We start from the raw sequence: 57,671 nt of genomic DNA, 5'->3' as shown, positions 1-57,671 counted from the left end.
AGACATAAGGGTCGTTGAGCGCCGAGATCAGCGACGGCACCAGGCCGAAGCCTTTCAGCATGGTGATCTGGCCCTCATTCGTCGCAAGCGTGTATTTCAGATAGGCGTAGGCGGCTTCCTTGTTCTTCGACACCGAGGTGATGGCGAGCGAGGAGCCGCCGAGATTGGCGGCGCGCGGACCGTCGGCGGTCAGGCTCGGCATCAGATAGACGCCCCATTTGCCTGCCCCATCGGGCGATTCGGTGCGCACGGTGCCTTCATACCAGCCGCCATACATCTGCGTGGCGACCTTGCCGGCGGTGTTGTTGGTGATCTTGGTGCTCCAGTCGGCAGAGGAAATGATGCCGGCGTCCTTCATCTCCTTGATCTTGGTCATGGCATCGACGCATTTGGGCTGGTTGACCGTGATCGATTGCCCGTCGGCGGAGAAGTAGGCGCAACCCTGCTCGTTGGAGATCATGCGGAAGAATTCGGAATCGCCGTTGAAATCGGCGTTGGTCATCGTGACGCCGGGATTGGCGGCCTGGATTTTCTTGGCGGCGGCGATGAAGTCGTCCCAGGTCTTGATCGAGGACGGATCGACGCCAGCCTTCTCGTAGAAGTCGCGGCGGTAGAACATCGCCACTGGACCGGAATCCCAGGGCATCGCATAGGCCTTGTCGTCAACCTCGAGCTCGGTACGCTTGAAGTCGGGGAATTTTGCCTGGTCTTCCGCGGTGTAGCCGAGCGTATGCAGGTCGACGAAGCAATCCGGGAACTGGCTCCAGTAGTTTTCGGCTTCGCCGTTCTCGATCGTAACGATGTCAGGCAGCCCCTCGCCGCCGGCGGCACAGCCGGCGATTGATTTGTCGTAGGTCGGCTGGTTGCCAAGGTCCTCGACCGTCACCTTGATGTCGGGATACTGCTTGTTGAAGCCCGCTATGGTGGCCTTCAGCGACGAAGCGGCGATATTCCAGCTCCAGATCGTGATTTCACCGGACTGCGCAAAGGCCGGGCTGGAGCCCAAGGCAAGCGCGAGCGCGGCGCAGGTCAATTTTATGCGCATTGAAATCCTCCCATTTCAGTTGCTCTCTGTTTGCGAGCGTGGCTAGACTAGGCCTCGGGAAAGCCTTGTCCGCGACAAAGGGAATAAGAAATGAGCGGAAAGTAAGATGCCGGAAAGGCCGTTTTACCAGCCTGGCGCCAGCAGCGTGGAGGGCCTGCCGCTGCTGCTGCAGATGTTCCACACCCAGCCCCTGGTGATGCTAAAGCCGCATTGGCACGCCCAGGTCGAGGTGAATTTCATCGTGCGCGGCGCCGTGCATTACCGCATGGACGGGCACGGGCTTTCGCTTTCTGCGGGTGACATGTGCCTGTTCTGGGGCGGCCTGCCGCACCAGATGGACGAAGCGTCCGACGATGCCATCTATGCCGGCGCGCATTTGCCGCTGGTGCATTTCTTCCGGCTGCATTTGCCCGTCGATGTCCGCAACAGGCTGATGACCGGCGCGACGCTGGTGACCGACGCCACCGACCGGTCGGACGACCACAATTTCGAGCGCTGGAATCGCTATGCCCGCTCCGGCGACCCGGTCAAGGCCGAGCATGCCGTCAACGAGCTTTTGCTGCGGCTGGAGCGGGTGCGCTTCGAGCCTTACCGGCTGGTGCCCGAAACCCCGGTCGAACAGGAGATAGGCAGTCCCTTCGATCAGCAATCGCTGCGCAATGTCGGGCGCATGTGCGACTTCATCGCCGAGAATTTCCTCTACGAGATCGATTGCGTCGACATCGCCGCGGCGGCCGATATCCATCCCAAATACGCCATGAGCATATTCAAGAAATCGACCGGCATGACGCTCAATGAATATGTGAACTTGCTGCGCCTCAGCTACGCGCAGGCGCTGCTGATGCATCAGGATGCCAATGTGCTGCGCGTCGCCATGGAATCGGGCTTTGGCTCGCTCAGTGCCTTCAACAAGTCGTTCCGCAAGCTTTCCGGCATGTCGCCGTCGGATTTCCGCAGGGGCGTGGCCAGCGCCAGATAACGGCTGGATTCAAGCGATAATATCCAGGCGCCTCGGCAGGCGGTTCATCGGCGACGGCCCGTTGGCGGTGATCAGGAACTGGTCCTCGAGATTGAAGCTGGCGAGACCGTCGATGTAGAGCGGGATTTCGAATGCCAGCACCATGCCGGCCTCGATCACGACATTGCTGTCGGCCGAGATGAACGGCCATTGCTCGGAAAACACGGAATTGCCGACGCCGTGGCCGAAATGGCCGCGGCGATAGGAACGCAGGCCCTGGCGCGCCAGGCTTTCGCTGGCGGCGCGATGCACGGCGGCTAACGGCTTTCCGGGCATAAGCGCGGCAAGCCCGTCGGCGAAGGCGCGTTCGGCTATCGCATGCAATTCGGCCTGTTCGGGCGACGGCGGCCCGAAGGTGAAATTCCGCGACATATCCGAGGCATAGCCGTTCACGCTGCACACCATGTCGGCCTTCAGCGGATCGCCGGCGGCGGCGACGACGTCGGCGCCTTTTGGGCGAGCGCCCAGCGTGACGTATTCCGCCGTCGAGATTTGCTGCGACGACCCGGCGGCTGCATCCGCGACGCCTTGCCGGTAAAGCGCGACCAGCTCAGACTGACGCATGCCGGTCGTCGCATGCTGCTGCAGCCGCGACAGGCCGGCTTCCGACAGGGCGATGCCCTGCTGCAGAAGGTCGATCTCGCTCTGCGATTTGATTGCCCGCAGCCTGTCGAGAACCGGCGAGCCGTTGACCAGGGCAGTGCCCGGCAACATTGCCTGCATCGCGGAAAAATCGCTGGCCGAGACGAAATCCAGCTCGATGCCGAGCGTCGCACGCTCCAGCCCGAATTCTGCGAGGATCGTTTTCAGCTCGCGGACGGAGCGGGCAAGCTCGAAGGTCGCCGGACGTGAAAAACCGGGGGCGCGGCCAACCAGGCCGGCCTCGATGCGCTGCGCAACAGGCCGGTCGGCCGTCGCCGGCTCGAGCGACGCCGATTCGATCCAGATCGCATGCGTGCGCAGCACGGCGCCGGCCATCGCCGCCCGGAGCCGGGCAGCCTGGAAATCCGCCACCACGACGCCGAGCGGCAGGTCGCCTCGCTTGGAAATAACGACGAAACCGGCACCGGCCCGCCGGAACAGGCCGGCCGGGCCGATCCAGGCACCGGTGGCATATTGGAACGCCTCGGGCTCGCAAAGCACCAGCGCCTCGATGCCGGCGCGCTGCATCAGGTCAGTTGCGCGCTCGCGGTCGACAAAGCCGGCCATGGGATCTCCTCGAATGCACTCGAATCCGACGCCGATGCGGCGTCGTTTGGCCTTAGCGTAGCTTCAGTGCCGCCGTGGAGCAGCTTTTTTCTGGAAGCGCTGTTCACCTTGAGAGTTCGTCGTCGGGAAACGAAAAAGCCGCGGCGAACCACGGCTTTCAACGCGACAAGTGGTCTGTTTGGAATGCTTACTCGGTTTCGTCAGAGGTGTCGTCGGCAGTGTCTGCCGCGTCTTTCGCGGCCTTCCTGTCCAGCGCTGCCTGCAAGGCCAGCGTAGCCTGCGGTGAGGCCGGTGTCGTGGCAACGACCGCCATTGCATGAGCAACGCCGGTCGTCGACTTGTCCTTGGCCGCGGCGGAAGTGGCGGCTCCGTGTCCCTGCGAGCCGGCCCCGGCCGAGTTTCCGCCGTTACCGTTGCTGCCGCCATTGCCGTTGCCATTGCCATTGCCCCCGGGAGCAGCGAGTACCGGAGATGCGACAAGGGTGAGAGCGGCTACAGTCGCGAATAGACAGGTGCGCGTTTTCATAGTTCCTCCTTCGAGTCGCCCTCCCGCCAGGATGGGTTTCAGATGAAAAACGTCAGGACTTTCGAATCCGAAAGTCGGCTGTTACCTAGCTTTGTTCAAATACAGTATTCTACAAGACGGACCTTGGTCCGAAATCGATACGCAAAAGTCCTGGATTTTATCGACAGCGTACTTCGGACGACCGCAGCGGCGGGATTTTTGCTGCCGGCAGATCCGGCGCCGCTACAGCGCAGTGTGCGTCGGCTGACATCAGGCTAGGGTCGAGGAAACCTAGTTGCTCGACCATCGGTGAGATCATTCAAGGCGATTGAGAAACATTCCACATCTCCTGAAGTTGGGAGCGCAGGTGCGCTTTTGAGGTGCCAAAATGTTTGATGCCGGCGGGCTTTTGGGAGGAAGCCATGATCCGCGTCACGCCTGCATTTCGTGTTTCGCGCCGCCGCGCGTTGCAGTTTGGCCTGGGAGCAACGCTCGCTTCGGCCACCGGCCTTGCCCCGGTTTCCCGGGCCTATGCACAGGATGAGGTCAAAGGCGAAGACATTTTTTTCCGGTTCGCCCTCAATCTCGAATATATATGGAAGCCGAATATTACCTGCGCGGTACAACCGGAAAAGGGATCGAAGACTCGGATGCTGGCCCGAAGGCCGGCGCTGTCGTTGGCGGCAAACAGGTCAGCTTTGACACGCCTGCAATCGGCGAGTTCATGCGCCCATGGCGTCCAAAAAGCTAGTGAGTTCAATTGGCTCGCCCGGAAAGAGTCGAACTCCTGACCCCTAGATTCTGGTCTGAGAAGTCAAGATCTAGGCGGTTCGAACGCGTCCCCTACTCCGTCAACGCTCCGGCTTCCCACCGCCAAGGCACATCATGGTTTAGGAGCTTGGCTTAGACGCTCGAAGTGAAGTACCCAGCCCATATCTTATTCCATTCTGGAGTTTCCACGTTTTTCGCAGCGGTCAAGGCCGCCGAGAATCCGAGATGGTCAATACCAGTGAAATGATGCAGGTTCTTCTGGACCACGTGGCAAGCAGGCCGCTGAGCAGACGTAGCTTCCTGGTTTCAGCATATGGACCCTCTTTGTAATACGAATTGAAAATTGCGCCCTCATGTTTCAGAACAGGTCGGTAGACCCGCGAGGATGATTTCGAATCCTGCGGGTCGCTCACGGTCCTCAAGGCGAGAATTCTAAGAGACGTTCAACAATGACCCAGCACGCAGAAAACGCTCGAATTCTCATGTACAGCCACGACACGTTCGGGCTCGGCCATTTGCAGCGCTGCCGGACTATCGCGCATTCACTGGTCGAGGATTTCCGCGGACTTCAGGTGCTCATCATTTCGGGTGCGACTATAGCTGGCGCCTTCGATTACCGCGCCCGTGTCGACTTCGTGAAGATCCCCAGCGTCATCAAGCTGCGCAACGGCGAATACACCTCGCTGGAAAAGGACATCGATCTGCATGAGACGCTAAGGATGCGCCAGTCGATCATCCGCCATACAGCTGAGACCTTCCGGCCCGATATCTTCATCGTCGACAAGGAACCGCTCGGCCTGCGCGGTGAGATTGAGGACACGCTGTCCTACCTCAAGACGCGGGGCACCACGCTGGTGCTTGGCCTGCGCGAGGTGATGGATGCGCCGCATCTGCTCGAAGCAGAGTGGGCACGCAGAGACGTGATGCGCAAGATAGGCGTCTTCTATGACAAGGTCTGGGCCTATGGTCCGCCGGATTTCTACGATCCGTTGACGGGCTTGGATGTGCCCCCGGCTGTCAGGGCAAAGATGAGGTTCGTCGGGTTCCTGCAACGGAGCCTGCAGCGGAACGAGTTGCCCGGCCACCGGCCCGAGGGCGACTATATCCTCGTTACTACCGGTGGCGGCGGTGACGGCGCCGATCTGATCCACGACGTCATCGATGCCTATCAGCAGGATCCGCAATTGCAGCATAGAGCCCTGATCGTGCTTGGGCCTTACATGCCGGCGCGCAAGCGCAACAAGCTGCTCAAGAAGGGGTCCAAGATCCCTTACATCAAGATCATCGAGTTCGACAACCGCATGGAAGACCTGATTGCCGGCGCCAAGGCGGTAGTGGCGATGGGCGGCTACAACACCTATTGCGAGATACTGTCTTTCGACAAGCCGGCGCTGATCGTGCCGCGCGTCGAGCCCCGCCGGGAACAACTGATCCGCGCACGGCGCGCAGCCGAACTCGGCCTCATCGAGATGCTTTTGCCGGAAGAAGCCGAGGATTCCCGGCGGTTTGCTGATGCACTGAAGGTGCTGCCGGACCGGCCCCGCCCATCGCAGAGCAATCCGCATCTGACGCTGGAAGGGCTGCCTCATATTTCCGAAATCGTTGCGGAACTGCTCGACCGGCGGGCCGGCCATCACCTTTCGGTCATTGAAGGAATGACCTGAGTTGCAACATCGCAAGATCGTCGTGGTTCTGAAGGGTTATCCGCGGCTGTCCGAAACCTTCATCGCGCAGGAACTGCTCGGTCTTGAGCGTGCGGGGTTCGACCTGATACTCGTCGCGCTCAGGCGGCCGACCGACGAAAAACGCCACCCCGTGCATGACGAGATCAAAGCGCCCGTCCATTATCTGCCGGAATATCTGCATGAAGAGCCGCTGCGCGTGCTTCGCTCGCTGTTTGCCTATGTGCTGCGTCCGGGCTTCTGGCGCGCGCTCGGATCGCTGGCTGCCGATATGCCCCGCGACTTTACGCGCAATCGCGCGCGCCGCTTCGGGCAAGCGCTCGTGCTGGCGGCCGAATGGCCGGAAAACGCGGGCTGGCTGCATGCACATTTCGCGCACACGCCTGCATCGGTGACGCGCTATGCCAGCCAGCTTCGTGGCCAGCCCTGGACCTGCTCTGCCCATGCCAAGGACATCTGGACTTCGGCGGACTGGGATCTGGCCGGCAAGCTTTCCTCGGCGCGCTGGACGGTCACCTGCACGAAAACCGGCTTCGATCGTCTGAAAAAACTCGCTAACGGCAACTCGTCTGTGCATCTGAGCTATCATGGGCTCGACCTTGATCGCTTCGGCAGTTTCGGCGAGGCGCGAAAGCAGCATGACGGCTCGGCTCCGGACGAACCGGTTGTCGTTCTGAGTGTCGGGCGCGCCGTTGAAAAGAAAGGTTACGATACGTTGCTGGAGGCCCTTGCCCTGTTGCCCGGCGATTTGGCGTGGCGTTTCGAGCATATCGGCGGCGGCGAAGAACTGGAACGGTGCAAGGCGCTGGCGCAAAAGCTCGGCCTGGATGGTCGCGTCTCTTGGAAAGGCGCGCTTGCGCAGGAGGAGGTGCTTGAGCACTACCGCCGTGCCGACATCTTCGCCCTGGCCTGCAGGATCACCGCAACTGGCGACCGCGACGGTCTGCCGAACGTTCTGGTGGAGGCGGCTAGCCAGCGGCTTGCCTGCGTGTCGACCGATATTTCCGGCGTGCCGGAGCTTTTATCGCCGGATGAAACGGGGTTGCTGGTTCCGACGGAAGACCCGATTGCCCTGGCACAGGCGCTGGAGCGCCTGATCCGTGATCCCGTGCTCCGCGACCGCCTCGGCGACGCCGCAGAGCGGCGCGTGCGCGGCAATTTCGATCATATGGCAAGCATTGGACAGCTCAAGGAACTGTTCGAGCGGGAGTGGCGGGCCGCCGAATGAAGCGGCTGCGCGCTTTCTTCTATGTCCAGCACCTGCTCGGCATCGGCCATCTCGCGCGCGCCAGCCGCATTGCGGCGGCTCTGGTCGATGACGGGTTTGACGTTACCGTCGTGACCGGCGGAGCGCCGATCGCCGGGTTTCCGGGACTGGGTGTACAATCTGTAACTCTGCCACCTGTCACCTCCGGTGATGAAGGATTTTCGGGACTTGTCGACCTGCAAGGCAACCCGATCGACGATGATTTCAAGAAATGGCGTTCAGAGATGCTGCTGCAGGCATTCCGGGATTGCAGGCCTGATATCGTCATTGTCGAGGCGTTTCCATTTGGACGCCGGCAGATGCGTTTCGAACTCTTGCCGCTGATCGAGGCCATCGACGCGACGTCGCCCAGACCGCTGCTGGCGACGTCCGTCCGTGATATCCTCCAGGAGCGCGTCAAGCTGGGCCGAAACGAGGAAACGGTCGATCTCATCAACGGGCATTTCGATCTTGTTATGGTCCACGGCGATCCGGCTTTCGCAACCATCGACAAGACATTTCCACTGGCTGGGGCGATCAGGGCCGAGGTCACCTACACGGGGCTCGTTGCCGCGCCGCCGTCGCCCGCGGCCTCCGAGCGCTTCGACGTTCTGGTGTCAGTTGGCGGCGGGGCTGCCGGAAAGAGCCTTGTCAGATCCACCATCGCAGCGGCGCGGAATGCCAACAACGCTTGGAAATGGTGTTTGATCACCGGCCCAAACCTGCCGAAAGACGAGTTTGACGCGATCGCACGCGATGCCACGCCGGGCCTGTCCATCTTCCGGTTCCGCGAGGATTTCGCCAGCCTGCTGACCGGCGCCCGCCTGTCAGTCTCGCAGGCGGGTTACAACACGGTCTGCGATGTCCTGCGCGCGGGCTGTCGCTCCCTGCTCGTCCCATTTGCAGCCGGCGGGGAAACCGAACAGACGGTTCGCGCCCTGATGCTCGAAGAACTCGGTCTTGCAACGGTGCTGATGGAAAAGGACCTGACGCCTGAAGGTTTGGCGCAAGCGGTCGAACAAGCGCTTGTGGAACCGACGCCATCTGCGCATCGTCTCGATCTGGAAGGCGCGCGTCGCTCCGCGCAAATCCTGCGCGAGCGGCATCGAACATGGTCCCTAAACGTGGGGCCCGGTTTCGGAAAAGTTCATGATTAAACAGACGATAGATCCTAGAGCGGTTCATCGTTTCACGCAGAACCGCTCTGTCTCTTTGTTTTGACGCAATTCCGGACGGAAAGCCGTTTCCACACTTTCCTGCAAATGCCCTAACGCGCGTCGCGTCTGGTGAGATTCGTGCGACGCGCTTCAAGTCCTGTTTTTATGCGTGTCGTTGGCCCAAACCGCTACGCGCTTTTGGGCGAAATGCATTAAACAGTTCCAATCAGCATGAAGCGCGTATAATTTTTTGTCGGCAGTTCGCCGGAGAACCGCACCTCCCGTAGCGCCGCCATTTCCTCGAAGGCTGCAAGCGAAGCCACGCAGTTGATGTGCGTCGGCTCGCTGAAATAATCGTTCGATTGCAGCAGTACATTCGTGCCCGGCGGAAGCAGAGCAAGCCAGGCGCGCAGATCGGCTATGTGTTCGCAGCTCGTATTGATCATCAGATCGGGCCGCCCGGCCGCATAGTCGAGTGCGTACATATCTGCCGTCAGCGCCCGGAACCGGTCGCCGGCTTCCCGGTTGAGGGTCCGGGCGACCGGCGCGACTTCGGGATCGATGTCGATACTATCGACCGCCGCGATGTCGAAGCGGGCGTCGTTGAAAAGCATTGCCGGCAATACGCCGTACCATCCACCCAGAACCCATATGCGTCCGAAGCGGCCGCCGCCGCTTTCGAACAGCCTGTCGAGCGCCCACATCTTGCAGGCGACCTGCTTGTGGTTGAAGGCGTTGGCGATATCGGCCTTCGGATGCTTGGCGACGACCCGCGCCAGCCCTGCCACGAGAGGGCAGTTGACATAAGCAGCAATTCCCCGCGTGAGGTCTAAGGCTTGCTCGTGCCAGTCCATGGCATTGCGTGGTTGCGTGACATCCATCATAATTCGTCTTGTATGTTGGGATTTTGGGCGACACAACGCAATCTTGCCTCCCGCAAGACTGTTTGATTCCGCGGACGTGATCATGCTGCAAGCCGCTTGGCTATTGCCCGGTGCCGGAGAGAGCCTGTTGCATCTGTCCGGATCATCGGCGTCCATCCGCCAGCACCAGCCGCGCAGCTGCGGCCTCGTGCCGCTCGGCTGTTCGCCAAAGCCCTACGAAAGCCGCGGACCGTTTGGCCAGCCGCTGTCTTCGCCGATCAACAATGCCCATGTCGATGCCATCGACCATGCGTCGGAACTGGATCGCGCCGCCTCGCAGGTTTCTTGCATCGTTGAGCGCAGGACAATGTCCGTGCACAGCAGCTTCGAGCTTGTCGTTGGCGATGAAGAAATTGCCGATACGCCATTCGCCAGCAGGTGCTTTTACATCCTGCATCCTTCCAACTGAAGGGTCCACAGTCGCATATGGAAGCCAGCCTAGCCCGCTATATCTGGACGCACACCAAGAAGCAGCAACTCTGGATATTGATGATCGTCGTGCTTTCGATGATCCCGTATTTCATGTCCTTCGACCTGCCGAAGCTGATCGTCAACGGACCGATCCAAGGTCGCGGCTTCGAGCAACCGGGCGCGACCCAGCCATTCATGAGGCTACACTATAACCTGCCGTTCGTTGGAGAGGTCCAGTTCTTCTCCGGTTTTCAGCTCGACCGCAAGGAGACCCTGTTTGCCCTGAGCCTTGTGTTCCTCTTGCTAGTCGTCATCAACGGCCTGTTCAAATTCTACATCAACACCTACAAGGGCCGCCTCGGCGAACGCATGCTGCGGCGTATCCGCTTCGATCTGGTCGACCGTGTGCTGCGTTTTCCGCCGGTTTATTTCAAGCGGGTGAAATCCGCCGAAGTGGCGACCATGGTGAAGGACGAGGTGGAGCCGCTGGGCGGCTTCATCGGCGACGCCTTCCTGCAGCCGGTACTGCTCGGCGGCCAAGCGCTGACGGCCATGCTGTTCATCATGATCCAGAACGTCTGGCTCGGAATGATAGCGGTCGTGATCGTGGCGATCCAGATCGTGCTCATCCCGCGAATGCGGCGGCGGCTGATCGTGCTCGGGCGCCAACGGCAGTTGACGGCGCGCGCGCTTTCGGGCCGGGTTGGCGAAATCGTCGACGGCATCGGCGCGGTTCACGTCCACGATACATCAAACTACGAGCGCGCCGACATAGCTGCCCGGCTCGGGCTCATCTTCAAGATCCGCTTCGATCTTTACCAATGGAAATTCATGGTGAAGTTCCTCAACAATTTTCTCGCGCAGCTCACGCCCTTTCTGTTCTACATGATCGGCGGGTATCTGGTCCTTGAGGGGCGGCTGGACGTCGGCCAGCTCGTGGCCGTGATCGGCGCCTACAAGGACCTGCCCGGACCGATGAAGGAACTGATCGACTGGGATCAGGATCGGCAGGATGTCCAGGTCAAATATCAACAGGTCGTTGAACAGTTCACCGTCGAAGGTCTCATCGCGCCGAAAATCGGGGCATTGACGATCGACGATCCCGATCCGATGACCAAGCCGCTGTCGGCGATCAATCTGTCCGTAGCAGACGATGGTGGTGCAATGCTCCTCAACCGTATCTCCCTCCAGGTCAAGCCGGGTGAGACGGTGGCACTGGTCAGTACCGCAACAGGTGGAGCGGAGGCGCTTGCAGAAGCCTTCGCGCGGCTGACCTGGCCGGACAGCGGAAGGGTCGCTTCGGGCACCGACGACCTGCTTGAACTCCCCGAAGCAGTAACCGGCCGGCGCATGTCGTATGCCTCGTCGGATGTTTTCCTGTTCCAGGCAAGCCTCCGCGACAACCTGCTCTACGGGTTGAAGCATGCGCCGCTGACATCGGTGCCTTATGACGGTGCTGCGGCAGATCAGCAACGCTGGAACATTCACGAGGCGCGCCGGTCGGGCAATCCGGATCTTGATATCCACAGCGACTGGATCAACTATGCTTCCGCTGGCGCTACCGGCCCGCACGACCTCTTTGAAGCCGTGCGCCGGGTGCTCGACGCGGTTGTTCTGTCGCGTGACATTCTGGATCTCGGCTTGCGCTCTTCGGCCGACCTCACGCGTCACACGGAGCTTGCCAGGCGGATCGTCGAACTGCGTGCGGCGCTGCGGACCCGGCTGGAACAAGAGGGGCTGAGCGGACTGGTGGTTCCTTTCGAACCGGGCGCCTACAACAAGGAAGCAACGATCGGCCAAAACCTGCTCTTCGGCGCTGCCGCCGGCCCTGAACTGGCCGACAGGGCCCTGGCGGCCAATCCCTATTTTGCTTCCGTGCTGAGGCAAGCCGGCCTCGACCGAACGCTCTACGAAATGGGCTTGGAGATCGCCAAACAGGCGATCGAGCTGTTTGCCGACCTGCCGCCCGATCACCAGTTCTTCCAGCAGCTCGCCTTCATGAGCGCGGAGGAGATACCCGCCTACGAAACCTTGCTGCAACGGCTCAAGAACCGTCCCTACGAGGCGGTTTCGGAGAACGATCGCGCCATGATCGTTACCTTGAGCTTTGCCTACATCGAGCCCCGGCACCGCTTCGGCCTGCTGAGCGACGAGCTGATGAGCAAGATCGTCGCTGCACGCAACCGGTTCTATGAAGACCTGCCGCCCGAGCTGCACAATGCGGTCGAACGGTATGATCCTGCCAAATACATTGCCGCGGCCACCGTCATGGATAATGTCCTGTTCGGGCGTGTGGGCAACAATCATCCCGACGCGCCCGACCGCATACGCTCCATCGTCTATGACATTCTTGACGAACTTGGGCTTTATGGCGAACTTCTGGATGTCGGCCTGGACTTCAACGTCGGCTCCGGCGGCAGGCGGCTGACCGGTGGACAGCGACAGAAGCTCGATGTTGCCCGGGCCTTGCTCAAGCGTCCCGATTTTCTCATTCTCAACCGGCCGCTGTCGGCGCTCGACCAGCGCATGCAGGATAAGGTGCTGCGAAATGTGCTCGAGGAAGCCAGGCGCGACGGCCATTCGCCGGCAATTGTGTGGGTCGTGACGAATCCGGCAATGGCGATGATGTTCGATCGCGTTATCGTCTTCGACTCGGGTCAATTGGCGGAAGACGGAACACACGAGACACTTTTGGCAGGGAACGGTATCTTCAAGGAACTGTTGTCATAGAGCAACGGACATTCAGATGGGATCATTCTGCCGGTGCACGACATCGGGCTCGCCACCTTTCGCGTGGTTTGTCTCGCCATCCCGGAAAGAGAATTGATTCCATCTGGGCGTCCGTTGCTCTAGTCTGGCAAACGCGAATTTTGGAAGGTTTGCGACAATGCTGCTCAAGGATGAAGTTGGAATGCTGCAACGCGTTCCCTTGTTCTCTGCCATCGAGCCGACAAAGCTCAAGCTGCTTGCGTTCACATCCGATCGTGTGAGCTACAGCGCCGGCCAGATCCTTTTCCGGCAGGGCGACGAGGGAGACGCCGCCTATGTCATCCTTTCAGGCAGGGCGGATATTCTTGTCGATTCCGACAGCGGACCGATAAAAGTTGCCGAACTGGAGCCAAATTCGATCGTTGGCGAGATCGCCATATTGTGCAACAGCTCCCGCACTGCCACCGTCAGAGCGGCAAGTCCGCTGGAAGCCCTGAGAATCCGCAAGGATCATTTCCTGAGGCTTATGAGGGAGTTCCCGGAAATGACCATCGAGATATTGCGGGTTCTTGCCGATCGCCTAAGCCATACGACCGCGGATCTCATCGACGCACGAAGCGCCAAATAACGAAGGACGTGCGCTCGATCCTCGCCGTCGTGACGGCACTGTCCTCTCGCTGAGAAGATCACCCGGAGAAAGCCTGTCTCGCCTAGCAGCAGTTGTTTGGATATGATGGGCGAAGGGGTAGCATGGACGACAACGTTTTCCAGGTCAGGTTTTGGGGTGTCCGCGGCAGCATTTCGGTATCAGGGCCAGAATTCTCTCGCTATGGCGGCAACTCAATCTGCGTCGAGATGCGATGCGGCAAGCATACGCTTCTGTTCGACGCAGGCTCTGGCCTACGGCCTGCCGGCGCGGCGCTTCAGGCGTTGGGCGTGACCGATTTCGACCTGCTTTTCACCCATTGCCATTACGATCACATCATCGGGCTGCCGTCTTTTGCGCCGATCTATGACCGGGGCGCCAAGGTTACGCTTTGGTCCGGGCATCTTGCAGGACACATGACGACCCGGCAGATGGTCGATGAGTTCATGCGGCCGCCGTGGTTTCCGGTGAAATTGGAGGCCTGCAAGGCAAGCCTCGACTATCGCGATTTCGTATCCGGAGACGTGCTTCGCCCGCGCGAAGGGGTGGTGGTCCGAACCGGCAGTCTTATGCATCCGGGCGGCTGCATAGGCTACCGGGTCGAATGGGGTGGCGGCGTCGTGGCGGTGATCACAGACACTGAGCACGACCCGGACAAACTCGATCAGACGGTGCTCGGCCTGATCGAAGATGCCGACCTCGTCATCTACGATTGCACCTACACCGAGGAGGAAATGGAACGCCGCCGCGGTTACGGGCACTCGACGTGGCAACAGGGCGTCAAACTCTGTGAGGCGGCAGGTGCGCGGAGGCTTGCGCTGTTTCACCACGATCCGACACGCACCGACAAGGAACTGGACAAGATCCAGAAACTGGCCAAGGACAGGTTTACCGGCGCTTTTGCCGCGCGGGATGGCCAGACGCTCAACATTCCAGTCTCATTGCGCAAAAAGCGCTGAGCTATTTTCCTCTATCTCTTTGTCTTGACGCAATTCCGGACGGAAACCGTTCACACTTTCCTGGAATTGTTCCACCGGCGCTGCGCCCGATCAATGTCCTGATCGGAAGCCATGCGCAGGCTTCAGTCTGTGCGGTGACTGTGAACAGCCGTTCGAGGAAGAGCCAGGCCGATTCATCATGTACGAGATGGTGGGTGAGCAGGCCCACCGGTTCGCCCCTATCGAATGCATGCTGCAAGTGCGCGATGATAGCCTGAACCAACAGGCCATGATCGCGGCACCCGCGCGTGCCATGCCAATCCATGATGTCGACATTGCTGTTGATGACCGCAAGTGAAGCCGGCATTGGCGGCCCGTAGACCGACAATGCCGAAAATCCTATCGATCCAAGGTCGGATACCAAGCCGGCGTCGATCCTGTTCCAGGGTGGCACCAGCATCGGAACGGCACGTGCGCCGTGCAGGCCGGTTACGTGCGCCAGCCCGCGAGCCACATCATCGAGCACCGCCTCGCGTGGCCGATGCGCGCCGAGCTCCTGCTTCTTCTGGCCCTCGGGCGCATGATTTCGGTGCGCCCAGCCATGGATGGCGACCGTGGCATGCGGCGCCTCGTCAAGCCGAACGACAAGCTTCTCGTCAGTCAGGGCGGGAATGACGGCCAGAGTCACCGGAACCGCGAATTCACCAGTGAGGTCGAGCAACCGATCAAGCGCAGGCGTCGGATCCACGGCGTCATCGTCGCGCAGCCAGAACTCTGCCTTACGGTCCGCCCGTTGCCGGCTCGCCAGTTCCTCCACCAAGGGTTGCCAGATCTGATCGGATGTCATGAGGCCGGGATCTTTGCAAGAAGTTCGGCCAGACGCGCCGCCGCAGCACCGATAGAACGTTCTTCGAGGATGAAACGTCTGGCTTCTGCGGCCATGATGGATCTTTCGTCGTTACGGGCCAGAAGCCTTTCAATGGCAGAAGCGAACGCCGCCACATCGCCCGGCGGGGTGAGAAACCCGGCCTGGCCATCCCGCACGACCTCCGGCACGCCGGCGATGTCCTGAGCCACAACCGGAAGGCCGGCGGCCTGTGCTTCAAGATAGGCAACGCCATAGGCCTCGCCGAAACCCGGCCAGACGTAAATTCCCCCACTGTAGAGGACATCCGGCACGGCGGCTGGCTCAATCGCGCCAAGCCATTCGATACGGTCGGCGGGCAAGCCGGCGAATTGCGCTTTGATCTCCTCGCGGGCAGGTCCGTCCCCGACGACCGACATCGTCCAGGGCAGGTGACCGATCGAACCGAGCGCCTGCGCCAGCATGCCATAGCTTTCGACTTTGTCGCCCGGGCGCATCATGGCGACGGTAACGAGGCGCGACGGACAACCCCGCGCCGGCGTTTCCCGGAATAGCGATGTGTCGATGAAGGGCGAAAGCATGCCGAAAGCGGCGTCGGGTACCGCATCTGCCAGTCCCTGACGATCCCTTTGCGTGAAGCAGATGTTCAGCGCCGCCTGTTCGACGGCTCGCGCCACCAACGCTTGCGTATCGGCCCACAAACCGGTGTTGCGCCGCCTCGAATAGGAGGCTTCCGCTGTCACATAGGGGACACCAAAGGCCAACGCCAGTTCGGGCCCGATCAGGTCGGGTGCCTTGTAATAGGGATGATAGGTGAACCACAGATCGGGCTTGCCGTCACGATCCCAAAGCCTTGCCAGCCGCGCGGCTTCCTCCCGGGCCTCGATCTTGAGCGCATCGAAACTTTTCGAATCCGGTTCGCGTAGATAGAAGCGCAATTCGGATGCCAATTCGACGCTATGCCTTCCATGCTCCAGTGCCTTGACCAGCATCCGTGCCATCTGGCGGTCGCCGGAGGCAACGGGATGATTGGGCGACTTCAGCGGCGCGTAGAAGGCAATTCGCATCGCCGGACCCTATCATCGGAAAGCCTGCGCAAGTCAATTTCGAAGCATGATCGACTTCACCCTCAAGCACTGGAATGTGCTATTTGATGCTCATGGAAACAGCTGCCGCGTCCGATCCGTTTGTCGCTTCTCTGCCGGTCTTCGCAAAGTTCGAAAGCGTTGCCGATATCGATAACTATCGGCCTCTCCCCGATGGCTGGGCGCTGGCCACCGCAGACATCGTCGGCTCGACCAAGGCGATCGAGGCGGGGCGCTATAAAACCGTCAATATGGCCGGTGCCAGCGTCATTTCGGCGCTGCTCAATGCGCTGGGTAGGCAAGATCTTCCCTTTGTCTTCGGCGGCGACGGTGCGCTCGTGGCGTTTCCCGGCTCGGCGCTGGAGATCACCCGCAACGCGCTGGCGGCTGTCCAGAGATGGGTGGCGGACGAACTGGACCTGACCTTGCGTGCCGCAATCGTGCCGATAAAGGATATAAGAGCGCAAGGCCTCGACGTTCGCGTGGCGAGGTTCCAGGCCTCCGATGCGGTCTTCTATGCCATGTTCGCCGGAGGTGGTGGCAGTTGGGCGGAAGCCGAGATGAAAGCGGGGCGCTACCGCATCGATCCTGCGCCGGCCGGCGCGCGGCCGGACCTGACCGGCCTCTCGTGCCGCTGGAACCCGATCGAAGCCCGCCATGGCGAAATCGTCTCGATCATAGCCATACCGGGGGCGTCGCGCGACTTGCGCGGTTTTCAGTTTCTGGTTTCCGACATCATCGCCCTTGCCGGCAGGCAGGAACGCGATGGCCACCCGGTGCCGGTGAACGGGCCGGACTACAGTATGCTGCCCGCCGGCCTCGATATCGAAGCGCGAGCCACGGCGCCGGCAGGACGGCGGTGGCTGTCGAAGCTGTGGATAGTGTTCCTAATGACTCTTACGGCTGTTACGGATAGATATGGCTGGACGATCGGCAGATTCGATCCGAAGATCTACAAACGCGAAGTGGCCAGCAATTCGGATTTCCGGAAGTTCGACGATGGCTTGAAGATGACCATCGACGTTGACGCGGATGTGTTGCAACGGATCGAGGACCGGCTGAAACAGGCGGAAGAGGCGGGCATCTGCAACTATGGCCTGCACCGCCAGAAATCGGCCTTGATGACATGCCTCGTCGCATCGCCGCTGCAGCGCGATCACGTTCATTTCATCGATGGCGCCGCCGGCGGCTATGCGATGGCTGCCGCAAGCCTTAAGGCGAAGGTGCCGGTCTGACGCTTGCGGACATCGATTTTCCGCAATATGCCTCGGGGCTCTTGTGAGCGGTGAGCCTCACCATGGAAGCGGACGGCCTGTCCGAATTGACGGGAAGCAGATTTTTGGACGCCTCACGATCGACATATGACCGTCTTCTGAACCGGATTTCGACGCGTGCCGCGCAAGTCGGCGTGATCGGACTGGGCTATGTCGGGTTGCCGCTGGCGGTTGCGATCGCACGCGCCGGCTTCCCGGTTTCCGGCTTCGACATCGAAGGCCAGAAGGTCGAGAGCCTGAACAACGGCCAATCCTACATCGAGGCGGTGACGTCGACAGCTCTTGCCGGCCAGGTGGCAAGCGGACAGTTCCGCGCCACTGCGGATTTTGCCGAACTGGCCGTCTGCGATGTCATCATCATCTGCGTTCCGACACCACTGACGAAACACCGCGAGCCGGATCTCTCCTTTGTCAGGAACACCGCAGGCACCATCGCGAAGCATCTGCGTCTCGGCCAGCTGATCGTGCTGGAATCGACCACCTATCCCGGCACCACCGACGACGTGATCAAGCCCATCCTGGAAAAAACCGGCTTGCAGTCGAGGATAGATTTCTTCCTCGGCTTCTCGCCCGAACGCGAGGATCCCGGCAACCGCAGCTTTGAAGTCGCGACGATCCCCAAGGTCGTGGCAGGTGACGGCATTGAAGCGGCGACGCTCGTGCAGGCTTTCTACCATGGCGTGGTCAAGACCGTCGTTCCGGTTTCCACCACGGCGACCGCCGAGGCGGTCAAGCTGACGGAAAACATCTTCCGCTCGGTCAACGTCGCCCTCGTCAACGAGTTGAAGATCGTGCTCGGTGCGATGGGAATCGACATCTGGGAGGTGATCGAGGCGGCAAAGACCAAGCCCTTCGGCTACATGCCTTTCTATCCCGGCCCTGGACTTGGCGGGCACTGCGTTCCGATCGATCCCTTCTACCTGACGTGGAAGGCTCGCGAATACGAACTGCCGACCCGCTTCATCGAGCTGGCGGCAGAGATCAACACGGCCATGCCGCGTCATGTGGTCGATGAACTGGCGAAGGCGCTGGACCGGCGCTGCGGCAAGGCGCTCAGCCGCTCGAGCATTCTCATCATCGGGCTCGCCTATAAGAAGAATGTGCCCGACATCCGCGAAAGCCCCTCATTGCGGCTCATTGAACTCATCGAGGAATGGGGCGGCAAGGCGGAATTCCACGATCCGCATGTTACCGAAATCCCGGCCACACGGGAGCATATGGCGATCAAGGGGCGTCGCTCGGTCGAATTGACCGAGGTGGCCTTGAAGGATTTCGACGCTGTCGTCGTTGCAACCGACCACGACGCGATCGACTATCAGGCGATCGCGGATCACGCTCTACTGATCGTCGACACACGCAATGTTTTTGGCCGCCTCGGGCTAGCCCGAGAGACGGTGGTGAAGGCCTGACGGCGTCCGAGCCGGCGAATTTGTGGCGGATCAAGGAGATTTCGAGATAGCATGAGCACAGCGCAAGCAGAAATTTCTGCCATTCTCATGGATAAGGTTGCCGATTGGCTGACCCAATCGGCGTTGGCGGGCAACGACCTGGAAACATTGGTAAGGGGCTTTTGTGAACGGCTGGCTGCTGCCGGCCTGCCGTTGAAGCGGGTGCATTTGAGCTTTTCGATGCTTCATCCGCTTTATGACGCGCTCGGCTTCACCTGGCTCCGCGGCCAGGGCCTGGAAGTGGAAGGCTTCCGCAAGGAGAACGGCGTTCATTCCGACAGATTCCTGACCAGCCCATACTACCATCTGCTCAGCCATAAGCTGGACCATCTGCGGCGCCGGCTCGACCCGTCGGTGCCGTCGGAATTTCCTGTTTTCGATGACCTCAAGCTGATGGGCGTCACCGATTACATGGCTTTTGTCCATCCCTTCAGCGGCAACACCAGTCAGGGCATGATCGGGTCTTGGTCCACCGACAGTGCTGCAGGCTTCAGCGACAGCATGATTTCGGCGCTGCTGCGTATCCAGAACCATCTCGCTATCGCAACCAAGATGGCGGTGCTCACCAAGCTTGCCGACAACATGATGACCACTTATCTCGGCGGCGACGCCGGCAGGCGCGTGCTCGAAGGCCAGATCAAGCGCGGCGAGGGTGATACAATCCGGGCGGCACTGGTCATGGGCGACATGCGCGGGTCGTCAAGACTTGCCGAAACCTCCGGCCGCGAAGTCTATATCGATACGCTGAACCAGTTTTTCGACGCCGCTGCTGCACCTTTCAATCGCAAGGGTGGGCAGATCATGAGTTTCATAGGTGATGGCTTCATTGCCGTCTACCCTTGCGCAAGGCACCGTTCACAGTCCGAGATCGCCTGCCAGGCTGCTCTTGCAGCAGCGCACAAGGCCACCGCGCGCATGATGGATCTTAATCTGCGCAGAAAGCAGCAGGGATTGAGCGACATAAACTATGGTATCGGGCTGCATGTCGGCAATGTGATGTTCGGCAATGTCGGGCTTACCGACCGGCTCACATTCTCTGTCTTCGGCTCGGCTGTAAACGAGGTCCAGCGCCTCCAGACCCTGACCAAGAAATATCCGCACAGCGTTCTCGCCAGCAAAGACTTCGCCAGCTATTGCGGCGCCAACAACTGGCTGGCGCTCGGCATGGAGGAACTGGCGGGCATCAGGCAGAAGCTAACGGTGCTTTCACCCGATTTGTCGGGTGCTCTGTCGCTCGACGAAGATGGTGCGCTGGAGCCGATTTACGACCGCATATCGGACGCCGAGCAGGTCATGCTGCTTCATCGCAATGCCGCGCGGCCGTCCGCGGGCGACCCGAGGAAGCTCCAGTAACCGCCACGCTCTGATCCGAACGCGTTTGGTATGCAGTCCGGTCGCCGGTTCCGCCAGGGAACTGGCGACTGTTCGAATCCAAGTTGCTCTAGGCTGGCAATGCGTTAGTCTCGCCTTCTGGACGTGCCAGAGTGGGGGCTGGTGTGAGAATGAATTTGGGCGTTGATCTGCTGCGGATCGAGGATGTTGGCATCTCTTTTGCCATTATAGGGGGACCGTTGCATGCTGTCAGGCGTGCAAATCTTCGCGTCCTGCCCGGCAAGGTTACCGCGCTTGTGGGCGAGTCCGGTTCCGGAAAATCGGTTCTCAGCCAGGCAGTGATGGGCATTTTGCCGAACACAGCCCATGTTCGCGGCCGTATCCTGTTTTCCGATCCAAAAAAGCCCGGTACGACGCAGGATATCCTGCAGATGCCGCGTGACGGAACCGAAATCCGGGCGTTGAGAGGCAGCCGCATCGGCAAGATATTTCAGGAGCCGATGACATCGCTGTCGCCGCTGCATACGATCGGCAATCAGGTCAGCGAATCCCTGCAGATTCATACGCCCATGGCCCGGGTGGAGCGCAAGGCGCGGACCGAGGAAATGCTCGGCCTTGTCGGCTTTCCCAACCCCAAGCGCGCCTATGACATGTATCCCTTTGAACTTTCGGGAGGATTGCGTCAACGCGCCATGATCGCCATGGCGCTTATCTGCCGGCCCGCCCTGTTGATCGCCGACGAGCCGACGACGGCGTTGGACGTGACCATCCAGGCGCAAATCCTGCAATTGCTGCGCGAGCTTCAGACGAAGCTGAACATGGCGATGCTGCTGATCACGCACGACCTTGGCGTAGTCGCCAATGTCGCCGACGAGGTGGTGGTCATGTACCATGGCGAGATCATGGAAGCAGGACCCGTGGAGGCGATATTCCGCCGGCCGGGCCACCCTTACCTGAAGGGCCTGATGGCAGCCGTTCCGCATTTCGACCTGAAGCCCGGCGAAAGGCTAAAGGCGCTCCGCGAGGTGCCGGTGAATGTCGGGAACCTGCTCGGCAAGCAGACGGCGCCGGCATCGAAGGGGCCGAACGACCTCCTGCTATCGGTCAGCGATCTGACAAAGACCTTCACGATCCGCAAGTCCGGATGGTTCGGCGGAGATCATCAAACCTCTGTTCGCGCCGTGGACGGCGTGAGCTTTGATATCAGGCGGGGTGAGTGCCTGGGTCTTGTCGGCGAAAGCGGCTCCGGCAAAACCACCGTCAGCAAGATCCTCATGCGGGCTGTCACCCCTACCGGCGGCTCTGTGATCTTCAATGGCCGCGATGGTCCGATCGACGTCTTGGAAGCCGAGGGAGACGCCCTGCGCATGCTGCGCGCGAAAATCCAGATGGTATTCCAGGATCCGGTTTCGTCGCTTTCACCCCGCATGACGGTGGAGAACATTTTGAGCGAGCCGCTGGAAATCCATCGACGTGGCAATGCCGCGTCCCGACTCGCCACGGTCAAGAGCCTGATGCAGGCAATCGGGCTCGACCCGCGCTTCATAAAGCGTTATCCGCATAGTTTCTCCGGCGGGCAGCGTCAGCGTATCGGCATCGCGCGCGCGTTGGCGCTGGGGCCTGAACTCCTGATCTGCGACGAGCCGGTTTCGGCACTCGATGTCTCTGTCCAGGCGCAGATCCTGAACCTTCTGAAGGACCTGCAGAAAGAACTGGGCCTGACCTACCTGTTCATATCCCACAACCTCGCGGTGGTGGACTACATGGCAGACCGTATCGCGGTGATGTGCGGCGGGCGTATCGTCGAGCTCGCGCCGCGCGAAATTCTGCTTAGGAAACCGGTCCACCCCTACACGCGCTCATTGGTCGCCGCAGTACCTTTCCCCGATCTCGACAGGCCGATGGATTTCAAGACGCTGAAACTCAGCGGCGCTTCCGACACCAGCGCATGGGGACCGCAATTCCGCGACGAGGGCGACGAGGATATGCTGTCGCCGCTCGATCTTGGCGGCGGCCACCTCGTGCTGGCCCGACGTTCGGCCGATTTCAGCGAGCTACGCCATTGATCAGCCGGCGCACCGTCCTTGGACTCATGGCTTCGGCATTTCTGCCGGGCACGTTGCGCGCCGGCGATCTGGAGCCGGAATTTCTTGAGCCGCAGCTGAAGGCCAGAGCGCTGCCGGCACTCGCCGAACGCCTGCCAAAGCGCCCGCGCGCGTTGAATCTCGCTGCGATGGGCCGGCAGCCCGGCCAATATGGCGGCACGCTGCGCACGATCATCGGCAGCCAGAAAGATATCCGGATGATGACGATCTACGGGTACGCTCGCCTGGTCGGCTATGACGAAAAGCTTAACCTGCAAGCCGACATTCTCGAAAGCTTCGATGTAGCGGATGATCGTGTCTTCACTTTCAAGATACGAGAAGGACATAAATGGTCTGACGGTAGCCTGCTGACGTCGGAGGATTTTCGCTATTGCTGGGAAGATGTCTGGCTGAACGATGAGCTTTCGCAAGGCGGGCTCGCCCCGGCCCTGCTGGCGGACGGCAAGCCGCCACGCTTCGAGATCGTCGATCCGTTGACAGTCCGCTATAGTTGGGATGCGCCCAATCCCGACTTCCTGCCCAAGCTCGCCGCTGCTTCGCCCCTATCGCTTGTTCTGCCGGCCGCCTATCTCAAGCAGTTCCACAAGAAATACCAAGATCCATTCCGGCTCGCCGGCCTAATGAAGGAGAACCGGGCCCAGAAATGGACGCTCTTGCATATCCGCATGTCGCGGCAGTATCGCCCGGAGAACCCGGAACTGCCGACGCTCGATCCCTGGCAGAACCGGACCAAGCCGCCGGCTGAGCAGTTCGTCTTCGAGCGGAACCCGTTCTTTCATCGAATAGACGAGAATGGCCGGCAACTGCCTTATGTCGACCGGATTGTCATGAATGTCAGCTCGTCGGCGATCATTTCCGCCAAGACCGGTGCGGGCGAGAGCGACCTGCAAGGCATGGGAATTGACTTCACCGATTACTCCTTCCTGAAGGATGCGGAGAAGCGCTACCCGGTGAAGATGCATCTCTGGAAACGCACACAAGGTTCGCGGCTGGCGCTGCTGCCCAATCTGAATTGTGCCGACCAGGTGTGGCGTGGCCTTTTTCGTGACGTGCGCGTGCGCCGCGCACTTTCGCTCGCTGTGGACAGGCGCGAGATCAATTTGGCTGTGTTCTACGGATTGGCGCAGGAAAGTGCCGATACGGTCCTGCCGGAGAGCCCGCTCTACCGGCCGGAATTCGCGAAAGCCTGGGTCGCCCATGATCCCGACCAGGCCAATGCCCTGCTCGACGAGGTCGGGCTTCAGGCGCGTGACGATGACGGCCTGCGGATACTCCCCGACGGACGCCCGGCGCAGCTCGTAGTGGAAACGGCCGGCGAAAGCACGCTGGAAACGGACGCGCTCGAGCTCATCACCGATCACTGGCGCAAGATCGGCATCGCCCTGTTCATCCGGACTTCGCAGCGCGACATCTTCCGCAGCCGCGCGCTTGGTGGCCAGATCATGATGTCGATGTGGTCGGGCATCGACAATGGCGTGCCGACCGCCGACATGAACCCCTACCAACTCGCCCCCACCGTCGATGACCAGCTGCAATGGCCGCTCTGGGGTGCTCACTACTTGTCCCGTGGCAAGGTCGGCGAAGCGCCCGATCTTCCGCCCGTGGTCGAGTTGATGGCTTTACTCAAGCGCTGGAACGCATCGACCGAAGCCACGGAGCGCGCCGAGATCTGGAATTCAATGCTGTCGATCTATACCGATCAGGTGTTTTCGATCGGCACGGTAAACGGAACGCATCAGCCGATTCTGGCATCCTCGCGGCTGCGCAATCTGCCTGACAAGGCGCTCTACGGCTACGACCCGACCGCCTATTTCGGTGTCTATATGCCGGATACATTCTGGCTTGGAGAGTCCTGAGCGTGCTTCGATATTTTGTCTGGCGTATCGCCGTGATGGTTCCAACGCTGCTGGTCATATCGGCACTGGTGTTCACGATCATCGAACTTCCCCCAGGCGACTATTTCGACAGCTATGTTGCCGAGCTTCGGGCTCAGGGCGAAGCGGTGGATTCCGATCGCATCGAGATGATGCGCAAGGAATATGGTTTCGACAAGCCACCGGTCATTCGCTACTTCTACTGGGTCGGCGGGATGCTGCACGGCGATTTCGGCTATTCCTTCGAATATGAGCTGCCGGTTCGCGACGTCGTCGGGGACCGAATGTGGCTGACGGTGCTGGTTTCCTTCGTCACGATCATCTTTACCTGGCTCATCGCCTTTCCGATCGGCATGTACTCCGCCACGCATCAATACAGCTGGGGCGACTACGGCCTGACTTTCTTCGGCCTTCTCGGCCTTGCGATTCCGAACTTCATGCTGGCGCTGATCCTGATGTATTTCGCCAACATCTGGTTCGGAACGTCTATCGGCCATCTCATGGACCAGCAATATCTCGGCGAGCCGATGAGCTGGGCCAAGGCGAAATCGATCCTCGCCCATCTCTGGATTCCGGTCTTGATCATCGGCACCGGGGGCACGGCAAGCATGATCCGGCGGCTGCGCGCCAATCTGCTCGATGAGCTACATAAGCAATATGTCGTGACCGCGCACGCCAAAGGCCTTCATCCCTTCAGGGCGCTGGTCAAATATCCGCTGCGCATGGCGCTCAATTTCTTCATTTCGGATATCGGCTCTATCCTGCCGGCCATCATCTCCGGTGCCGAAATCACGGCGATCGTGCTGTCTTTGGAAACGACCGGGCCGATGCTGATCAAGGCGCTGCAAAGCCAGGACATGTATCTCGCAGGGTCGTTCCTGATGTTCCTCGCCTTCCTGACGGTCATCGGCGTCCTGATTTCCGACCTGGCGCTGGCGCTACTTGATCCGCGAATTCGTTTGCAAGGCGGCAGCACCAAATGAACACGCAATCGCCGCTGCCCGCTCCGGGTGCCCCACTGCAACACTACGTTTCCATCGAGCCCTTTGACCTGCAGTCGGTCGAGGCGATGACGCCGGAGCAGGAGAAGGTCTTTCAGGCGTCGCAGTTGCGGCTGATGTGGTGGAAATTCCGTCGGCACCGGCTTGCCCTTGTATCCGGCATATTCCTGGCAGCGCTTTATTTCGGGATACTGATCTGCGAGTTCCTGGCGCCCTACGATCTGCACACGCGCAACATGGACTACATCTATTCGCCGCCGCAGCGGGTGCACCTGTTCCACAACGGCGAGTTCGTCGGGCCGTTCGTCTATGGCCGCCAGATGACGCTGGATATGGACACGCTCAAGCGGAACTACATCGAGAACCAGGATGATGTTCAGCGGATCCGTTTCTTCTGCAAGGGCGATAAGTACCGGTTCTGGGGCCTGATCGAAGGTGACAGGCATTTTGTCTGCCCCGCCGAAAACGGCCAGCTCTTTCTGGCCGGCACTGACAGGCTGGGGCGCGATGTGCTCTCGCGCATCATCTATGGCGCCCGCATTTCACTGACAATCGGCCTCGTCGGCATCAGTTTCAGCTTCCTGCTCGGCATTGTCATCGGCGGACTGGCCGGCTATCACGGCGGTATCTTCGACCTGATCGTCCAACGGATAATCGAAGTTCTGCAATCGATCCCCAGCATTCCGCTATGGCTGGCTCTGGCGGCGATCATGCCGATAACCTGGAGTCCGATCCTGATCTATTTCGGCATCACCGTCATCCTCGGGCTGCTCGACTGGACCGGACTGGCGCGGGCCGTGCGTTCAAAGCTTCTAGCTTTGCGCGAGGAGGATTACGTTCTGGCCGCGCAATTGATGGGCGCCAGAAGCAGCCGCATTATCGGGCGGCATCTCATTCCCGGCTTCATGTCGCATCTGATCGCGACGGCGACGATCTCCATACCCGGCATGATCCTGGGCGAGACGGCGCTGAGCTTCCTCGGGCTCGGCCTGAGGGCACCGATAACCAGCTGGGGCATCCTGCTCACCGAGGCGCGCAGCGTCAGCGTGATCGCGTTCTATCCATGGCTGCTTTTGCCGATGCTCCCCGTCGTTCTCGTCATCTTGGCGTTCAACTTCCTGGGCGACGGGTTGCGGGACGCCGCGGACCCCTACAAATGACATCGCTGTTCCGCCGCGCGCTGCGCCGCCGATTCCGGTATGATCCTTGTCGGCAGCCTGTTCGCTTGTTGCAGTGTTCATCGTTCGCCTCTACACGCGGCAAGACTCGATCGGGGTTTAGCTCGTCGGCCTGGGTTTCAGCCGCGAAACGCTCTGGTCGGGGGCAGTTGATTTCGTGAACTGGTTCTGGACATACAATCGCACATGAGTCGCCTTGACAGTTTCATCCGGAGGATGACCGCACAGCGCGACATACTCGATCATGTCTGCGCCGAGGTTGCGAAGATGGAGGGCCCCGTGCTCGAGCTCGGCCTCGGCAATGGCCGGACGTTCCACCATCTGCGCGAGCGCCTGCCCGGACGCCGGATCGTAGCGTTCGATCGCGCACTTGCCGCACACGCCAGCTCAATTCCCGAAGCTGAAAACCTCGTGCTCGGCGAAATACGCGAGACGGCGAGCAGGTTCATTGGCATCGACGCCGCTCTTGTTCATGCCGACATCGGCACCGGCTATGAAGATCGCGATGCAGTGACCTCTACCTGGCTTCCCGATCTGACCGCGCGCCTGCTTCGCGTCGGCGGCATCGCGGTCAGCGGCACGCCGCTCGATCACCCGCAGTTGCAACGCCTCTCGCCGCCACCTTCGATTGCCGCCGATCGTTATTTTATCTGTAGGCGCGTGTGAGGGGCCGGGACGAGCCAACTCTTCAGGGGCCAAGCCTTCAGGGGATCGTGTATACTGCTATCTCCCGGTCAATGCCTCGCAGCGAGACCTCGTGGGGCACGGGCGTCAGCGCGTTCCTATGTAAGAGATCGGCGGTGAGATTGTCGTCGACCACCGCTCGAGTGGCGAAGATCGCCTGTGCGTTGGCAAGGTTCTGCACCCGCGAAGCAATGTTGACCGTCTGGCCGAAATAGTCCTGTCGCTCATTCATCGACACGGCGATGCAGGGGCCGGCATGGACTCCGATCTTGAGCAGCAGATCCTCGCGGCCGCTCTTGTCGTTGAGCGTACGCATGGCATCGCGCATCCTGAGGGCTGCAGCAATCGCACGATCAGGCGTCGCGAAGGTCGCCATCACCGCATCACCGATCGTCTTCACCACCGCGCCTGCCTCCGCCGTGACGATCTCGTGCAGAACCTGGAAATGCTCGCGCACGAGATCGAAGGCTGAAAGGTCGCCCACCCGCTCGTAAAGCTCGGTCGATCCGCGCAGGTCGGTGAACAGGAACGTCAGGCTGGTGATCTTCAGGCGCTGGTTGATGTCGAGTGTATCCGTGCGATAGAGATCGCGGAACGTCTGGTTGGTGAGCAGGCGCTTGGCGGTCAGGAAGGGCCGGCGTTTGCCCAGGAAATCATGCAATGTCTGGCCGGCGATGAAGACTGTCGGCAGCACGCGGGTGTCGGTCCGGTTTTCCAGCGAAATGCGCAACGGGCCGGGTTGCATCTCCAGCGTCTGGTTCTGGACATGGTCGCGGTCGAAGGCCAAAGAGAGGCTCCGGCGCTCCTTTGTTGGTTCGCCCTTCCCGTCGATGAACTGCGCTGAATGGGTGACCGGCTCGAAGACGATGATGAATTCAGACGGAAGCTGTATGGTCAGAACCGCCTTTTCACCGGGCGCAAGCTCGATATCCTCCAGCGAGAACGCTTCCAGCTTTTTCACGAAATCCTCTTCCGGCAGATCGACGCCGGACGCCCAGTAGATCTGGCGGAAATATTCCGCCACCGGCAGTTCGTGTGGATTGTGTGCGGCAATCCTGCGCACGCGGGGACTGACGGTGAATGTCACCTCGACCATCTCGTCGAGAGTCGGTGAATAGCCCTCGGAGCACAGCGCGCAGGTGTATTCGTCCTTTTGCAGGGTTTTCAGCGTGGCGTTGGTGTCGAGCACACCGCCGCAGCCGGGGCACAGAACATTCCAGGAAATGTCGAAGATGCCCACCCGCGCCGCATGGAGAAAGGCGCCTATTGCGCGCTCCTCGTCGAGGTCATGCTTGCTGGCGAAGGCTGGCGCATTGATGCGGCAAAGTTCGCGGTCCTCGCCCTCCGCGATGGTTCGCTTCATCGCGTCAATCGCCTGCGGATCGACATCGGCCGATTGTCGCAGAAGTGAGAATAGATCCTGAGCTTCGTTCATCGTGCAGGCTCCGGAAAATGCACCTCGAGGCGTTTTGACCGGACCGATCTTTGGTCCGAGTGTTCCATCTTACTTCGAAACGGACCGTACGGCCATTCGAATGGATAAGCCTGGTGACCGTTCAATTTCCATTCGGCGGATTTTAACCGGCCGCAAGCAGCACTATGATGGTCCATGGAGCATTCATCTTTGGGATTTTCTTCCATGCCGACATCAGACAATCCGCCATTTCCCGCGGTCCTGCGCCTTTTTTCTGCGGGGGTCATCGTCGTCCTGATCGTAGGCGCCGGCCTGTTTTTCATGCCTGCGCTGGTGAAACCGGGCTGGCCTTGGGCCGTCACGCCGTTCAATGCGCGCTTCCTCGGTGGCTTCTACACCGCCGAAATGGTCGTGATGGCGGCACTGCTGGTCTGGAATCGCTGGTCGCCCGGCAGGCTCGTGCTCGTCATGGCCTTCATCTTCACCGTCATCGTGTCGGTGGCTTCGTTCATCAATCTCGGCTATTTCAACTTCGAGCGCAAAGCGCCTTGGCTGTGGTTTTTGGTCTATCTTGCTTCGGCCGCGCTATCCGGGCTGTTCCTGTGGCGGGCCAGGGCCCGTCCTTCCGCAAAAGGCGTGACCTTAAATCCCGCATGGCGCGGCTACATGCCGGCGGAATCCGCGATCCTTGGGCTCTATGGCGTCGGCCTGTTGCTGTTTCCCCTGACATTCAGTGGCATCTGGCCATGGCCGATCGATGCCTTCCACGCTCAGGTCTACAGCGCCATCTTCCTCGCCGGTGCGGGCGGTATATATCTCGTCTGGAGAAGCGCGCCGCGCGAGGAACTGCTGGTGATCGGGTTGGCGCAGTTTCTGGTTGGCCTGCTTGCCATCCTCGGCGTCGTCATCACCGACGCTGCGGTGCACCGGATCGACTGGACGGCGACCGGGACATTGTGCTGGCTCGCCCTTTTCGGCTGGATAGGCATCAGCGGCGTGTTCAAACTCTACGCTGCCTCCCGGTATTTTTAGCCCGCAATCGGTATCATAGGTCAGAGACGGCTGGATTTTCAGGTGGCGTCCGGTGCATCGTACCGGGCCGATTGCCTTCGCCGGGAACGCCATGACCAGCACGACCTCGCCACCCGCCGAGAAAATCCAGCCGCTGCTGCGGTCCGTCCGGTCAAGCGATGCGGAGGCGCTTTGCGCTATCTTCAACATGCCGGGCTTCCGCTGGGGCACGCTCAGGATGCCTTTCGAGATGGTGGAGCAGGTGGCGCGGCGCATTGCCAAGTCCGGCCCGGAAACCACCTGGATCGTTGCCGAGCTGGACGGCAAGGTCGTCGGCCATGGCAGCCTGGTCGTGCAAGGTTCACCGCGCCGTTCGCACATCGGCGAGATCAATATCGGCCTTGACGATGCCTTTGTCGGCAAAGGTATCGGCTCTGCCATACTTGGCGCGCTGCTTGACGTGGCCGACAACTGGCGCGCCCTGAAGCGAGTCGAATTGACCGTCTATGCCGACAACGAAGCGGCCCTCCGTCTCTATAAGAGCCACGGCTTTGAGATCGAAGGCCGGCATGTGAAGGCCGGCTTTACCGACGGGCAGTACCACGACCTCCTGAGCATGGCCCGGCTGCGGTTCTAAGATCCGCTGTTTGCCTTAGCTGTTTGGCCAATCTGACAATTCGTGCCGAGGGAGCGAACAGGGGATTGCTCAAGGAGAACTGCGTAGGATACGGTCATTTCGTCTCACACCACCTTGATCGAATTGACGATCTATGTGGGCCGGCCGCATCCAGCAAGTCTGGTCTCGCTTGGCGTTTACACCGCAAGCGGCTAGACGGGACCAATGACCGCCGTCTTTGATCCAACCCCTACCCCTCCGCGGGAAATTCTGGCTGTGCTGTCGCTGCTCTGCCCGGAGGTCGTGCGCGACATCGAGCAGAACTGGAATGCACCGGTTTCCGATTACGCCCGCCATCTGTGGCGGCCGGTGGCAAGGCCTGCATCGGGCCCGGCGATCGCTGCCCGCTCGATCCTGCGCGAAGTCCTGCATCAGCGCCTCGGTAGGATCATGCAGCCTGAGGAGATCGGCAAAGCCCTCGACGAGTTCGAGCACAGACCGGTGATTCAGTCCGGCCTGCACTGCTTGCTTCTGATGGACCGGATCACCTTCGATGCCCTTCTGCTTGCCTGGCTCGGCGCGGTCGAAAACGGGCTGTCGGCCTTCGTCGGCTTCATGGGAACGACGATGACCATGGAGACAGTTGGCCGGGAGGGGCCGGGATGGCTCGATGTCGGCGACGACAAGGTCAACCTGTTTGGCATGGGGCGCCACAAACTGTGCCGCAAAAGCGCCTGCGTGGCCGGTCCCGTCTCCATCAACAAGCGCGCGCTCGAAGCGGTGGGCGATGAAACGGATGCCAGCCGCTGGCTGGGCACACTGCTTGCCAGCCGGGACAAGGTGTTTGAAACCGCCGCCGATGCGCTGACTGAACTGAATGAGGATCTGGTCGCCAATTGGGATCGTGCCGGCATGGCCCTGCCGGTTTTCGTCGATGATCGAGTCGCCGCGGCTGCCATGGCGCGGCATCTAGAATATGACGGCAGCCTTCTTTCCAGGCTGCTGATTGAACCCGCAAGACGCCAGCGTCTCGAACATGCCTGGCAAGAGGCCGCATCGAGCCCATTTGGCAGATTCCTGCCCAATGCCACGGACTATTTCTGGGGCATCCGCGAGGAGCGCGTGCGCAAGCTCGTTCTCGAGAACGGGCACCTGATCGAGCCCGACAGGCCGCAAGGTCTTTCCATCCCGTTCGAGCGGCCGTATCTCAGGCAGGCGCTGCTGGACGGCGTGCTGCTGCCGAACTTGTTCCTGACGTTCCTCGTCCTTGCCATATTGCCGCGCGTGCGGGTCGTGGGCGGCCTGAGACAGATTGGCTATGTAGCGCTTTTCCACTCGATCCTCCTGGCCGTGCTGGACGAAAACGTGCCGGAAGAGCGCGATCTGGCCGCGGAACTGCAGGTTCGGGAAAATGCCTGGGGCATGCGGGTCATCGATGAAAAGATCTCAGTCCGCGAGCAGCTTGCCGTCCTGCCGGAAGGAGCGCTCTTCCCGGACCTGCTCCGGCAATACCGATTGCGGACATTTGCCGAGACGACCGACGACCTGAAACTGGTTCGCGAAAACGCCAGATGGCGCAAGATCGGCCAGGCAGAGATCAAGCCGACCTGAGCCTAATTCGCAACCGCAAGCGACGGCGATCCATCGGGGAGCCTCTGGCGTCTGACCCCGCCGCACAGGCCTCACCTGTCATTGCACCACACCGCCCTTGCGGAGCCCATCCACCACGTGTTCGAAATCGACCGGTTCTTGTGGCAGACCAAGACTTTGTAGCGGTATCCAGCGAATAGTCGCGATTGACGCGAAGCACCTCCTGCCATGGCGCGCGGGCCTCGGCGAAGCGGCCCAGATGACCGTAGCTGGCGGCCAGAAACGCGCGCGAGACGTCGGTGACAGCGTTTGCGAGCCAGCCGTTGCATCAGAGGTCATGGGTAGCGGTCTGCCACCGGACCCACACGGATCGCCCGCTGCCGCTTGCCCGCCGACGGCTATCGGTGCATCCTTGTGAATAGCCTGGCCGTGAAGTGCGAGCGAGATCACGCCGTCACGGCCACTAGTGAGGTCTTGTTCGATGGACTGCTCGGGCTGCGGTTTCGAGATTGAGGGCGGTTACGCCTTCTGTCCGAGGTGTGGCAGGCGCCAGCCCGTGCCATGCGCCAGTTGCGGCTACACCTGCGCACCTGATTTCGAGTTCTGTCCGAAATGCGGGGCAAGCGTCGGTGCGCCCGCAAAAGCCGTCGAACGGCCTGCTCCGGCACCAAGCCGGACCATTGTGTCGCCTTCTCGAACTCCGTCGCTGCTTCCGAACATCGAAAGCGAAGAAGGGCTGCATCCCGTCTCTGACGCCGATCGCCGGACGGTAACGGTCCTGTTCGCCGACCTTTGCGGCTTTACGACACTCAGCGAGCAGCTCGACCCCGAGGTCATGCAAGCGCTGCAGAACAAACTGTTCAAGGAATTGACGGCGGCCGTGCGAAACTTTGGTGGGTTCGTCGACAAATTCATCGGCGATGCGCTGCTCGCTTTGTTCGGTGCGCCGGTCGCGCATGAGGACGATCCGGAACGCGCGCTTCGTGCCGCTCTCGACATGATCGCCCGGACGGCGCGGCTCGGCGAAAGCACCCCCCACTCCGGCTCGCCTCTGTTACTCCACATCGGCATAAACACTGGTCCGGTCGTTACTGGCGGATTGGGCGTCGGCACCGCCAGATCCTATTCCGTGACCGGCGACACAGTGAATACGGCGCAACGCCTGCAATCGCTGGCCGCACCGGGTGAGGTGCTGGTAGGCGAGCTCACTCACAGGCTGACCCGGCATGCCTTCTCTTATGAGTCGCTGGGTGATGTCGTGTTTCGCGGCAAGGCTGGCAGCGTGCTCGTTCATCGACTGGACGCACCGCTAGCGGTGCCGCGTGCAGCGCGCGGGCTCGAGGCGCTCGGCCTCAGTGCGCCGCTAATAGGTCGTGGTGCGGAGCTCAATAGAATGATGGCGAGCCTTGACCAGGCGTGCGGCGGCTCGGCCCAACTTGTCCGCCTCGTCGGAGAAGCCGGCATCGGGAAATCGCGGCTGGTGAGTGAGTTCGTCGCCCGCGTCGGCGACGACGAGCGTTTTCGCAACGTCGCCGTGCGGCAGGCCACGTGCTCACCGCTGGGTGAACAATCTTTTGGCGCCTTGGGCGCAGTGGTGCGCAGCGCTGCCGGGATGATGCAAAACGACAATGGGGACGAAATGCGGGGGAAGCTCGCAGGCTTGCTTGCCGATCTCGGCCTGCAGGGCGAGGAGGCGAAGCGGCTGATGCCTTTGCTCTACCATGTGCTTGGCCTTGGCGACCCCGATGCCACCTTGCAGCATGTCGAGCCCGAGCAGCTGCGGCGGCAAATTCTCTACGCAGTCCGCACAATCATCGAACGGCGGCTTGCGTTGTCGCCGCTATTGATTGTCGTCGAAGACCTGCACTGGGCCGACGCCGTGTCGCTCGAGGCACTACGTTTCGTGATGGACAGGTTGGAACGCACGCGGTTGATGTTGCTGGTCACGCATCGTCCGGCGCCGGACAACGACCAGCTCGACTCAAGTCGGGTCAGTCACACAGCGCTCAGGCTTCCGCCACTCAACAATGATGACGGACGCAGCCTGCTGGCAGCGCTTTTCGGCGAGAGCTGGGTAAGCTCCGCGGGAGGGCTTCTCGACCAGATCCTCGAGCGCGCGGGCGGCAACCCCCTTTTTGTAGAGGAAATCGTTCGCGGCCTTATCGATCGCGGTGTACTGGTGCGAGAGGGCCAGCGATGGCGGACTGTGGCAGGCGAAGTCGCAACCGGCATCCCCGCCACTATCCAGGCAATGTTGCTTGCTCGCGTCGACCGGCTGCCCCAAGAGGTGCGCCGGTTGGCCCAGGAGGCCGCGGTAATCGGCCCGCGCTTCGATGCCACACTTCTGAAAACCGTGACAGCCGACCCCGGCCGGCTCGAAGCCGGCTGCGAACTGCTTTGCGATGCGGAAATCATCGAGGAAGTTGCCGGATCAGGCTCGGTCTCGTCTCAAAGCTACCGCTTTACGCAAACATTGCTGCAGGACGTGATCTACCAGAATCTGCTCCTGCAACGCCGGACCGAAATCCACGGGCGGATCGGTGCTGCCTTGGAGCAACTGTGCGGCGACGAGCCGGAACGGCTCGAGGATTTGACCGTGCTCGGTCATCATTTTGCACAGAGCGCCGAGCGGGAGAAGGGCGCGCATTACCTGCAGGCGGCAGGCGATCGCGCTCGCATGATATATGCCAACGACGACGCCCTTCGTTTCTACGAGCGAGCACTGACTGCGTTGGGCGCGATCGGGCAAACACCGCTCAAACTGGCAATTGCAGAGCGCATTGCCGATTTGAGCGGCCCGGCAGGCCGCCGCGAGATCGCGCACCACCACTATGAGACGGTGTTGCAGGCATACCGCGAGTCAGCCAATCGCGTCGCCTCGGCGCGAGTTTTGCGTAAGATCGGTCGGCTACTCTGGGATGTCGGCAAGCGGGACAAGGCAGAACCCCGCTATGCTGAGGCGGCAGCGCTCCTCGATGGAGCGGATGCCCCGATCGAGCAGGCGCATCTGTGGCAAGAACGTGGCCGACAGGCGTTCCGTAGCGGAGATCACGCTCTCGCGGCAAAATGGGCAGACGCGGCGCTGGATTGCGTAGGCACACTGACAACGGAGCATGTCTCCGAGACAAGGTGTGATGCCACTCTTGTGACCGCCGAGGCACTCAATACCAAGGCTGTCGCGCTGGCTCGCCTTGGGCGAAACCGTGAGGCCGTGCGTCAGGTTGAGCGTAGCATTGAATTGGCCGAAGCCGCCGGTCTGCTGGGCGCGGCCTGCCGCGGCTACACCAATCTCGGCGTGCTTTACACGACCATCGATCCCGCAAAGGCGATGGAGGTCTGTCGGCGCGGTCTTGAAGTGGCGCGCCGTATTGGTGATTTGGGTTTCCAGGCGCGCCTCCTCGCCAATCTGGCGGTCGCTTGTTGTACTTTCACGGATCGCTGTCCAACGGAGGGCGTACCCGCTGCCGAGAAGGCCATCGAGATCGACCGGGCGCTCGACCAGCGCGAGCACCTGCCGGTGCCTTTGATCGTGCTTGGGCAAATCCACCAGTGCAACGGCCGTCCGGACCTGGCGGTTGGGTTGTTCCACGAAGCACTGGACGTAGCTCGCGAAACGGGCGAACCCCAACTGCTGTTTCCGTGTTATGATGGTCTCGCAACGCTTAATCTCGATCTCGACAATCTGGCCGAGGCCGAACGCTACTTTTCCCTGGCGCAGGGTATATGCGCCCAGCACGGGCTCGACCCGGAAGCGCTTGTGGTGCTGCCTTTTCTCGACTAGCCGGGGTTGGAGGTTGGAAATGTCCGCGCGTAGTGACTTGGTGCCGCTTCAACCGGGCGACCGTGCGCCAAACGTGGTACTCGACGCCATTACCCAGGAAGGCAAGATCGCGCTTGACGATTTTCGCGGCCAAAAACCGGTGCTGGTCGGCCTGTTTCGAGGTCTGCATTGCGCGTTTTGCCGGCGCCATATCGCCGCCCAGGCGCGGCTTGATCCGGAGCTGCGCGAAAGGGGCGTGGAGAGCCTGACGGTGGTCAACACGCCGATCGAACGGGCGCGTCTCTATTTCCGCTACCATCCGATGCCGAATCTGCTTGCGGCCTCCGATCCTGAACGCGCTTCACATCGTGCTTTTGGACTGCCCAATCTCGAATTCACCCAAAACGAGACGAACTGGCCGTACAAGGTCTCGATGGCAGCGGCAAAGGATATGCGGGTCGACATACCAGGCGAGTTGCCCGGTCCTATGGATCCTCTTGCGGCCAGTGAAATGCTCAACAAGAGGGACCATTACGAGCTGACCGAAGCCGACGAGCAGATGCTAGCAACGGGACACGGACAATTGGTCGGTCAGTTCCTGCTGGACCGGCAGGGGATCGTCCGCTGGAGCTTCACGGAGGTTCCAGAGGGTGGGCGATACATGTTTGGGGCGCCAAGCCCGCAGGAGCTGATGTCAGCCGTATCGCAAGTCGCCCAATAGACTTGCGAACGAGGTAAGCGGGCGGGACACGGAATAAAAAGCGGAACCAATTTGTTACGAATCTAGACACTGACAAGTTCACGGTTCATGCGAGCACGGCCTCGACAACGGCAACAAAGTCATCGAGCGAACGATCCCCACGAATCTCGATGCGCGGAAGGTCGATGGGATCGCAATCGAGGTCCGCCGGTCCGTGTCTGCCGCCGAAGCCGATTCGATAGCCGCACTCCTTGGCCAGCCTGCCAAGCCGTCGGTCGGTGACAGAGAAGGGTGCCGCGAACGCCGCGGTTGGCCGACCGGTCCACCGTTCGATGAACATACGAGAGCGCAGGAGCTCGGCGGCCAAGTCAGAGCTCGACAGACCATCGATCGCGCGATGCGTCGCCAGATGGCTTCCGAAGAACGCACCTTCGCCGGCGAGGCGTCGCACCGTCCCGGCGTCCATAAGCTGCGTCGGCGGGCCGCTGTAGGCGTCCCACTGTGCACTTTCACCCACCAAGTCCGTCACCAGGAACACTTCCGCAGTCAGGTCGTTCGCGCGCAAGGCCGGCCAGGCATGGTCGGCAAAGTTCTGGAAGCCGTCATCGAAGGTGATGAGCACTGGGCGGCCAACGAAAGGCTGACGGTTGGCGATGAACCATTCCAGCTGCTCGGAGCTAATCGCGTGAAAGCCATTGGCGCGCAGCCATGTCATTTGGCTGGCGAATGCGGCGGGCGCGAGCCGAAAACGGGCGAGCGCGGCCGGACCTTGATCGGAGACACTGTGATACATGAGGACAGGGATACGCTGCCGCCGCTCGCTATGTGCGACGTCGCGGCGCAAGGCCCGCGCCCCGCCCCAGACGATATTTCGCGCGACTCCGATTTCGATGGGGGCGCGGATTGGCACATGATCTATCGTCGGTTCCGTCGCCACGTCGCCTGGTGACAGGCGGCGGAAGCGGTCTATGCGGTAGAGCTCGGTCTGGATCGATTGCTCGAGAACGAGGCCGTGGGTCGCTGCCAGCGTCTCTGAGATCGCTTGTGCACCGAATGTGTTCCAGTCGAAGCCCGTCCTTTCAACATTGTCTCGTAGCACGAATGCGTGTGCGCTGATGAAACTGCCACCAGGCGCCAACGCCTCAACAAGTTTTTTGGCGATGCGCCGCAACTCGGTGAGATCGTCCAGGTAGTAGAGCACTTCCGAACAGACGATCAGATCCATCTCGCCCGGCAGCGTGTCCGCAGAAAAATCCAGTACGCCGAACTCAACGTTCGGCTGATCACTGCATCGCGCGCCCGCCCGCCCGACGGCTACGGCGGAGATGTCAGTTGCGGTCAAATGGCCCACGCGCGGCGCCAGCTGCCGCGTGAAGTGGCCCTCCGCGCAGGCCAGCTCAAGCGCCCGTCCGATGGGACCGGCAGGCAGAATTTCGAGCTGCCGCTCATATTTTTCCTGCTCATAGGGCGAACCGTAGTTCCAGGGATCCTCGATCGCAAAATGGCGATTCCAGAAAGATGTGCGGTCATTGTCGCGCCCATCCGCGGCCCGTGCACGGCGCGGCGCTGCAAAAGGCTCTTTAGTTTCGGCGCTCGACCGAACCAGCGCCTGCGCTTCCGCGGCCAATCCCGCAAGTTTGCCGAAATGGCTGTCCTGATCAGACCGGCGTCCCGCCATGGACAACAATGCCTCGGCTGCAGACATGTTTGACTTGTCGGCACCGGCGCCCTTTTGCGGTGCATCTACAGGCGATCGCCTCGCAAGTCGCGCGGCACTGTGCATAGGCCGCTCAGAGGGCAGGAAATTCAGGATCAATTCAATCCAATGACGCCTCGTCACTCTCCCGAGTACGCCGAACTGCACGAGAGCCTCGATCTGGCCATCCATCATCAGATGGGCATAGATTTGATCGATTCCTTTCGGTACTTCGATCGAGGCCGGATTTCGCACGTCGACACGAATTCCAAGTGTCCGCGCCAGCCTGCGCGGCGCGGCAAGATCGTCGACATCGAGCAGCATTTGCTCAAAGTGATACTGCACGCGGCGAGCCGCGTCCGGATTATTCCAGACCTTGCCGAGTTCGAGGATCAACTCGGTGAGGGAAGCGCCGAACCTGTCCCACCTGGCAGCCAATTGCGCTGGCACCGACAGGCTTCCTACCATAAGGCCATCGACGGCCACCTTGGCGATCTCACGCGCCCACTTACGTCCTGCTGGGAGCGCGCGCAGGGACTGCGGGTTGATCGAGCGCGAGCCGCAGCCGCAATCCGATGCGGCGTTCCACAACGCGAACCACGCGAGTGCTTCTGAAGCGGTGTGGCCGTTCGCGTCGGTCGCTCCATTGGCGTGAGCCGATGGCGGGTGTTTGACCCTGGGATCGGCGGAAAAGCCGCGAGCGATCACGACTTCGCCATCTGCCAGCATCTGCGCCGAATTGCGGCTGAGCGCGTTGGGGCTGGCCCGATAGAAAGCGAGCGGCTCGTCGACCATCACCCAATTTTTGCCTAGACGTGCGAGGCGCTGCCACAGATCCCAGTCCTCGCAGGTGCGCAGCGACACGTCGAAACCGCCCAACTCGACAATTATCTCCCGATCGACCAGCAGCGCGTGAGTGCGGACGGCACACCGGCGGGCGAACGTTTCGAAGGGTTGAATCGCAACCTCCGTTGCGATGCTCGACGCCGTGAGTTCGCCATCGGGCATCACGCGTCGGGAACCGCAATAGGCAGCCACTGCATCGGGAGCGGATTTCAGTGCGGCCAGCATTTTGGCAAGGAAGCTGGCATCCACCCAATCGTCCGCATCCAGAAACATGAGCCAGTGGCCGCGCGCCTTCGAAATCCCGCTATTGCGCGCGCCGGCGGGGCTATGCGCGCAAGAGCTCAACATCCGAAATCGGGCATCGTGCTCTACATAACCGGCGATGATCGCAGGGGTGCGGTCCGTGGAGGCGTCGTCGACGATGATCGCCTCCCAATCCACTATTTCCTGATCAAGAAGGCAATCGAGTGAGCGCGCCAGCGTTACCTCCGCGTTGTGCGCAGGAACCACGATTGAAACCAAGGGATCATGCGCCACGCCGTCTTACCCGCGCCTGGTTCGAGGTAGAACAAGATGTGTTGATCTTTCTCGGCGTAGGCCGTCACAATCGACGCCGATCAGTCCGTCGACCCATCGTCCATCACCACTATATCCAGTATCTGGCAGGTCTGCCGGCGGATGCCGGCACGCATTGTGCCGACGGTTTGCTCGGCATTGAGCATCGGTACCACACCGCCCTGCGGTAGCATCCTGGATCATCGAGCTTTCGTTTTCTTCGGCAAGAGTTGGCAAATGTCAAAACCGGATGACGGCATCGGCTGGCAGCACTGCCCTGTCAAGATAAGGGCGAATTGGAGGCGGGCAAAAAAGACTTGAACACAGGCTGAATGGCAGCGCGCATGCCCGACGGCTTGGAGCTGGGGTCGATGCGCCAGGGCATCTCCGCTCTCGCATTTCATCTGCATAAAGATGATCGCGGGCGAAGACGCGAGCGCGAGCTGATCCGGATCGAGCCGCATGTCGAAATCTACCCGAATGGGGACGTTCGAACCGACTTAAGCCGCGAAGATTCCGGCTTGCGGGTCGACAATTTTACTGGCAAGTTTACCAGTTGCTAAATTAGCGCTGTGGCAATGTTCAAAAGAAGGGGCATGGGATGGCCAAGGAATCTTCGAGTACCGCTTCTTCGGCAAATAAAGCGGACGCAAATCTGATAAGTAATGCAGACGGAAGCGGGCTGACCTTCATGGCGGGCCAGGCTCGCGAGAGCGGAGCCCCCGGCGACGCTGTAGGTGTCGACAAGATACGTGATCTGCTGTTCGGCAACCAGATGCAGGACTATGACCGCCGCTTTTCCAAGCTTGAAGAACGGGTCTTGCAGCGCTTCAAGGATGTCGAATCCGAGGCCAAGCGCAATCTTGAAATGTACGAGTCAAATGCAAAGAAGCAGGTTGACTCGCTTGCGGCGCAATTGCGGAACGAAAAAGACGCGCGAGCCGACGCCGATAAGGAGATTGATCGGAATCTTCGCGAGCAAAATCAGGCGCTCGAAAAGCAGGTGCGCGCGTTGTCGGATCAGTTGAGCGAGCTTGAGCGGGAAGTTGCGGACCGGATAAATCGAAACGATCATTTGCTGCGTGAGGAAATCAAGCAAAAGAATGAAAGCATTCAGATGCTGATGGAGAAAATGTTTTCCGATCTTGGCAATGTCAAGACCGACCGAAATCTTTTGGCTGGCCTGTTTGTTGAGGTTGCAAAATGTCTAAATCAGGATCCCGTCGGCAGCAAGAACAACTCGGAGCGTACCTGGAAAGTGAGTTGATCGGAACTTGACGTCGACTGTCGACCCAATCAGCCTCCCTCAAAGAGCAGCTTCGAACGATACAGAGATTGATCGCGAGGCGCTGGCTCGCCTTTTGATCGAAATTGCCCGGAACGTTGATCCGGACTATCGTGCGCGTCTCGACGGAATCCCAACCGCCGACCCTCGCATGGAAACGCTGCGCCAGTTGCTGGTCGGCCGCGAAATTTCGGAGCTTTCACGAGTTACGCACCTGCTCGACGAACCCGAGCAGCTTGCGGCTGCAGTGGGGAGCGTTCTCCCCAGTGCAGCCGCACGTGCGCCTCATGCGCAACTCGGAGAGGCCCTTGCGCCAGCTGTCGAGAGGGCCGTGCAACGGTCCATCCAGAAGAGCCCGCGTACGCTGACGGATATATTGTACCCGGTGTTTCTGCCGGCTATTCGCAAGTCGATCGGCGAAAAGATCGACCAGACCTTTCAATCGTTGAATGAAACTTTAAGACATATATTTACCTGGCACGGGCTCAAGTGGAGACTTGAAGCGTGGAGAACAGGAGCAAGCTTCTCAGAAGTTGTTCTTAAGCATTCTCTTGTTTATCGTGTAGAACACGTCTTTCTAATCAATCGCAATTCCGGGCTTTTGATAGCGCATGTAACTGCCGCTAATGCAACTAGCGAAGATCCTCAACTCATTTCTTCTATGCTTAGTGCAATTCAAGATTTTGTAAAAGACTCATTTAACGAGAAAGAACAGAGCGGCCTAGATACCATTCGTTTCGGAGAGCTTCGTCTCTGGTCGGAAGTTGGACCGTTTGCGACCTTGGTTGCGGTGATCCGGGGAAATCCGCCGGAGGAATTACATGAAATAATTCGCGATGTATTGCTTCGCATCCATGATGAATGCTCACAGGCTCTAGAGCAGTTTGACGGCGACAGTTCGCAGTTGGCCGGCGTAGAGACGCAGTTGCAGACCTGCGTTGAACTGAAGCAGGAGGAATCAAACCAGGGATTTCCGTGGCTGGTCGTGGCTGCAGTCCTGCTGGTTTCGATTCCGGCAGGCGGTTGGTTCCTTCTTTCCTGGCAATCCGTGCAGCGCTGGCAGACCTATGTGTCGCGACTGGGGACCCAGCCGGGCATCATCGTTGCCGAACAAAAGGTGCGTGATGGCCAATTCTATATTGCCGGTCTGAGAGACCCGCTTGCCGCCGACCCGCAGTCGCTGTTGGCCGGAACGCAGGTCGATCCCGCCCGCGTTCATTCACAGTGGCAATTCTATCAGAGTCTTGATCCGGAGTTCGTATTGAAGCGGCTAACGGCGTCGCTGGTTCCGCCGGATTCAGTACGACTTTCGATCGTCAATGGTCGCATCGTTGCCGAGGGTGAGGCTCCCAACACCTGGATAGATCGGGCGCGCGCAGCGGCCCAACAACTTTCGGCAGGCGGACCGGAATTCGACATCTCCAGGGTTCGTGATGTGAGCCCCGAAGCACGCGCGGCGGAGCACTGGCAGACTTATGTGTCGCGACTGGAGGCCCAAGCGGGAATCATCGTCGCCCAACAAAAGGTGCGTGATGGCCAATTCTATATTGCCGGCCTGAGAGACCCGCTTGCCGCCGACCCGCAGGCTCTGCTGTCCGGAACGGAGGTAGATCCCGCCCGCGTTCATTCGCAGTGGCAATTCTATCAGAGCCTTGATCCGAAGTTCGTCCTGAAGCGGCTGATGGTATCGCTGACCCCGCCGGATTCAGTACGGCTTTCGATCGTCAAGGATCGCATCGTTGCCGAGGGTGAGGCTCCCGACATCTGGATAGACCGCGCACGCGCAGCGGCCCGACAGCTCTCGGCAGGCGGACCGGAATTCGACATCTCCAAGGTTCGTGATGTGAGCCCCGAGGCACGCGCGGCGGAGCACTGGCAGACTTATGTGTCGCGACTGGAGGCCCAAGCGGGAATCATCGTCGCCCAACAAACGGCGAGGGGGGGACATTTCTATATTTCCGGCCTGAGAGACCCGCAGGCCGCCGACCCGAAGGCTCTGCTGTCCGGAACAGGGGTCGATCCTGCTCGCGTTCATTCACAGTGGCAATTCTATCAAAGCCTTGATCCGAAGTTCGTGGTGAAGCGGCTGATGGCGTCGCTGACTCCGCCGGATTCAGTACGGCTTTCGATCATCAAGGATCGCATCGTTGCCCAGGGTGAAGCTCCTGCCGCCTGGATAGATCGGGCGCGGGTCGCCGCCCAACAGCTCTCCGCGGACGGACTCTCTCTAGAACTCTCCGAGCTGCGTGAGTTGACCCCTCCGCAACTCACTCATTTGAGGGAGGCTATTCAAGCGGTCAACATTTTCTTCGATTCTGGCAAGGCTGTACCGGGACCAGAGCAACTGCCGGTTCTCGACAAATTGGCGAATCAGTTGAAGGAATTGGCCGAGGACGCCCGCAAGGCAGGCGTAACAGCACAGTTCATGTTGACCGGCCATTCGGACGAGACGGGCCGTGAAACGGCCAAGTTGTCGATCAGCGCCGCGCGCGCGGAGACAGTTCGTGCGCTTCTCAAGAAGCGCGGCGTCAATCCGGAGTTGCTCTTGGTTCGCGGCGCGGGCACCTTTGAGCCAGCGGAGATTGAAAATAGCCGAACCGGGAACTCCGCCAACCGCAGAGTTTCGGTTACGGTAAACTTCCACTAGGCGGAGCCCAGGATATTGCAAAAGAAGATCTGCATGTTGGGCGGGTTCGCTGTCGGAAAGACGAGTCTGGTTCGCAGGTTTGTGCAAAGCATCTTTTCAGAAACCTACTTGACCACGGTGGGAGTGAAAATCGACAAGAAGAGTGTCGCATTCCCGGACAAAACCGTGGATCTGATTTTGTGGGATTTGGCCGGCGAAGACGATATCGGCTCATTCCGCGTCAGCTATGTGCGAGGTGCGAGTGGGCTCGTGCTTGTCGTCGATGGAACACGCGCTGCTACTCTTGCCGTTGCGCTCACGTTGCGCGAGCGGGCCGAGGCTGAATTCGGCGCTATGCCGTTTGTATTGCTGTTCAACAAATCCGATCTGGCCGATCGGTGGGCAATATCGGATAGTGAAATTGACGAACTGAGGCAACTTGGATGGCAAATCTATCTAACAAGTGCGCTTTCGGGCGAACATGTTGATGATGCGTTTCGTCAACTTGCTTCGATGGTCAGCAAATAAACCATGAATGTCTTGCCAAGAGAAGTTAAAAGCTGGATTTACGATTTCTTCTACAACGAGCGCTCGGTCGCATATCTGAAAATCGACGCCCAGCTTTGCATAGCTGCGAAGGGCGGTAACGTTAACCATTACGGACTCTCGTCAGTTCGCATAGGTAAGCCTGTTGCCGAGCAGCTTGAATTCATGGAAGGTTTGTTGCCCTGCCCGGAGCTTCCATATGATATGGCCATGGTCGAACTGCCCAGCGGGCGTGTCGCGGACCTCCATCTTTTTGCTGACAATGCCTGCGTGTGGCTGCTCTTTCTTGACGCCACTGCCGAACGCGACAATAGGCAGCGGCTTCAACAGAAGGCTTATGAAATGACGCTTCTGCAAGAGAGGGAGCGTCAACTCAACGAGAAATTACAATCGACAAACGAGGCGTTGAGGGCGAGCCAAGAGGGATTGTCGCGTGAATACCAGCGCGCCGAAGCCCTACTCCTCAACATTCTTCCGGCGTCGATCGCGGAGCGGCTAAAAGCGCACGAACAAATTGCAGACAACCATGCGGAGGTGAGTGTGCTTTTTGCCGACATCGTCGGCTTTACGGAAAGAGCGCGGAGCGTCGGAGCCGTGACGACGCTCGCTATTTTAAATTACTTCTTCAAGGCGGCGGATCTGCTCTCGGAGCGATACGGCTGCGAAAAGATCAAGACAATCGGCGATTGTGTGATGGTGGTCGCTGGCCTGCCCACCGCGCGATCCGATCATGCGGAAGCCCTTGCGCACTATGCACTTGAACTGCGGAACGCGGTTAAGCGCGAACGCTTCGCAGGAGAACCGATAAGACTCAGAATTGGAATTCACTCAGGACCAATCGTGGCGGGCGTCATAGGCAAAAGGCGGTTTGCCTATGACCTATGGGGCGACACCGTTAATCTCGCCGCACGTATCCAAACGTCCGCGGAGCCCGATGAAATCCGCATTTCGGATGCAACTCGTCAACTGCTTGGACCAAATTTTGCTTGCGACCCACTCCAGGAAACGGAATTGCGTGGTACAGGTCGTGTGCGAATGTGGCGGCTCCCGGCCTGATTTGCCGCATGGCAGTGCCGACCCGGAAGCGCATTGCATCTCAAGCAACATCATGGTTTCGAATGTCCGCAGCGGTGCGCGAAGCAGTTGACCACCGAGTGACCGCCAAAGGTCTGTCCTGGTCATCTCAGGAAATCAGTTCCTGAGATTTAACGTCGATGCCCAGTTCATAGAACGGCCGGAGGCCTGGGCCGAGGTCGGAATGCCCTGCCCCCGGCGGCTAAATAAACACCGCCACGTACCCGGCACAGCGGTCTGGCTCGGAACGATGACGTCTTGCACCGCAACATCGGTTTCTTCAAGGTGGGGCAACAACGGACATAGATGTCGTTGCTCGCCGATCTGATCGGAAGGTTAACAGCACGATGCCACTCATGACTCGACGATTGGGAGCCAGGAACCTGGCGCGCCCGGCACGGCGTCTCGGAGACCTGACTGCGATGTTTGCCCTGATTGCCAGGCCGCTCGTCTTTGGGATCGCCCTTTTGTTGGCTGGTCAGGCGCAAGCGCAGGCGCCGGCGACCGTCCCGCCTGAAAGGGTCAAACAATTGTTCGAGCTTCTCGACGATCCGTCAGTGAAGGCCTGGGTGGCCGAACAGCGAAATCAGGACGCCGGGTCAACGGGAGCGCCCGCCGAGAGAGGGGCTTCGCCGACCGACGCATCGTCCGGCGCCGTGGCCGCACCAGGCCAGATGAATACGATGGCATCCTCGACGCTCGATGGGATCAGGCATCATATCGAAAGAATCGTGCGAACTTTGCCCTTGCTGCCAGGCCAGTTCGCGCGCGTTCGGGCAGAGACGATGGAGGATATGTCCAGCAGGGGGCCCGCCGGCGTATTTGTGCTGATTGCAATGTTCATCGCTGCCGGCCTGGCACTCACTTGGGCAACGTTCAAGCTCACCCGTCCATTTCGTCTTTGGATTATCGCGCAACCGAAGGATACGCCCGTTGGGCGAGCCAAGAAGATTGGTGGCCGCCTGCTTTATTCCAGCATGCTGATAGTCTCTTTCGCACTGGGCAGCGCCGGCGCGTTCATGTTGTTCGACTGGCCGATGCTTATCCGCGAGATTGTACTGACATTTCTGATGGCGGCAGTCGTTACATGGGGTGTGCGCATGTACGTCATGGCCACGCTCGTCCCTTCCTTCATGAACGTCGAGAACGCCGTCGAGGTTCGTGCTTTGCCGATCACCAACGAAGCGGCTGACCATTGGTCCTATTGGCTACCCCGGATCGTCGGCGTCTTCGCCTTCTTCGGCGCCGCGTTTATCCTCTTGCCAGGTCTCGGCATCGATCAGGACGGAATGACGGTCCTGTCACTGGTCGCCGATTTCGTGCTGCTGCTGCTCCTGCTGCTCGCCATTTGGCGTCGGCCAAGAACGCAGCGAGACGGTGCGCGCCACATCGGTCACACGGAAGCGACATGGCTATTGACTGCTTATTTCGTCGTCCTGTTCCTGCAGCGTATCGCCGGCCTTTATACATACTTCTGGTTCACCTTCGCCGCATTCTTCCTGCCTTTGGCAATCGTGGTGACGCAGCGCGGGGTTAATTTCGTTCTGCGGCCAGGTTCGGAAGACGTCGGCCGGCCCACGATCCCGGCGGTGACGATCGCTGTCATCGATCGCGGAATCCGAATGATTTTCATCCTGGCGGCGGCTTACCTTCTCGCACGTGTCTGGGGTCTGGACATGCAATCCATGCGGGGCAGTGATACGACGACAACATTCATATTGCGCGGCTTGATCAATGTCGTGGTCATTGCCCTTGCCGCCGACTTCGGCTGGTCGATCATCAAAGCTTTGATCGAACGAAAGCTGGGCATCGAAACACCGCACCCTGTGATCAGCGACGAGGACGTCCCGATCCTCGATCCGCAGCAGGCGCGGCTGCATACGCTCTTGCCGATCCTCCAGAATATTCTGCTCGCATCGATCATCGTGATGGCGGTGCTTATGATGCTCGCCTCGCTGGGTATCCAGATCGGCCCATTGATCGCCGGCGCTGGCGTCGTCGGCGTCGCCGTGGGCTTTGGGGCACAAACCATTGTCAAGGACGTCATTTCAGGCGTGTTTTTTCTGCTCGATGATGCGTTCCGTGTTGGCGAATACATTTCATCGGGCAATTACAAGGGTACTGTGGAAAGCTTTTCGCTGCGCTCGGTGAAGCTGCGCCACCATCGTGGTCCGCTGTTCACAATACCTTTCGGTGAACTCGGGGCAGTCCAGAACCAGAGCCGTGACTGGGTTATCGACAAATTCAACATCACCGTTGGTTATGACACCGATATCGACTTCGCTCGCAAGCTGATCAAGCGGATCGGCCTCGAACTGGCGGAAGATCCCGAGTTCAAACACTGGGTGCTCGACCCGATCAAGATGCAGGGCGTACAGGAGTTCGGCGAATACGGCATCGTATTGAGGGTCAAGGCCACAACCAAGCCGGGAGGTGCCTTCGGTATGAAACGCAAATTTTATGTACGCCTCCGCCAGGTCTTCAAGGAACAGGGCATCGAACTCCCATTTCCGACCGTCCAGGTCCAGGGGCTACAGAACCAACATGGGGCAGAGAATGCACCGTTGGAGATCACGCCCGAGTTGAAAATGGCCGTCGCGCAGTCGCACACTATTCGGCGCAGAAAAAAAGCCAGCACAACGGAATAGAAGAGCTGTGACACCTGCTGGTCACAGTGCGGCTTTCCGCGCATCGCTCATGGCAGGGACACTCTTTTCGCCACGTAAGCAAAAGGCGCCCCGAAAGGCGCCTCTTAATCGCTTGGTTCCCCTCAAGGAAACTGGAGCGGGTGAAGCGATTCGAACGCTCGACCCCAACCTTGGCAAGGTTGTGCTCTACCCCTGAGCTACACCCGCTCGTGCGGCTTTTGGGCCGCAAGCCGCGCCTATATGGCTGAAGAGCGCGGCGATTGCAACAGGGAATTCGCAGGCTTTTTGCTTCGTCGGCAATGCGGACAAGCGCTCCTCGGGACGTCGCAAGGCAATCACCCCCGCGTTGCGCGACGGGCTTGTCTTGGCCGCATCATTGGCCGTAAACGGCGTTAGCCGAACAAGCCGTTGAAAGCGGGCCATCAGAAGAAAGACCGATGCCGAAGACCGAAGCCGAACTTTTCGCCTTTCTCGCCGGACTCGGGATCGAGGTATCGACGCGGCGGCATCCGCCGCTGTTCACGGTCGCCGATTCGCAGGCGCTGCGCGGCGAGATTGCCGGCGGCCATACCAAGAACCTGTTCCTCAAGGACAAGAAGGACAATTTCTTCCTGGTCAGCGTCGGCGAGGAGGCGGTGGTCGATCTCAAGCATATACACCATCTGATCGGCGCTGCCGGGCGCGTGTCCTTCGGCCGGCCGGAGATGCTGATGCAGCTTCTCGGCGTCGTCCCGGGCGCGGTCACGGTGTTCGGGCTGATCAACGACACCGAGCGAAGGATCAAGGTCGTGTTGGACGAGGAGCTGATGAGCCATGCGGTGGTCAATGCCCACCCGCTGACCAACGAAGCGACGACTTCCATCGCTGCCGCGGACCTGGTCAAGTTCGTCGAGGCAACCGGACATGATGCTGTTATCTTGAAAGTCTCGGCATGATCGCCACATGGGTGACTGAAACCGGGTTCTAAAGAAGGATGTTGCGCCCGTCCCTTGGCCGGCGGCGCGACCGAAAGGCGAAGAGATGAGTGATAGCAACCCCTTTGGCGGCCCATTTGGCAGCAATGGCGGCCGGTATGCCACCACCGTGCAATATGGCGGCACCGATGCCGCGCGTGAGAAGGTCGCGCTTGCGGAGGCGCCGGCCGACGTCATCAAGGACACAACGACCGCTGGATTTGCCGCCGACGTGATCCAGGAATCGCGTCACCAGCCGGTGCTGGTCGATTTCTGGGCGCCGTGGTGCGGCCCTTGCAAGCAATTGACGCCGCTGCTGGAGAAGGCGGTGAAAGCCGCCGGTGGCAAGGTCAAGCTGGTCAAGATGAACATCGACGACCATCCATCGATCGCCGGCCAGCTTGGCATCCAGTCGATACCGGCGGTCATTGCCTTCAAGGACGGCCAGCCGGTCGACGGCTTCATGGGCGCCATTCCCGAGAGCCAGATCACGCAATTCATCCAGAAGGTCGGCGGCAAGAACGGCGGTGCGCCGCAAGTTGCCGAGGCGCTGGCCGCGGCCGCCGAAGCGCGCGACGCCGGGGACGTGCAGACGGCGGCCGACATTTACGATGCCATCCTGGAACAGGCGCCGGAGACGATCGAGGCGATCGCTGGCTTGGGCGATCTGCTGTTCGAGGCCGGCGATGCCGAAGGTGCCGAGGCGGTGCTGGCGCGGGCGCCGGAAGCAAAGAAGGATGCGCCCCAGCTCGCCGCGCTGCGGGCCAAGATGGCGCTCGCCGCGCAAGCAGCAGTGCTCGGCAATCCGGCGGAACTGGAACGGCGGCTGGCCGAAAACCCCGGGGATCACCAGGCACGGTTCGAGCTTGCCATGATCCAGAACGCCAAGGGTGATCGCATGGCGGCGGCCGACAATCTGCTGGCGATCATCAAGGCCGACCGCTCGTGGAACGACGACGGCGCCAGAACCCAGTTGCTGCAGCTCTTCGAGGCATGGGGCATGACCGACGAAGCAACGCTGTCGGCACGGCGCAAACTGTCGTCGCTGCTGTTTTCCTGAGCCGGCGCAGACTGTTTTGTCGCGCGGGCTTGCGGTGGGCCGCGGCTGCGCCAGATTAGGTTTTCGGACGGCGTTCGATTTCAGGTTTCCGGTGTTGCGCCTTGTGCCGGCCGGGAGGAGACGGATTTGTGCGCTTCCTGACAAAGCGATCGGAGGATTGAGGTGCAGGCGGGAAACGCGCATTACCGGCTCGCTGCGGACTTACCGTCGACCATGCCGATCTTTCCGCTTGAGGGCGCATTGCTGCTGCCGGGAGGCCGCATGCCGCTCAACATCTTCGAGCCGCGCTATCTGCAGATGGTCGACGAGGCGATCGCCGGGCCGCGGCTGATCGGCATGATCCAGCCCAGCCTTGACGGTGCGCTGCGTCCCAACGGCGAGCCGGAGCTCTGCAATGTAGGCTGCGCCGGGCGCATCATTGCGCTGTCCGAGAGCGGCGACGGCCGTTACCTGATTTCGCTGCAGGGCGTGTGCCGGTTCCGTATTGTCCAGGAGCTCACGGTCAAAACACCGTTCCGGCAGTGCCGGTTGGCACCCTTTCTCGCCGATCTCGACGAGGAGCAGGCAGACGCCGAGATCGACCGGCCGGCGCTGCTCAAAGCGTTTCGCGCCTATCTGCAGGCTAACGATCTGGAGGCCGACTGGGAAAGCGTCAGCCGCGCCGAAAACGCCATGCTGGTCAACGCACTGTCGATGATGGCGCCCTACGGGCCGGCCGAGAAACAGGCGCTGCTCGAAGCGGCCGATCTGAAGACACGCGCCGAGACCCTGATCGCCATCACCGAAATGGCGCTGGCGCGCGACAATGAGGATTTCGGTTCGAGTTTGCAGTAGGTTCTTGCCTTCTCCCCTTGGTTGTGGGAGAAGGTGGATTGGCGCGCAGCGCCAAGACGGTTGAGGGGTGCTGGACGGAGTGTCGTCGGTGCCAAGCTGGAACACCCCTCATCCGACCGAGCTTCGCTCGGCCACCTTCTCCCACAAGAGGAGAAGGAAGTTCGCGCTCGAAACCTTAACCCGATTGCCCTGTGGAAGGACAAACCAAATGGCGGATGGACGTGACGGGAACAGGACTGTCGACCCCAAGCTGCTGGAACTCTTGGCCTGCCCGCTGACCAAGGGGCCGCTTGCCTGGGATCCGGAGCGCGGCGAGCTTATCTCGCGGGTGGCAAAGCTTGCCTATCCGGTGCGGGACGGCATTCCGATCATGCTGCCATCGGAAGCGCGTGTCATCACCATAGATGATGCCATGCCACCGCCGCCGCGCCTGGGTGGAACGCCCTGAGTGCTGCGGTTCAGAGCCGCTCCGTCGCGATCTTTCGCGCCTCTATTGAAAATTGCGCCCTTTGGGCATGACCTTCTCTGCCTTTCCCAATAGTTCCGTTTGCGCGATGCTGCCGGGCTGAGCCTCGTCTGCACTGCTCGACAGTCTGTCCGCCGGCCTTGCCTGCTCAAGCAGCACCGACAGCCACGGCGTCAGATCCTCGACCTTCTCGGCGACGATATGGATGACGTCCGATTCCGATTGCAGCTTGCCGGTGACGCGGATGAGACGCGCGCCCATGACGATGGGGCGGAAGCGGTCAAAAGTCCTTTCCCAGAAAATGATGTTGGCGACCGCATTCTCGTCTTCCAGCGTCAGGAAAATCGCCTTGCCATTGCCCGGCCGCTGCCGCACCAGCACGAGGCCGGCGACCGAAACGCGCCGGCCGTCCCGCACCTGGCCGAGCCGCACATTGGGCGTGACGCCGGAACGATCCAGCCTTTGACGCAGGAAGGCGACCGGGTGCGCCTTCAGCGACAGGCCAAGCGAGCGGTAGTCGTGGACGACGTGCTCGCCGAGCGGCATTGTCGGGAGCCTGGTTGCAGGCTCCAGATCGCGCAAGCGGATCGCCGGCTGGTCGAACAGCGGCAGCTTTTCGGCGGCACTCTTGCCGTCGAGCGCGCGGACCGCCCATAGAGCGTCGCGACGGTTCAATCCAAGCGACCGGAAAGCGTCGGCCTGCGCCAGTTTTTCGATCTCGTCGACGTTGAGGCCCGAGCGCAGCCAGACGTCGCGTACGGATGCATAGCCGGCGCCGCGCCGAGACACAAACGCTTCCATGCGCTCCTTCGACAGGCCCTTGACCTGGCGAAAGCCGAGCCGGACGGCATGGCTGGTCCGGATGACTCCGCGCATCTGGGCATGGCGGTCAAGGATACGATCCGGATCGAAAGGCGATTTCTCCAAGGCGCAATCCCAGCCGGAAAAATTGACATCGACCTCGCGGATCTCGACGCCGTGGTCATGCGCGTCGCGGACAAGCTGGGCCGGCTGGTAAAACCCCATCGGCTGGGAATTCAGGATCGCGGCGCAGAACACGTCGGGATAGAAGGTCTTGAACCAGCAGGAGGCATAGACCAGCAGGGCGAAGGAGGCGGCGTGGCTCTCGGGAAAGCCGTATTCGCCAAAACCCTCGATCTGCTTGAAGCAGCGCTCGGCGAAGTCTTTTTCGTAGCCCTTGGCGACCATGCCGTCGACCATTCTCTTGCGGTAATTGCCGATCGTGCCGGTGCGCTTGAATGTCGCCATGGCGCGGCGCAGTTCATCGGCCTCGCCCGGCCTGAAGCCGCCAGCAACGATGGCGATCTTCATCGCCTGCTCCTGGAACAGCGGCACGCCCAGCGTCCTGCCGAGTATTTTTTCCAGTTCCGGCTTGGGATATTCGGGTTTTTCCTTGCCTTGCCGGCGGCGCAGATAAGGGTGGACCATGTCGCCTTGGATCGGGCCGGGCCGCACGATCGCCACCTCGATGACGAGGTCGTAAAAGCTTTTCGGCCGCAGCCGCGGCAGCATCGACATCTGCGCGCGCGATTCGATCTGGAAGACGCCGATCGTGTCGGCACGGCAGATCATGTCGTAGACATGCTTGTCCTCGGCAGGCAGAGTGGCCAGCACATAGGGCAGGCCGTACGCGTCCCGCGCCTGCGGATAATGATCCTGGAGCAGGGTGAAGGCGCGCTGCAGGCAGGTCAGCATGCCGAGCGCCAGCACGTCCACTTTAAGGATTTTCACCGCGTCGAGATCGTCCTTGTCCCACTCGACCATCTTGCGCTCGTCCATCGCCGTCTTGACGATGGGCACGATCTCGTCGAGCCGGTCCCGGGTGATGACAAAACCGCCGACATGCTGCGACAAATGACGGGGAAAGCCCATGATCTCGTTGGCGCATTCGATCACATGCCTTGTCGATGGATCGGTCTGATCGAGGCCGCCGGCCTTTGTCTCCTTTTCGCCGAGCTCCGAGGTCGACCAGCCCCAGATCGAACTGGACAGCGCCCCCCGGACGTCGTCCGACAGGCCCATCGCCTTGGCCACTTCGCGCATCGCCGAGCGGCCCCGGTAGCTGACGACGGCGGCGGCCAGCGCGGTGCGCTTGGTGCTGTATTTGGAATAGATGTACTGGATGACCTCCTCGCGCTTTTCATGCTCGAAATCGACGTCGATGTCGGGCGGCTCGTTTCTTTCCTCGGAAATGAAGCGCTCGAAAAGCGTTTCGATCTTGTCCGGGCCGACTTCGGTGATGCCAATGCAGAAGCAGACGATCGAGTTGGCGGCAGAGCCGCGCCCCTGGCAGAGAATGTTCTGGCTGCGGGCGAATTTGACGATGTCGTGGACAGTCAGGAAATAGCGCGCGTAGTTCAGGCGCTCGATCAGAGCGAGCTCCTCCTCGATGCGCTGCGTCACAAAAGCGGGCACGCCCGAGGGGTAGCGGATGGCGGCTCCCTCCTTGGCCAGCCTTTCCAGTTCGGCCTGCGGCCCAAGACCCGATTCCGTCGGCTCGTCGGGATAGTTGTATTGCAGGTCACTGAGCGAGAAGGTCAGCTCGCCGGCAAAACGCAGCGTTTCCGCCAGCGCTTGCGGATGCCTGCGGAAAAGCCGTGCCATCTCCAGCGGTGGCTTTAAGTGACGCTCGGCATTGGCCGCCAGCTCCAGTCCCACCTCAGCGACGGGCACATTGAGGCGGATCGCCGTCAGCACGTCCTGCAGCGGGCGCCGTTCCGACGTATGGTAGAGAACATCGTTGGTCGCCATCAACGGGATGCCGGCCAGATCCGCCATCGCCGCCGCCTGCTCGATACGGAAGCGGTCGTTGCCGCGGTAATCCGGCGAAACCGCAAGCCGCAGGTTTTCACCGAAACGATCCTTGAGCCGGCTAAGGAGTGCGAGGCTGGTTTCCGCGTCCGCCGACACATCCGGCAGTATGGCGAGCGACAGGAGATCGCCCCATTCGAGAAGATCGCTCTGTTTGAGGAGCGTCGCCCCTTTTTCGTTCTCGTCACGCAGATTGGCCTGTGTCAGCATGCGGCAGAGATGCCCCCAGCCCTTGCGGTCCTGCGGGTAGGCGAGGATGTCCGGCGTGCCGTCGCAAAAAACCAGGCGGCAGCCGGGATGATAGGAAACACCCTCCACCTTGGCCTGCTGCCAGGCGCGCACCACGCCCGCCACCGTGTTGCGGTCGGCGAGACCGATCGCCGAAAACCCCAGGAATTTTGCCGCGACCACCAACTCCTCCGGTTTCGAGGCACCGCGCAGAAACGAGAAGTTCGACTGGATGCCGAATTCGGCATAGGGGTTGGCCGTCAGCGCATTCATGCGAAGATCCCATGCATGAACCAGCGCGGCGGGACTTGAGAGGCGCCGTAAAGGCCCTGGCGATAGAGCCAGTAACGGCGGCCGTCGGCATCCTCGATGCGGAAATAATCCCGGGTCGGGGCATCTTCTCGTCCCGCCGCCCCTCGCCACCATTCCGGCGCGATGCGCTCCGGCCCTTCGGCGCGCACGACCCGGTAGAGCGCGCGCCGCCAGCGGAAGTTCAAAGGCGGGCCTTCCGGCATTTCGGTGGCCGGCACCTCGATCGGCTCGGGCGAACGGAAAAGCCGGATCGGCCGTTCCGGCTGGAAGACGGTCGTGGGAGCGTCCTTCGCCTTGTCCGGCTGCTTCGGCGGCGAGCTTCTCTGCGGCGCCTCCGTGAAGGGAAGGGTGGCGACGGCGCGCTCCGGCAAATGGCTCTCGACGGCGACCGGCTTCAAGACCGCGCCTTCGCCGAGCCGGGCGCGAATGCGGTCGGCAAAAAGCGCGATATCGGCACCGTCGTCGCTCGTCTCGCCGGCAAGGTCGGCCTGCTGCATGTCGAAGGCGGCGGCGGTCAGCACCGAAAGGCGCACGAGATCGAAGCCATAGCCGGCGTCGATATCCTGTTCGAGCGCGGCAAGCCTTTCGTGGAACAATTTCTGGATCAGCCGCGGCTCGCGCAGAGGCCGCGAGGTGCCGACGGCGATGCGGCTGACGCCGCCATCGACGCGGAAAAGCAGCAGCGCCAGCCGCCTTGCGCCTTCGCCGCGACGCTCGAGGTCGCTCTTCAAGGTGGTCGCCAGCATGCCGGTCAGCCGCTCGATGTCCTCGGTCAGCATGATCGGCTCGGCAAGGTGACGCTCGACCGAAAGCGGTGCCACCGGCAGGCGCGGCGACACGGCCTCCTCGAGGCGGCCAAGCGCCTGGTCGAGGCGCAAGAGCAGCGATGCGCCGAAGCGGCGGGCCAGCGGCGCGCGCGGTGCCGCCATGACGGCGCCCGCCGTGCGCAGGCCGACGCTTTCGAGGCTGGCGCGTACCTCCGGGTCGATGCGCAGCGCCGCCAGCGGCAAGGGCGCGAGAAGCGCTTCCTCCTCACCATCGGGCACGATGCGGTCGCCAGCAAACCGCGCCGCCGCCCAGGCAGCACCAGGCGTGGCGGCAAGCCCGGCGCGGACATCGAAGCCCTGATGGAAAAAACGCGACAGGATATCGTCCAGCATCGAGCGTTCGCCGCCGAAAAGATGGGTGCAGCCGGTGACGTCGAGATAGAGGCCGTCGGTCCCGTCAAGCGCCACCAGCGGGGTATAGCGGTCGCACCAGTCGGCGAGGCCTTCGAGCAGGCGCCGGTCGGCCTCCGGATCGGCCTCCACGATGTCGATCGAGGGATGCATGGCGCGTGCGTCGGCTATGCCCATGCCGCGCTTCAGATTAAGCGCCTCGGCCCGCTCGTCGAGGGCGGCGATGCGCTGGGCGTTCCGGTCGCGGTGACTGATCACCAGCGGCAGGTGATCCGACGGCCGGGAACGCCAGGACCGCCCCAGACGCTGCCGCAGGATCCTCTCGGCGGCGAGATGCGGAAACCACAGGGATAGGATTCTTTGGCCGTTCTGGGGCCCATTCCTGAGACCTTCCTTGCTCGCCCCGTCTTTCTTCGAATATGCGTTCATCGGGGTTCCACTCCAGTGTGAATTTTCCGGACAAGGCCGTGCAGCTCTTGCCGATGGCGACGGTGAAGGCGGGCCGGCCGATCGAGCCGGCGAGCGGCCCGGCAAGCGTCTTACGCGTTGCCGCCGGTGCCGCCGACAGGATGAGGCGGACGGGCGCTGCCGTCGGTTCGGGCTCGCCGGCCTGGCGCAGCAGGAACAGCGGCCGGCCCGCACTCTGCGCGCGGGCGTGCAGCCGCCGCGTCGCGGTGAGGTCAAGCCGCTGCGGGCTGCCGCGGATTTCGAGGATGACGGCGGCCAGCGCCGTCATCCGGGCAGCCTCCTCGGCGATCCACAGCGCATCGAGCAGCCCTGGCGCCTCGGAAAACAGCAATTGCTCCGGCTCGATGCCGAAGAAGGCGTGAAGCCCCCTGGCATAGGGAAAGCCGGCCTCGCGGAAAACCTCGGATGTGCCGATCCACAGCACCGGCAATCGCGGCCCCTGGCTGAGGATCAGGCTGACGAGCGACAAGGCAAAACCGGCAACGGCCCCGGCATCGCGGGTCGCGGCGCCATGAAACTCGCTCACCGCCGCCTTCGGCAGGCCGCCGCTCAGCGCAGCATCGAGGCGCTCGGCGCCGGTGCGCAAAAACGCATCGGGCGGCGCCACGGCGAGGCCGCGCCGGACAATGGTCAGATTCCGAGCGGGTGTCGGATGCCGAGAGGGTGTCAGACTCTGACGAGGGACATCCGCGTCAAACGACGAACTGGCCGGCGCCTCCAGGCGCTCGGGCAAGGTCCCTTCGATCTTCGCGATCTGGCGGCGCAGGGCAAAAACAGTCTCCCGCGCCACGGCGCTTGTCGCCATGACGGTCAGCTTCCACTCACAATTGTTCCTGTTATGTTCCCTATAGATTCCAGAGGGAGGATGAAGAGTCAAGCGGAGTCATGGGGAATTTATTCCTGCCCGATTTTAGCGGGCCGTTCACGAAACAGGAACTGCCCGTGAGTTATCGACCCGGCCGCTTCCGGGCCATCCCTAAAACCAGCCAGACGATCATGACGCCTATGATGGCGCCGACAAGCATCCGAAGCAGGCTGACCAACTCGGAATTCCTGCCGAGATAACTGGTCAAGACCACCAGCACCAAAAGAAGCAGTGCGCCAAACACTCCACAAATTGCAGCGCTTCTGACGAATTGGTTGCTGAATGGCATTTGAACACTCGACTCTGACAGAACGATGGAGGTTCGGCTTCGGGTATGGCGGCGTCCATCATCTCGCAAAGGCCATCCCTAGACCAGAGCGGATGACAGATTGCGCCCTTGAATCTGCCGCGTCATTTGCCGAGTCCGGCCTGAAAGCCTATATGCCGGGATCAAAGGACAAAGCATGGCTCGCATCTACCAAACACGCATCTGGCACGACCAGCTTTCGCCAACGATGGAGGAAATCGAGCTCCTGGCGCTGGAGGCCTATGCCCATCTGCCGGAGGACTTTCGCAAGTTGACCGGCGAGATCGTCATTCAGATCGCCGAATTCCCGACCGACGAGATCATGGACGACCTTTCGCTGGAAACGCCCTTCGACCTGCTCGGCCTGTTCGAGGGGCGCGGCATCGCCGAGCGCTGGAATCCGCAGACCGGCGAGGGGCCGAACCGCATCACCCTCTATCGTCGCGCCATCCTCGACTACTGGGCCGAGAACGAGGAAACGCTGGGCGACATCGTCACCCATGTGCTGATCCACGAGATCGGCCACCATTTCGGCCTGTCGGACGACGATATGGAGAAGATCGAAGAGGCAGCAGAGTGAGCGACCCCGCTCCTCGTCATCCTGGGGCGGAGCAAGGAGCGAAGCGACGCGGCGCAGACCCCAGGATCCATATGTGGACGGCGCCCTGCCTGCAACGGTTGTTTTGCGTCGTTTT

At 60.8% G+C, this 57,671-nt stretch carries 43 protein-coding genes, 1 tRNA gene and 2 pseudogenes (1 of these 46 running past the window's edge); 33 read left to right on the top strand and 13 right to left on the bottom strand.

What is annotated here, in order from left to right; all coding sequences use genetic code 11:
• Positions 1-1,045, bottom strand: the 5' portion of a protein-coding gene (locus NKI39_RS23990; protein WP_023675947.1) for an extracellular solute-binding protein. It extends 227 nt beyond the left edge of the window; the window shows 1,045 of its 1,272 coding nt (coding positions 1-1,045); it begins with the start codon at positions 1,043-1,045; the stop codon falls past the left edge of the window.
• A 106-nt stretch (positions 1,046-1,151) separates the two neighbouring features.
• Here NKI39_RS23990 and NKI39_RS23985 point away from each other — a divergent pair, with 106 nt between their 5' ends.
• Positions 1,152-2,024, top strand: coding sequence for a helix-turn-helix domain-containing protein (locus NKI39_RS23985; RefSeq protein ID WP_352491733.1), 873 nt, complete (start codon positions 1,152-1,154; stop codon positions 2,022-2,024).
• A gap of 9 nt (positions 2,025-2,033) precedes the next feature.
• Here the strand turns inward: NKI39_RS23985 and NKI39_RS23980 are convergent, their stop codons facing one another.
• Positions 2,034-3,272 carry a M24 family metallopeptidase gene (locus NKI39_RS23980; protein ID WP_352834892.1) on the bottom strand — a complete coding sequence of 413 codons (1,239 nt, stop codon included), beginning with the start codon at positions 3,270-3,272 and terminating at the stop codon, positions 2,034-2,036.
• 187 nt (positions 3,273-3,459) lie between these two features.
• Positions 3,460-3,798 (bottom strand): hypothetical protein, encoded by a 339-nt coding sequence (locus NKI39_RS23975; RefSeq protein ID WP_023675950.1) that lies wholly within the window; start codon positions 3,796-3,798, stop codon positions 3,460-3,462.
• Positions 3,799-4,199: 401 nt separating this feature from the next.
• Here NKI39_RS23975 and NKI39_RS23970 point away from each other — a divergent pair.
• The 4 genes and pseudogenes from NKI39_RS23970 to NKI39_RS23955 all read left to right on the top strand — a co-directional run.
• Positions 4,200-4,507 (top strand): annotated as a pseudogene (locus NKI39_RS23970) (ferritin-like domain-containing protein); the annotation flags it as partial.
• A 490-nt stretch (positions 4,508-4,997) separates the two neighbouring features.
• Positions 4,998-6,212, top strand: a complete 1,215-nt coding sequence (locus NKI39_RS23965; RefSeq protein WP_352450264.1) for a glycosyltransferase family protein — start codon at positions 4,998-5,000, stop codon at positions 6,210-6,212.
• A gap of 1 nt (position 6,213) precedes the next feature.
• Positions 6,214-7,458, top strand: coding sequence for a glycosyltransferase (locus NKI39_RS23960; RefSeq protein WP_352834889.1), 1,245 nt, complete (start codon positions 6,214-6,216; stop codon positions 7,456-7,458).
• Positions 7,455-8,633 carry a glycosyltransferase family protein gene (locus NKI39_RS23955; protein ID WP_352834886.1) on the top strand — a complete coding sequence of 393 codons (1,179 nt, stop codon included), beginning with the start codon at positions 7,455-7,457 and terminating at the stop codon, positions 8,631-8,633. The genes NKI39_RS23960 and NKI39_RS23955 overlap by 4 nt, the downstream gene beginning before the upstream one ends.
• 212 nt (positions 8,634-8,845) lie before the next feature.
• Here the strand turns inward: NKI39_RS23955 and NKI39_RS23950 are convergent, their stop codons facing one another.
• Positions 8,846-9,514, bottom strand: coding sequence for a class I SAM-dependent methyltransferase (locus NKI39_RS23950; protein ID WP_352470917.1), 669 nt, complete (start codon positions 9,512-9,514; stop codon positions 8,846-8,848).
• Positions 9,515-9,644: 130 nt separating this feature from the next.
• Between NKI39_RS23950 and NKI39_RS23945 the strand changes: the two genes are divergently transcribed.
• The 4 genes from NKI39_RS23945 (at position 9,645) to NKI39_RS23930 (ending at position 14,281) form a co-directional block, all read left to right on the top strand.
• A complete protein-coding gene (locus NKI39_RS23945; RefSeq protein ID WP_352491729.1) occupies positions 9,645-9,965 on the top strand; it encodes a hypothetical protein in 321 nt (106 codons plus the stop codon).
• Positions 9,966-9,982: 17 nt separating this feature from the next.
• On the top strand, positions 9,983-12,697 hold the full coding sequence (locus tag NKI39_RS23940) for an ABC transporter transmembrane domain-containing protein (protein ID WP_352770398.1): 2,715 nt from the start codon (positions 9,983-9,985) through the stop codon (positions 12,695-12,697).
• Between the two features lie 157 nt (positions 12,698-12,854).
• A complete protein-coding gene (locus NKI39_RS23935; RefSeq protein ID WP_023675957.1) occupies positions 12,855-13,304 on the top strand; it encodes a cyclic nucleotide-binding domain-containing protein in 450 nt (149 codons plus the stop codon).
• Positions 13,305-13,426: 122 nt separating this feature from the next.
• Positions 13,427-14,281: an MBL fold metallo-hydrolase gene (locus tag NKI39_RS23930; protein ID WP_352834883.1), complete on the top strand. Its 855-nt coding sequence runs from the start codon at positions 13,427-13,429 to the stop codon at positions 14,279-14,281.
• A 1-nt stretch (position 14,282) separates the two neighbouring features.
• Here NKI39_RS23930 and NKI39_RS23925 read toward each other — a convergent pair whose 3' ends face one another.
• Both NKI39_RS23925 and NKI39_RS23920 read right to left on the bottom strand, forming a co-directional pair.
• Entirely contained in the window at positions 14,283-15,107 is an 825-nt protein-coding gene (locus NKI39_RS23925; RefSeq protein WP_352834881.1) for a polysaccharide deacetylase family protein, read from the bottom strand.
• Entirely contained in the window at positions 15,104-16,192 is a 1,089-nt protein-coding gene (locus NKI39_RS23920; RefSeq protein WP_352834878.1) for a glycosyltransferase family 4 protein, read from the bottom strand. The genes NKI39_RS23925 and NKI39_RS23920 overlap by 4 nt, the downstream gene beginning before the upstream one ends.
• Before the next feature lie 74 nt (positions 16,193-16,266).
• On the opposite strand from NKI39_RS23920, the gene NKI39_RS23915 reads away from it, so the two are divergent.
• The 8 genes from NKI39_RS23915 (at position 16,267) to NKI39_RS23880 (ending at position 27,088) form a co-directional block, all read left to right on the top strand.
• Positions 16,267-17,445 (top strand): DUF3095 domain-containing protein, encoded by a 1,179-nt coding sequence (locus NKI39_RS23915; RefSeq protein WP_352470891.1) that lies wholly within the window; start codon positions 16,267-16,269, stop codon positions 17,443-17,445.
• A gap of 104 nt (positions 17,446-17,549) precedes the next feature.
• Positions 17,550-18,893, top strand: coding sequence for a nucleotide sugar dehydrogenase (locus NKI39_RS23910; protein ID WP_352470890.1), 1,344 nt, complete (start codon positions 17,550-17,552; stop codon positions 18,891-18,893).
• A gap of 51 nt (positions 18,894-18,944) precedes the next feature.
• Positions 18,945-20,285, top strand: coding sequence for an adenylate/guanylate cyclase domain-containing protein (locus tag NKI39_RS23905; RefSeq protein ID WP_352470889.1), 1,341 nt, complete (start codon positions 18,945-18,947; stop codon positions 20,283-20,285).
• A 149-nt stretch (positions 20,286-20,434) separates the two neighbouring features.
• Positions 20,435-22,330 carry an ABC transporter ATP-binding protein gene (locus tag NKI39_RS23900; RefSeq protein ID WP_352614644.1) on the top strand — a complete coding sequence of 632 codons (1,896 nt, stop codon included), beginning with the start codon at positions 20,435-20,437 and terminating at the stop codon, positions 22,328-22,330.
• Positions 22,327-24,225, top strand: a complete 1,899-nt coding sequence (locus NKI39_RS23895; RefSeq protein WP_023675965.1) for an ABC transporter substrate-binding protein — start codon at positions 22,327-22,329, stop codon at positions 24,223-24,225. The genes NKI39_RS23900 and NKI39_RS23895 overlap by 4 nt, the downstream gene beginning before the upstream one ends.
• Before the next feature lie 2 nt (positions 24,226-24,227).
• Positions 24,228-25,226, top strand: coding sequence for an ABC transporter permease (locus NKI39_RS23890; protein ID WP_023675966.1), 999 nt, complete (start codon positions 24,228-24,230; stop codon positions 25,224-25,226).
• Positions 25,223-26,404: an ABC transporter permease gene (locus NKI39_RS23885; RefSeq protein ID WP_352470886.1), complete on the top strand. Its 1,182-nt coding sequence runs from the start codon at positions 25,223-25,225 to the stop codon at positions 26,402-26,404. Before NKI39_RS23890 ends, NKI39_RS23885 begins: the two co-directional genes overlap by 4 nt.
• A 204-nt stretch (positions 26,405-26,608) precedes the next feature.
• Positions 26,609-27,088, top strand: a complete 480-nt coding sequence (locus NKI39_RS23880; RefSeq protein ID WP_352541938.1) for a class I SAM-dependent methyltransferase — start codon at positions 26,609-26,611, stop codon at positions 27,086-27,088.
• Between the two features lie 37 nt (positions 27,089-27,125).
• Here the strand turns inward: NKI39_RS23880 and NKI39_RS23875 are convergent, their stop codons facing one another.
• Positions 27,126-28,541 carry an adenylate/guanylate cyclase domain-containing protein gene (locus tag NKI39_RS23875; protein WP_352614639.1) on the bottom strand — a complete coding sequence of 472 codons (1,416 nt, stop codon included), beginning with the start codon at positions 28,539-28,541 and terminating at the stop codon, positions 27,126-27,128.
• 204 nt (positions 28,542-28,745) lie between these two features.
• Between NKI39_RS23875 and NKI39_RS23870 the strand changes: the two genes are divergently transcribed.
• From NKI39_RS23870 to NKI39_RS23860, 3 genes are all read left to right on the top strand, one after another.
• On the top strand, positions 28,746-29,552 hold the full coding sequence (locus NKI39_RS23870; protein ID WP_352834874.1) for a hypothetical protein: 807 nt from the start codon (positions 28,746-28,748) through the stop codon (positions 29,550-29,552).
• A 91-nt stretch (positions 29,553-29,643) separates the two neighbouring features.
• The gene (locus tag NKI39_RS23865; protein ID WP_352470882.1) at positions 29,644-30,168 is read left to right on the top strand and encodes a GNAT family N-acetyltransferase; all 525 of its coding nucleotides are present in this window, start codon (positions 29,644-29,646) and stop codon (positions 30,166-30,168) included.
• 204 nt (positions 30,169-30,372) lie between these two features.
• Positions 30,373-31,758, top strand: a complete 1,386-nt coding sequence (locus NKI39_RS23860) for a hypothetical protein (RefSeq protein WP_352500817.1) — start codon at positions 30,373-30,375, stop codon at positions 31,756-31,758.
• Positions 31,759-31,836: 78 nt separating this feature from the next.
• Here the strand turns inward: NKI39_RS23860 and NKI39_RS23855 are convergent.
• Positions 31,837-32,047 (bottom strand): annotated as a pseudogene (locus NKI39_RS23855) (adenylate/guanylate cyclase domain-containing protein); the annotation flags it as partial.
• Positions 32,048-32,218: 171 nt separating this feature from the next.
• On the opposite strand from NKI39_RS23855, the gene NKI39_RS23850 reads away from it, so the two are divergent.
• On the top strand, positions 32,219-35,518 hold the full coding sequence (locus tag NKI39_RS23850; protein WP_352834872.1) for an adenylate/guanylate cyclase domain-containing protein: 3,300 nt from the start codon (positions 32,219-32,221) through the stop codon (positions 35,516-35,518).
• A gap of 19 nt (positions 35,519-35,537) precedes the next feature.
• Positions 35,538-36,218, top strand: coding sequence for a peroxiredoxin-like family protein (locus NKI39_RS23845; protein ID WP_352470916.1), 681 nt, complete (start codon positions 35,538-35,540; stop codon positions 36,216-36,218).
• 85 nt (positions 36,219-36,303) lie between these two features.
• On the opposite strand, the gene NKI39_RS23840 is transcribed toward NKI39_RS23845, so the two are convergent.
• Positions 36,304-39,276: a trifunctional glycosyltransferase/class I SAM-dependent methyltransferase/polysaccharide deacetylase gene (locus NKI39_RS23840; RefSeq protein WP_352834869.1), complete on the bottom strand. Its 2,973-nt coding sequence runs from the start codon at positions 39,274-39,276 to the stop codon at positions 36,304-36,306.
• Positions 39,277-39,638: 362 nt separating this feature from the next.
• Here NKI39_RS23840 and NKI39_RS23835 point away from each other — a divergent pair, with 362 nt between their 5' ends.
• The 6 genes from NKI39_RS23835 (at position 39,639) to NKI39_RS23810 (ending at position 47,473) form a co-directional block, all read left to right on the top strand.
• Positions 39,639-39,857: a hypothetical protein gene (locus NKI39_RS23835; RefSeq protein WP_352500816.1), complete on the top strand. Its 219-nt coding sequence runs from the start codon at positions 39,639-39,641 to the stop codon at positions 39,855-39,857.
• A 38-nt stretch (positions 39,858-39,895) separates the two neighbouring features.
• On the top strand, positions 39,896-40,561 hold the full coding sequence (locus NKI39_RS23830; RefSeq protein ID WP_352470876.1) for a DUF3450 domain-containing protein: 666 nt from the start codon (positions 39,896-39,898) through the stop codon (positions 40,559-40,561).
• A 7-nt stretch (positions 40,562-40,568) separates the two neighbouring features.
• The gene (locus tag NKI39_RS23825) at positions 40,569-43,226 is read left to right on the top strand and encodes an OmpA family protein (RefSeq protein ID WP_352834867.1); all 2,658 of its coding nucleotides are present in this window, start codon (positions 40,569-40,571) and stop codon (positions 43,224-43,226) included.
• Between the two features lie 15 nt (positions 43,227-43,241).
• Complete coding sequence (locus NKI39_RS23820) at positions 43,242-43,733, top strand: Rab family GTPase (protein ID WP_254818889.1); 492 nt, start codon at positions 43,242-43,244, stop codon at positions 43,731-43,733.
• Positions 43,734-43,736: 3 nt separating this feature from the next.
• Positions 43,737-44,807 (top strand): adenylate/guanylate cyclase domain-containing protein, encoded by a 1,071-nt coding sequence (locus NKI39_RS23815; protein ID WP_352834864.1) that lies wholly within the window; start codon positions 43,737-43,739, stop codon positions 44,805-44,807.
• A 440-nt stretch (positions 44,808-45,247) separates the two neighbouring features.
• The gene (locus NKI39_RS23810; RefSeq protein ID WP_352834861.1) at positions 45,248-47,473 is read left to right on the top strand and encodes a mechanosensitive ion channel family protein; all 2,226 of its coding nucleotides are present in this window, start codon (positions 45,248-45,250) and stop codon (positions 47,471-47,473) included.
• 132 nt (positions 47,474-47,605) lie between these two features.
• Here the strand turns inward: NKI39_RS23810 and NKI39_RS23805 are convergent.
• Positions 47,606-47,680: transfer RNA gene (locus NKI39_RS23805), tRNA-Gly, on the bottom strand.
• A gap of 230 nt (positions 47,681-47,910) precedes the next feature.
• Between NKI39_RS23805 and NKI39_RS23800 the strand changes: the two genes are divergently transcribed.
• From NKI39_RS23800 to NKI39_RS23785, 4 genes are all read left to right on the top strand, one after another.
• On the top strand, positions 47,911-48,408 hold the full coding sequence (locus tag NKI39_RS23800) for a prolyl-tRNA synthetase associated domain-containing protein (RefSeq protein WP_352834859.1): 498 nt from the start codon (positions 47,911-47,913) through the stop codon (positions 48,406-48,408).
• 85 nt (positions 48,409-48,493) lie between these two features.
• Positions 48,494-49,486, top strand: a complete 993-nt coding sequence (trxA, locus tag NKI39_RS23795) for a thioredoxin (RefSeq protein ID WP_352458335.1) — start codon at positions 48,494-48,496, stop codon at positions 49,484-49,486.
• 162 nt (positions 49,487-49,648) lie between these two features.
• Positions 49,649-50,320, top strand: coding sequence for an LON peptidase substrate-binding domain-containing protein (locus tag NKI39_RS23790; RefSeq protein ID WP_352450238.1), 672 nt, complete (start codon positions 49,649-49,651; stop codon positions 50,318-50,320).
• Positions 50,321-50,528: 208 nt separating this feature from the next.
• A complete protein-coding gene (locus NKI39_RS23785) occupies positions 50,529-50,768 on the top strand; it encodes a Trm112 family protein (protein WP_023675986.1) in 240 nt (79 codons plus the stop codon).
• Between the two features lie 42 nt (positions 50,769-50,810).
• Here the strand turns inward: NKI39_RS23785 and NKI39_RS23780 are convergent, their stop codons facing one another.
• The 3 genes from NKI39_RS23780 to NKI39_RS23770 are packed head-to-tail and all read right to left on the bottom strand — an operon-like array spanning position 50,811 to position 56,609.
• A complete protein-coding gene (locus NKI39_RS23780) occupies positions 50,811-54,119 on the bottom strand; it encodes an error-prone DNA polymerase (RefSeq protein ID WP_352834856.1) in 3,309 nt (1,102 codons plus the stop codon).
• Positions 54,116-55,594, bottom strand: a complete 1,479-nt coding sequence (locus tag NKI39_RS23775) for a DUF6504 family protein (protein WP_352834854.1) — start codon at positions 55,592-55,594, stop codon at positions 54,116-54,118. Before NKI39_RS23775 ends, NKI39_RS23780 begins: the two co-directional genes overlap by 4 nt.
• Positions 55,527-56,609 carry an ImuA family protein gene (locus tag NKI39_RS23770; RefSeq protein WP_352834851.1) on the bottom strand — a complete coding sequence of 361 codons (1,083 nt, stop codon included), beginning with the start codon at positions 56,607-56,609 and terminating at the stop codon, positions 55,527-55,529. Before NKI39_RS23770 ends, NKI39_RS23775 begins: the two co-directional genes overlap by 68 nt.
• Positions 56,610-57,133: 524 nt before the next feature.
• Between NKI39_RS23770 and NKI39_RS23765 the strand changes: the two genes are divergently transcribed.
• Positions 57,134-57,556, top strand: a complete 423-nt coding sequence (locus NKI39_RS23765; protein WP_023680515.1) for a metallopeptidase family protein — start codon at positions 57,134-57,136, stop codon at positions 57,554-57,556.
• Positions 57,557-57,671: the final 115 nt, after the last annotated feature.

The sequence above is a fragment of the Mesorhizobium sp. M0664 genome (genome assembly GCF_040320565.1).
Lineage (GTDB): Bacteria > Pseudomonadota > Alphaproteobacteria > Rhizobiales > Rhizobiaceae > Mesorhizobium.
This window is presented reverse-complemented; position numbering and strand designations above follow the sequence as displayed.

Coding starts and splice junctions, on each gene's coding strand:
- NKI39_RS23985 (WP_352491733.1), top strand. CDS start 1,152: ATGCCGGAAAGGCCGTTTTACCAGCCTGGCGCCAGCAGCGTGGAGGGC.
- NKI39_RS23980 (WP_352834892.1), bottom strand. CDS start 3,272: ATGGCCGGCTTTGTCGACCGCGAGCGCGCAACTGACCTGATGCAGCGC.
- NKI39_RS23975 (WP_023675950.1), bottom strand. CDS start 3,798: ATGAAAACGCGCACCTGTCTATTCGCGACTGTAGCCGCTCTCACCCTT.
- NKI39_RS23965 (WP_352450264.1), top strand. CDS start 4,998: ATGACCCAGCACGCAGAAAACGCTCGAATTCTCATGTACAGCCACGAC.
- NKI39_RS23955 (WP_352834886.1), top strand. CDS start 7,455: ATGAAGCGGCTGCGCGCTTTCTTCTATGTCCAGCACCTGCTCGGCATC.
- NKI39_RS23950 (WP_352470917.1), bottom strand. CDS start 9,514: ATGGATGTCACGCAACCACGCAATGCCATGGACTGGCACGAGCAAGCC.
- NKI39_RS23940 (WP_352770398.1), top strand. CDS start 9,983: ATGGAAGCCAGCCTAGCCCGCTATATCTGGACGCACACCAAGAAGCAG.
- NKI39_RS23935 (WP_023675957.1), top strand. CDS start 12,855: ATGCTGCTCAAGGATGAAGTTGGAATGCTGCAACGCGTTCCCTTGTTC.
- NKI39_RS23930 (WP_352834883.1), top strand. CDS start 13,427: ATGGACGACAACGTTTTCCAGGTCAGGTTTTGGGGTGTCCGCGGCAGC.
- NKI39_RS23925 (WP_352834881.1), bottom strand. CDS start 15,107: ATGACATCCGATCAGATCTGGCAACCCTTGGTGGAGGAACTGGCGAGC.
- NKI39_RS23920 (WP_352834878.1), bottom strand. CDS start 16,192: ATGCGAATTGCCTTCTACGCGCCGCTGAAGTCGCCCAATCATCCCGTT.
- NKI39_RS23915 (WP_352470891.1), top strand. CDS start 16,267: ATGTGCTATTTGATGCTCATGGAAACAGCTGCCGCGTCCGATCCGTTT.
- NKI39_RS23905 (WP_352470889.1), top strand. CDS start 18,945: ATGAGCACAGCGCAAGCAGAAATTTCTGCCATTCTCATGGATAAGGTT.
- NKI39_RS23900 (WP_352614644.1), top strand. CDS start 20,435: ATGAATTTGGGCGTTGATCTGCTGCGGATCGAGGATGTTGGCATCTCT.
- NKI39_RS23885 (WP_352470886.1), top strand. CDS start 25,223: ATGAACACGCAATCGCCGCTGCCCGCTCCGGGTGCCCCACTGCAACAC.
- NKI39_RS23880 (WP_352541938.1), top strand. CDS start 26,609: ATGAGTCGCCTTGACAGTTTCATCCGGAGGATGACCGCACAGCGCGAC.
- NKI39_RS23875 (WP_352614639.1), bottom strand. CDS start 28,541: ATGAACGAAGCTCAGGATCTATTCTCACTTCTGCGACAATCGGCCGAT.
- NKI39_RS23870 (WP_352834874.1), top strand. CDS start 28,746: ATGCCGACATCAGACAATCCGCCATTTCCCGCGGTCCTGCGCCTTTTT.
- NKI39_RS23865 (WP_352470882.1), top strand. CDS start 29,644: ATGACCAGCACGACCTCGCCACCCGCCGAGAAAATCCAGCCGCTGCTG.
- NKI39_RS23860 (WP_352500817.1), top strand. CDS start 30,373: ATGACCGCCGTCTTTGATCCAACCCCTACCCCTCCGCGGGAAATTCTG.
- NKI39_RS23850 (WP_352834872.1), top strand. CDS start 32,219: ATGGACTGCTCGGGCTGCGGTTTCGAGATTGAGGGCGGTTACGCCTTC.
- NKI39_RS23845 (WP_352470916.1), top strand. CDS start 35,538: ATGTCCGCGCGTAGTGACTTGGTGCCGCTTCAACCGGGCGACCGTGCG.
- NKI39_RS23835 (WP_352500816.1), top strand. CDS start 39,639: ATGCCCGACGGCTTGGAGCTGGGGTCGATGCGCCAGGGCATCTCCGCT.
- NKI39_RS23830 (WP_352470876.1), top strand. CDS start 39,896: ATGGCCAAGGAATCTTCGAGTACCGCTTCTTCGGCAAATAAAGCGGAC.
- NKI39_RS23815 (WP_352834864.1), top strand. CDS start 43,737: ATGAATGTCTTGCCAAGAGAAGTTAAAAGCTGGATTTACGATTTCTTC.
- NKI39_RS23810 (WP_352834861.1), top strand. CDS start 45,248: ATGTTTGCCCTGATTGCCAGGCCGCTCGTCTTTGGGATCGCCCTTTTG.
- NKI39_RS23800 (WP_352834859.1), top strand. CDS start 47,911: ATGCCGAAGACCGAAGCCGAACTTTTCGCCTTTCTCGCCGGACTCGGG.
- trxA (WP_352458335.1), top strand. CDS start 48,494: ATGAGTGATAGCAACCCCTTTGGCGGCCCATTTGGCAGCAATGGCGGC.
- NKI39_RS23785 (WP_023675986.1), top strand. CDS start 50,529: ATGGCGGATGGACGTGACGGGAACAGGACTGTCGACCCCAAGCTGCTG.
- NKI39_RS23780 (WP_352834856.1), bottom strand. CDS start 54,119: ATGAATGCGCTGACGGCCAACCCCTATGCCGAATTCGGCATCCAGTCG.
- NKI39_RS23770 (WP_352834851.1), bottom strand. CDS start 56,609: ATGGCGACAAGCGCCGTGGCGCGGGAGACTGTTTTTGCCCTGCGCCGC.
- NKI39_RS23765 (WP_023680515.1), top strand. CDS start 57,134: ATGGCTCGCATCTACCAAACACGCATCTGGCACGACCAGCTTTCGCCA.